We start from the raw sequence: 54,729 nt of genomic DNA on the forward strand, positions 1-54,729 counted from the left end.
CGGGTGACGATTCCACCGACAAGCCCGCCGATCGAGCCTGTCTTCTCAACCTCACCCACCGGGGCGGCATCAAGTAGCGATCGTGCCGTCTGGAGATCCGCCCGGAGCCGGTTGGCGAATGGCTGATGGGTCATCCGCTTCAGGACATCGGACAGTTCGGCATGCCCAAGTGGCCGGATAAGATTGGCGATGTGGAGGCGGAGCAGCCCAATGAAGAGTGCGTCTTTTTCCTCTGGCTTGATGGGCTCGCCCTCGTCCTCGGGGTCCTTGACCGAGAGATGAGCATCCGCGGGGCCTGAAACGGCCATGCCCCAACGTGTCGCGATGGCGATACGCTTCACGGTGACCTTGCGGCTTCGGGCCGTCACATCAATTCGCGCGGCCTGCTTCCAGGCACGGGCCAATGCCGTTGCCGGTCCTCCTGCATCATGGCAGCCCTTGGCCTCCGCGACAGTCAGGGAGGACAGGTCGGAGGCGCAAGCGATCCAGTCAGGCAGATCGCCTCGGGACAAGCGCTTGATCTTCACCTTTCGGCGCCCGTCGAGATCGATGACGCGATTACCGAGATGCGCGAAGATCGAAAGGTTGAAATACCGTTCGAGATAGGCGCGCGCGATAAAACGCCCGAACAGACCAGATAAGGCCACCTTCACCTCGCGAGCCTGACCTAGCGGCTCCTTGAAGATGAAGGGCGTCCCAGGACCGGTAGGGGTGAGCAGCGCATCCAGAATGGACCATGCGCCATAAGCTGCACCCGGCGTTTGCAGCACTTCCCGAATACCTGCGTCATCGATGGCCACTACATCTAGGTCGATGGTGGGGCCGCTGACGGGATTGGCGGTTGGGGGGTCAAAGCTGTGCAGGAAGGTTCTTGTCATAAAGCCAGCGCTCGGTCAGTTCACGTGCTCAATTGCGCTGGCTATGCGATCGATATTGGCCCCGCGCCCTCCGACCGCCTTCGCGGCGGCGTGGGAGGTCGCGGTGAAGGAAAGCACCTTCCTTGCTGTACACGGGGCGAATGCTTCTCGGGTGGCCGAGCGTGGAGATCTCCGACGGCGAGAAGGAGATCAAGGTGACCGCCGAAGTCCCCGGCTTGGAAGAGAAGGACATCGAAGTCCTGCTCGACGATGGCGTGCTGACGTTGAAGGGCGAGAAGCGCTCCGAAACGGAGGACAAAGACAGGCAGTTCACCGAGCGCTTCTATGGCCGCTTCGAGCGCCGCATCCCGCTCGGCTACGAGGTCAAGGACGACAAGGTCGACGCGCGGTTCAGGAACGGCGTGCTAACCGTGACCTTGCCCAAGAGCGAGAAGGCGCAGTCGCAGGTCAAGCGCATCGCCATCAAGAGCTGACGCATGGCAGGCGCCGACGGCGAGCCATCTGACCGCCGTCGGCTGCATCCTTCGCCAGAGAGGAAGGGATGAAAGATGGAGACGACGAGATCAACGGATCAACCAGAATATCAATTGCTGCAGGGACGGCCGTCGAACGACAACCGGCACACGCTCCTTTCGATGGGGCGCCCGGTCTTCCCGCACGACGCGGTTGCGCGCATTTACAAGCCGTCACGCGCGGTAACGACCTCCGGAATGGCCCGCACGAAGGGTTGGCGACTTGTGTTCGAGCGGCGCACCGCGCCCTTCATCGAACCGCTTATGGGCTATACCGGCGGCGACGATACGCTGACCCAGGTCGAGCTAGCCTTCCCGACACCGGAATCGGCCATCCGCTACGCCGAGCGGCAGGGGCTTACTTATATTGTCCAAAGGCCGACCGGGCAAATCGGCAACGCCAGCAGTCGCCGCGTCAATGAAAAGCCTCCGCGAGTGGAAAGGTCGATGCACTCGTTCTCAGACGCGACGCTGGATCGACTAGGGCTGGCTGCCCTTCAGGAAAGATACGGGCACGCCCTCGACGACGCAGCGAATCGAAACGACCGGTCCGGTCCGGAGAGTTGGACATCGCCCATGGGCGTGGTCTGCGATCCTACGCTAACGGTGGAAGCCAAGCGGTCGATCCTGATGAACTGGGCTTGGACCGAATACCTAATCGACCAGGCAACCAATGAAGGGATGCCTGAGAACAACCGGCCGTCGCGCCTCGACGAGGTCGAGCAGGCGCTGCTGGCGCTCGAACGCGAGCTTGCGGCCGACCGGGGTAATTCAGGCACGCGAAAGGCGGCATGAGGTGCAGCGATTGACCCACGTGTGGTTTTCGATTGCCAGAAGGTTCTGCCGGGACGGTTCGCGCTGACGCTTGCCGTCCCCGCAGAAATGGCACCACCTGGCCACTCTCTTGATTTGTCCAACGACGCGAGAGCCGTTCCGCTCTCGGCCAGCCGATCACGGCGTCCGCCGCGTCCTGGCCATCAAAGGAGCGGCGAGCCCAACGTACACTCTCCTCCCAAGCCATATCGCCGGAGACGGGACAGAAAGACGGATATGAATCGGGGCGTCCAACGCTCAACAGGTTATCGTCTCTTACATGCAAGTCTTTAGGTCGCAGCTTGTGGACCAATGGCAGCTAAAGCGGTTGCTGCCCGTCATCGGCGCCGGTCTGGGTTTATCGTTGAGAGCGTCCGCGTATAAAATTTGACTATATAGCCTGAAGGTTATCCCTCTCGAATTCCTATGCAGTGGCATCCTAGAAATGGCTGCGCACTGGAGCGCCGAGGGAGCGCTCATCGGAAATGGCTGGGAATGATCGGGGCAGGAAGAATCAGAACGAGGCACCGCGCCCTCAGAACGAGCCAGGTGGGGGTGGGCTTGGCTTGTTGCTTGTCCTTGCAATTACGGCGATCGGCGTCGGGTATGTTGGCTACCGGCTGACTCTCGTCTTCGGCCTGATCTAAAGAACGATCCTAGCGTGTCATGCGGTTAGACGAGCAGTCGCGAGAGCACATTGGACGCTATGGCATCAAGCTGGTCGTCGCTGCGGCAATCGCTTACATTCTGAAGAGCGAGAATTTCCTTGCAACCTTTGCGTTGTGGACCGGCATATACGGCGTAATGGCCGTCGCTTACGCAGTTCATCGCGGCGAACGATTCGGCAAGACCAGCTTCACCTATTGGGATGAAGCTCTATGGTTGGCGGCGACGGCGTTGGGTCTCTACATTTTCAGTGGTCATCAACTGGCCGTTTGATCGGCTAAATCTGTTGGTTCAAAGAAAGCGTGCGGCTGCGTCGCCTACGCCTGACAACTCGACCTTCAGTTCCTGACCAGGAAGGATTTGCAGCAGCATCGGGATGATCGATCCGGTTGCTACGATATCGCCGGCACTGAGATAATTGCTTCTGGCGATCAGGTCATTCACGAGCCAGAGAGCAGAGTTGATCGGATCAACCAGCCCCTCTCCCGATGCCGACTGAAACACCGGAACGTTGTTGATCGACGCTCGCATGTCGATCCTGTCCATGGCCTCCAGGCCTGTTGGCTCATGATATTTGTCGACGATCGTCGAAACATGGAACGCATAGTCAGCGATGGCGGCCAGGTGTGGTTGCCCAGTCAGGTGACCACGTCGCCCGACAAGACCGATAGCCGGTTGGTAGCTCAGGATCGCCTTGCAAAATTGATCGCGAGTGATGGGCCAATGGTCTGCCCCCAAGGGACCTCCTATCGTAAAGACGATTTCGCATTGTGCCCCGATGAAACCTTGGGGAAGCCGGAACGGCCCGTGGGAGTCTTGAAGCACTGTTCCCACAGGAATCGGGCAGTAGATCGGACTGGCAAGGCCAAGCGAGCCGCGAATGGCCGGGCAAGTCCCTATGAGGGCGTAGCCTACCGCGTCATTGGCGAAGGCTGAGATTGCTGCTGACTGCACCGCCCAAGCGTCGTCTTCGCTTCGAAGCAGATCGAAAGGGATGTCTGAGGTCAGTCCCTGCCGACGGTTTCGGCAAAGCAAGTTAGCGAGATAATCGAGATTCTGGTCAATCATAGAAGCACACTCCCGCGCGAGAGAGGGCGCAAAGTCGTGCTCAGTCAAATAAAAATCCGGCTATATGAGTACGTATATTTTTGTCGGAGCTTTTCTTATGAAAATACTATCGCAGCGCGGCTGAGCTCCCGTCGAAATAATATGCGGCTCTATTTAGCTTGAGGGTCCCACCAAACCGGAAGGATCTGAAGGTATGAAGCCGCTTAAACCGTCCCTCGCACCCGCAGCTGCGGCCACAGCCGAGGCCGGTCGTCCAACAAGACCGGGGTCTGGGCGTCGGCGGACGCTTTGTCGGGGCGCGGTCGGCGCGGTCGCGATCATGGCCGGTTCGATGATGGGTCTTGGCCAGGCAGCGGCGGAACCCCTGAGCGCGCCGAGCTTTGGTGGCCCTCTGCGCCCGATCCCCGATCCTATGAGTACGGATGCGGGCGTGTTTGGTCGGCTTCATATCACCGGCCAGCTCACAGGCATCGGCAATACGCAGACGAACGGCATTCCCGGCGTCGATCCCCGAACGACAGATCCTCTCGTTGATATCGGCAATGCCCAAATTCAGGTGCAGACAACCGGGGCGCCCTTGACGTTCTTCGTCCAGGGCGGTGTCTACTCGCTGCCTTCTTTGGGTTCGGCCTATACCCGCGCAACCGACGTCACCGATCAGTTGTACGGGCCCGTGCCCGTTGCCTATGGCAAGCTCGAACTGTCGCCTAATTTCTCGGTGCAGGCGGGGTTGCTGCCGACGTTAATCGGCGCGGAATCGACCTTCACGTTCCAGAATATGAATATCGCGCGCGGCCTGCTCTGGAACCAGGAGCCGGCCATCAGCCGCGGTGTGCAGGTGAACTATAGTAATGGACCGCTCAACGCCTCGGTGTCGGTCAATGATGGTTTCTACTCTGGGGATTACAACTGGGTATCCGGTCTGTTGTCTTATGCGGCGACGCCGTCGAGCACGATCACGCTGGTCGCCGCAGGCAATTTTGCAGAGTCCGGCAAGACCGGCGCGGCGACGCCTCTGGCGCAGAACAACAGCAGCATCTTCAATGTGATCTACACCTATGTCGACGGCCCGCTGACGCTCCAGCCCTACCTGCAATACACAACGGTCCGCTCGAACAGGGACATCGGGATTGATCGCTCGGCCGAAACATTCGGCGGAGCGCTGTTGGCTCGATATGCCATCAATGAGAATTTCTCGATCGCTGGACGCGCCGAGTACATCGCTTCAAGCGGAGGAGATTGCGGCGTCGCCGCAGACTGCGCCCCCACTAATCTGCTCTACGGGCCGAAAAGCAGGGCGTGGTCGCTGACGGTGACGCCGACCTACCAGCGCGGGATCTTCTTCGCGCGCACCGAGCTCTCGTACACCCGCATTGACCGGGTCACCGAAGGCTACGGCTTTGGGTCCAATTTCGACAAGCGCGACCAGGTTCGCGGGATGTTTGAAGCTGGGGTGCTTTTCTAGGACGGGCGCGGGCGGAAATGCGGAGCCGCCGGCTCCGCAGATGCTCTGCGGACTTAGGTGAAACATGAGTTTGGAACAGATCATATCGAAATTGGAGGCTCCTCAAGCCACAGTGACTGTGTATCCGGTCGTGCCCGTTCTCTGGGTCTATCGGAACTATGATGATCGCTGGACTGTGCATCTTGAAGGTGAAGACTCCGAGTGGTGCCACCCCACGCGCAATGATGCGGTCGGTGCCGCGAGGCTGATAGGCGAGAGTTACGGCTGCTATCGTCTCTTTCTGCAACTGTCAGACGGCCGTTTCTGCCTGGAGATGATGAACCTCAGTCGACGGCGCGAACCGCGCCAGGTTGACCCAAGTGAGGGCGAAAATTGAGCCAGGCTGTACCAAGCAAGCGCCAAGTCTCCCGACACCTCATCCGCTGCGGCGTGGAGATCATCGTTCTGGTGGTGATCGCCGGTTGCGCTGTTCTTGCTGCCGCAGGCCCCAGCATCTATCTGGTGCTCAGCAATGGCGGTTGAATGCAGAGTTGCAGGCCGTCCTGCTCACCCCAGGTTGCTGCGGTCGAAACCGAAGTTCTGCAAACGCGAGCGACGCCATAGATCGGAATACCTGCTCCTGATGTTTGCGGCGAGCTGTGCCGCTGTGCAAGTCGTCGCCATAGTTTTTCTGAGAGCGGCATGACACGCCCTGCTGCTCCCGCCCTCCAACTCGACGACCGAAGGCGCGCTATCGGTGAAAGCCGTCTGGCTGAGTTGCCAAGCCTGAGGACGCAGTTGGAAATGGCCAGAGTCCTCAAGGAGCACCACATCTGGCTGATCGCCGGCTCGGGGACCAATGATACACGGCGTACCGTGGAGTTGACCAGCGAGGCGGCTCGCCTTGGCGCGGATGGTGCTCTGGTCGTCACGCCTTACTACAGTCGGCCCAGCCAGGAAGGCCTGTTCCGGCATTTCGAAAGCGTCGCGCAATCTGCGGAACTGCCGATCATCATCTACAATGTCCCTTCGCGGACCGCCGTCGATATCAGGATCGAAACGCTCGATCGTCTTGCACACCTGTCAGGTCTTGTCGGCATCAAGGACGCAAGCGGAGATCCGACGCGGGTAAGCACGATGGCCCTCTACTTTGGCGATCGTTTCACCCAGCTTTCCGGACATGACCGATCCATGCTGGCTTTCATGACGACTGGCGGCGATGGCGCGATTTCGGTCGTTTCGAACGTCGCTCCGATGCTGACCGCGGCGATGATCGGCGCGGTGCGGAAGAGTGCCTATCTGGAAGCTCGGCGCATCAACGCCCATCTTTTCCCGCTGATCGAGGCGCTGGAACTTGAAAGCAATCCATGCCCGATCAAGTTCGCGTTGCATTGCGCGCGCGGATACTCGCCGGCCGTCCGCCTTCCGCTGGTCGAGGTCACTGAAGGCACCGCAGCAAGAGTACGCGCTGCCGTGGCGGAGATCGACACATTGGCGATCGATACGTCTTTGGTCGCCGAGCGGTCTCTCGTCCCCCTCTCGGCCTGACCGGGTAGCCTTTATAAAAACAGCATGATGCTGCTGTGTTCTCCAATGAAAATACGGATGAAATCCGGCTGTCCGTGAAATGGAGAACAAATCCAGACATCCTTAAATTCAATGTATCGGCAAAAGACATCATTTGACTCGACGAGTGGAATGGCCTGCCGATACTGAGAAAGGATCTCTGCAATGCACCCTCGCGGATACAATTTCTATGCGATGCAACAACAGAACAAGGCCAACCATGGGCGGACGGATGGCGAAGCCAAGGTTGCCGTGCGCTCGGATGAGCCGATGGCCGACGTTGGAATGTTCCTGCGGCTCGGAGTCGTGATGGCCCTCGTGATTGCGGCTGTCGCCACAGTCACCGCGTTGGCCGGCTAGCGCGCCAACGACGTCCACAGCTCACTCTTCAACGAACAATCAGGATCATCTCCCATGGCAAGCGCCACAGCGAAAGAGCCTCCCCAACCTCTGAACCATTTTTTCGTCGGCCAGGACAACCGAGGATGCTGGACCGTCCGCGATGAGCGTAACCTCGTCGGCGGCTGCTTTGTCAGCAAGGATGCGGCGATTCACTTCGCCCGTCAGGAAACCAACAACGCGCCGGGGGCTGTGATCTGCATGGCCGAAAGCCAGCGCCTGAGTCTGGACCCGCTGTTTGGACATCGGGCAGCCGCCTAGTCGGCTGCCGTCGATCCGGCCCGCCCCCGCCTTTACACTCGCTGACCTTCTCGCGACGTTGGAGATGGAGAGGTAAATCTTCGCCTTGAGATAAGCAAAGCCCGCCGACTCTACCGAGTCGGCGGGCATTTTACTTATCAACGGGCTTCCACCGAGAAATTCCTATGAGATTTTAATGAGTGAGGCCAAAAACACTATTAGATTCTTATTTTTTGAGGCCCCGTCCTCTCTCGAACCTATATGCGGTTCGCGTCCATATTTCCGCCAAATTCCTCCTCCGGCACCCGTGCTTACGCTCGGGCGCGCTGGAAGAATTATAGCTGTGGCTTGCCAGTTTTTCCGTATTGGCTGGTCATTCTTATCAACTGCCGCGCCGGAGGCGAAAGTAATGGACGTTATTGTGCTGGCAATATGTGTTGGATTTTTCGCACTGATGTTTGGATACATCAGAATTTGCGAAAAGCTCTGACTGGGAGAAATCAATCATGATCTTGGAATACTTCCTCGGAGCAGCCGTCGCGGTCTTTGTGACTGGCTATCTGCTCTATGCCCTCGCTCGTCCCGAGCGGTTCTGATCAAGACAGTAGCTCGGAAAGAACCCACCGATGACAATAAATGGATGGATACAGATCCTGGTCTTTGCCGGGATCATCATCGCGCTGGTAAAGCCGCTCGGCGGCTATCTCACCCGCGTCTTGAAAGGCGAGCGTACAATCCTTTCGGCGATTTTTGGACCGCTCGAACGGGGACTGTACCGCGTCGCCGGAACGAATGAGAATGAGGAGCAGCATTGGACGACCTATGCGCTGGCCATGCTGCTCTTCAACCTTGCTGGCTTCACGGTTCTCTACCTCGTTCAACGTCTGCAGGGAGGGTTGCCGTTCAACCCTCAGGGACTGGGAGCGGTTGAGCCGACCAGCGCTTTCAATACCGCTGTCAGCTTCGTGACCAATACCAACTGGCAGGGCTATGGCGGCGAGACCACCATGAGCTATTTGACCCAGATGGCGGGTCTTACCGTGCAGAACTTTGTGTCGGCAGCGACGGGCATCGCGATTGCGGTCGCATTGATCCGCGGGTTCTCTCGGGCATCTGGCAAAACGGTCGGTAATTTCTGGGTCGATCTCACCCGCATCACGCTCTACGTCTTGCTGCCCATCTGCTTCGTCGGCAGCCTGGTTCTGGTCTGGCAGGGCGTTCCGCAGAACCTCAATCCGTACACCATCGCAACAACCGTTGAAGGCGCGCAGCAAACCATCGCTCAGGGTCCGGTCGCATCTCAGATGATGATCAAGCATCTGGGAACCAACGGCGGCGGCTTCTTCAACGTCAACGCTTCGCACCCGTTCGAAAACCCGAATGCCTTCACCAACCTCATTCACATGGTCTCGATCTTTGCCATCGGCGCTGCTCTGACCAACGTGTTTGGTCGCATGGTCGGCAGCGAGAAAAAGGGCTGGGCCATCTTCACAGCCATGGGCGTTCTGTTCCTCGCCGGTGTCGCAATCACCTATTGGGCCGAGGCCGCGGGCAATCCGCTTCTCCATTCGCTTGGCCTTGAGGGCGGCAACATGGAAGGAAAGGAAACCCGTTTCGGTATCGTCACGTCGGCGCTCTTTGCAGTCGTTACGACCGCTGCGTCGTGCGGTGCGGTCATAGCCATGCACGACAGCTTCATGCCGCTGGGCGGAATGATCCCGATCATCAACATGATGCTCGGCGAGATCATCATCGGCGGTGTCGGCGCGGGTTTCTACGGCATCATCCTGTTCGTCGTCGTCGCGATCTTCGTTGCGGGGCTCATGGTCGGGCGTACACCCGAATATCTCGGCAAGAAGATTGAGGCGAAGGAAGTGAAGATGGCCATGCTGGCTGTCTTGTGTCTGCCTCTTTCGATACTTGGCTTCACCGCGATTGCCGTAGTGCTCGGCACGGGTGTGGCTTCGATGGCGAACGCGGGTCCACACGGATTCTCCGAGGTCCTTTACGCCTACACTTCCGGCACCGCGAACAATGGTTCGGCCTTTGCAGGTCTTTCCGCCAACACGCCCTGGTACAACATCACGATTGGCCTGGCGATGTTGATGGGACGCTTCATGGTGATCGTTCCAGCGCTGGCTATCGCTGGCTCCCTGGTCGCCAAGAAAACGGTTCCCGAGTCCAGCGGCACGCTGCCTACGACCGGGCCTCTGTTTGTCGGACTTCTGGTGGGTGTGATCCTGATCGTCGGCGGCCTGACGTTCTTCCCGGCGTTGGCGCTGGGTCCGATCGTCGAGCACTTCGCCATGTTGGCGGGCCAGAATTTCTGAGAACCGCGATGACGGCCAAATGGCTGAGATCGATCCGATTTGTCGTGAACCCTCGCTCCTGGTTTCAGGAGCGAGGGTCGGCCAGACCGCCCAGTGCATCGACGATCATTCTCGGCATGACGCTGGCGTTGGGGGGCGTGGTGCTCCTCGCCAAACTTATCACTGAATTGCTCGCGGCGGCGTGACCGAGTGGTTGGCCCCCAAGAACAAACTCGCTGGAGTTTCTTATGAACCAGTCCAAATCCGCGAGCATGCTGGACGCTCGCATACTCGTTCCGGCTATAGGGGATGCGTTTCGGAAACTGAATCCGAAGAGCCTCGCTAAAAACCCGGTCATGTTCGTCGTCGCCGTGGTGTCAGTCCTGACGACGGTACTTCTGCTCAAAGATATTGCCACAGGAGCTGAAAGCGTCGGCTTCTCGCTGCAGATCGTTCTGTGGCTCTGGTTCACGGTGCTATTCGCCAATTTCGCGGAGGCCGTGGCCGAAGGGCGCGGCAAGGCGCAGGCTGAATCGCTTCGCCGTACCCGCACCGAAACCCAGGCCAAGCTGCTCTCGAACGGCGGTTCCGACTACAAAATGGTGCCTGGCGCCACGCTGAAGGTCGGTGACGTTGTTCTCGTCGAGCCGGGCGACATCATCCCGTCCGATGGCGAAGTCATCGAGGGTGTGGCCTCGGTGAACGAAGCGGCGATTACGGGCGAGTCAGCACCGGTCATCCGCGAATCTGGCGGGGATCGTTCTGCCGTCACTGGTGGCACCCAAGTGCTTTCCGACTGGATCAAGGTCCGGATCACGGCTGCGGCCGGCTCGACCTTCATCGACAAGATGATCGCTCTCGTCGAAGGCGCTGAACGCCAGAAAACACCGAACGAAATCGCGCTCAACATCCTGCTTGCAGGGATGACGCTGATCTTCGTACTGGCCGTAGTGACCATTCCGAGCTTCGCGACCTATGCAGGTGGGTATGTTCCCATCATCGTTCTGGTCGCTCTGTTCGTCACGCTGATTCCGACCACAATCGGCGCGCTGCTGTCGGCCATCGGCATTGCCGGCATGGACCGGCTGGTCCGCTTCAATGTTCTGGCCATGTCCGGCCGTGCCGTAGAGGCCGCCGGCGACGTCGACACGCTTCTGCTTGACAAGACCGGGACGATCACGCTGGGCAATCGCCAGGCGAGCGAGTTCCGGCCGATCCGCGGCGTCACCGAAAAGGAACTCGCCGATGCAGCGCAGCTTGCTTCGCTTGCCGATGAGACTCCCGAGGGCCGCTCGGTCGTCGTGCTCGCCAAGGAAAAATACGGTATCCGCGCACGCGACATGGCCAGCCTGAACGCGACTTTCGTCCCGTTCACGGCGCAGACCCGTATGAGCGGTGTCGACCTGGAGGGCTCGTCGGTGCGTAAAGGCGCGGTCGATGCGGTCTTGAAGCATGTCGAGCTTGCCACGGTCGCAACAGGCAGCTCGCGTGCTTCCGCTGAAAGCGTCCGTGAGCTCCAGGGTATCGCCGACGAGATCGGCAAGGCAGGCGGCACGCCGCTCGCCGTGGTGAAGGATGGCCGCCTCCTCGGCGTCATCTATCTCAAGGACATCGTCAAGGGCGGCATCCGCGAACGCTTCGCCGAGCTGCGCCGCATGGGTATCCGCACGGTGATGATCACCGGCGACAACCCGATGACCGCGGCTGCTATCGCCGCCGAGGCCGGCGTCGATGACTTCCTGGCGCAGGCGACGCCGGAGAACAAGCTGGCGCTGATCCGCGAGGAACAGGCCAAAGGCAAGCTGGTGGCCATGTGCGGTGATGGTACCAACGACGCTCCGGCGCTTGCCCAGGCTGATGTGGGCGTGGCCATGAACACCGGCACGGTCGCCGCACGCGAGGCCGGCAATATGGTGGATCTCGACAGCGACCCGACCAAGCTCATTGAGATCGTGGAGATCGGCAAGCAATTGCTGATGACCCGCGGCGCGCTGACGACGTTCTCGATCGCCAACGACATCGCGAAGTATTTCGCGATCATCCCGGCGATGTTCCTGGCGTTCTATCCGCAGCTTGGTGCGCTCAACATCATGGGCCTTGCTTCACCGCAGAGCGCCATCCTGTCGGCGATCATCTTCAATGCCCTCATCATCGTGGCGCTGATCCCGCTGTCGCTGAAAGGCGTAAAGTATCGTGCGATCGGAGCCGGTTCGCTGCTGTCCCGGAATCTCCTGATTTACGGGCTGGGCGGCATTCTCGTGCCCTTTGCCGGCATCAAGCTCATCGACATGGCCATCACAGCCGCTGGCCTCGTTTAGTCGAAAGCGTTCATCACAGACACAATCCGCGAAGCGATATCCATCAGCAGCGGACCATTCAGGACAGTAACGATGCTCAAGCAAATCAGACCCGCGATTTTTTTCATTGTCGCACTAACCGTCATCACCGGTCTCATCTATCCCCTTGGTGTAACCGGTATCGCGCAAGCTCTTTTCCCCCAACAGGCCAATGGAAGCCTGATCGAGCGTGAAGGCACGGTCATAGGCTCCGAACTCATCGGTCAGAACTTTGCCGGCGAGCGATACTTCCACCCGCGTCCTTCGGCTGCCGGTTCAGATGGCTACGATGCCGGCGCGTCCAGCGGATCCAATCTTGGTCCGACCAGCCAGGCGCTTCGCGATCGTGTCGCTGCGGATACCGAGGCATCACGCACGGAGAACAGTGGCGCAGCCGTCCCCATGGACCTTGTTACGGCCTCTGGTAGCGGCCTCGATCCCCATATTACGCCTGAAGCCGCCTACTTCCAGGTGGGCCGTGTCGCCAGAGCCCGCGGCATCGATGAGGCCGCAGTGCGCGTGCTGGTCGATCAGCATGTCGAGCCGCGCATACTCGGCTTCCTGGGAGAACCCGTGGTCAACGTTCTCAAGCTGAACCTGGCGCTCGACGACGCCAATAGAGGCTGAATGAAGGTGCCAGGACGGCTATAGTAGCCGTCCTGGCGGTTGATCCGGAGCCAATTAAGTGTCTGACGACCCAATACGAGAGCAGAGCCGACCATCGCCTGATGCATTGCTGGAAAATGCGCAGCGGGAGACGCGGGGCCACCTCAAGATCTTTCTTGGGGCGGCTCCGGGTGTAGGCAAGACGTATGAGATGCTCATGTCGGGCCGGGCTCAGCGGGCCGATGGCGTCGACGTGGTCATCGGGGTGGTCGAGACCCACGGGCGGGCCGAGACCGAGGCTCTGGTCGACGGGTTCGAGATCGTTCCGCGTCGCACAGTGCCCTATCGAGGGCATGTGCTCGATGAAATGGACATCGACGCGATCCTGGCGCGCAAGCCGGCGCTCGTTCTGGTGGATGAACTCGCCCATACCAACGCCCCTGGCAGTCGCCACCCCAAGCGCTATCTCGATGTCGAGGAACTGCTCGCCAACGGCATAGACGTCTACAGCACGCTCAACATCCAGCACGTCGAGAGCCTCAACGACGTCGTGGCCCAGATCACGCGCATCCGGGTGCGAGAGACCGTTCCGGATTCGATCATCGACCGTGCCGACGACATCGAGATCATCGACATCACGCCGGGCGACCTGATCAAGCGCTTGAACGAGGGCAAGGTTTACCTGCCCAAGACCGCAAAGCGCGCAACGCAGAACTATTTCTCGCCAAGCAATCTGACGGCCCTTCGTGAGTTGGCTCTGCGGCGCACGGCGCAGCGGGTCGATGACCAGTTGGTCACCCATATGCAGGCGCACGCCATCACCGGCCCGTGGTCGGCCGGCGAGCGTGTCCTGGTGTGCATCAACGAACGGCCCGGGGCGACGGCGCTCGTGCGCTATGGCCGCCGTCAGGCCGACCGGCTTCGTGCGCCTTGGGCCGCGGTTCATGTCGAAACGAGCAAGGATGCCCGGCTTTCCGAGCAGCAAAAGGACAAGATCGCCAGTGCATTGCGACTTGCCGAGCAACTCGGCGCTGAGGCCGTTACCCTGCCCGGCGAGAACGTTGCGCAAGAAATTCTGACCTACGCATCGACCAACAACTATACGCATGTCATCGTCGGCATGCCGACCTCGCCCAGGTGGCGGGAGCTTTTCGCGGGCTCCGTTTCGCATGATCTGATCCGCGCCAAGACGGATGTGAGCGTGCACGTCATCTCGCCGGGCAATGGCGAGGATACGCGACGTCCGGCGACCGTGAGCGCACGATCTAAGAAGCGCCCAGACGTCGGTCACTATCTGTGGAGCACGCTTTACGTTGCCGTGGCATTGGGCCTCGGGACGGCGCTCTCCCGCTTTCTGGATGTGCGCAATATCGCACTTGTCTTCCTGATGGCGGTTCTCGCCTCGGCGATGGGCGGCGGTTTGTGGCCGGCATTGTTTGCGTCTGTGCTAAGCGCGCTTGCCTTCAATTTTTTCTTTCTCGACCCTCTTTACACTCTTGTCATCGGCGATCCTGAAAGCGTGGTGGCCTTTGCCTTTTTCTTGGTGGTTGCGGTTATCGCAAGCAACCTTGCCAGCCGCGTTCAGCGGCAGGCCGTGACTGCGCGTGAGCGCGCGAAGACAACTGAAGGTCTCTATCAGTTCAGCAAGAAGCTCGCCGGCGCTGGGACGTTGGGAGACGTTCTGTGGGCGACGGTCTATCAGATCGCTTCCATGCTGCACGTTAGGGTGGTTGCGCTTCTGCCAGAGAATGGCCGCATCGCGGTCCAAGCAGGATATCCGCCGGACGATACGCTTGACGATGCGGATATCGCCGCTGCGCATTGGGCCTGGGAGCATGACAAGCCCGCGGGCCGTGGGGCGGATACACTACCGGGAGCGAAGCGCCTCTACTTGCCTTTGAAGACGGGGCGAACACAGGTCGGTGTGATCGGGCTGGACAATGACAAGCAGGGGCCAGTCCTGACACCTGCCGAGCAACGGCTTTTCGACTCCCTGGCGGATCAGGCCGCTCTGGCGATCGAGCGCATCCAACTGGTCGCCGATGTCGACAATGCGCGTCTCGCCGCCGAGGCGGACAAGCTGCGCTCTGCGCTTTTGACGTCGCTGTCGCATGACCTCAAGACGCCTCTGGCATCGATCCTGGGGTCGGCGGGAGCGTTGAGAGACTATTCGACCTCGCTAACGGACTCCGGCCGGGTCGAACTGCTGACGACGATTGTCGAAGAGGCCGAGAGGCTGAACCGGTTCATCGCAAACCTTCTCGACATGACCCGGTTGGAATCGGGCGCGGCGGCGGTATCGCTGACGCCGCTGTTCATCGGCGACAGCGTCGGCAGCGCCCTGCGTCGCGCTGAGAAGATACTGGCTTGCCATAGGGTCGATCTCGCGGTGCCGCCCGATCTGCCGATGGTTCGGCTCGATCCGGTCCTGTTCGAGCAGGTGTTGTTCAATCTGCTCGACAACGCGCGGAAATACGCGCCGGCAGGCTCGCTGATCGCGATAAGGGCCTGGGCGGAAGACGCCCAAATTGTCTTGCAGATCGTCGATGAAGGCCCCGGCATTCCCTCTGATGACCTGACGAGAATTTTCGACAGTTTCTACCGCGTCCGGAAGAAGGACCACGTCCAGGCTGGGACGGGGCTTGGTCTGTCTATCTGCAAGGGATTTGTCGAGGCGATGGGCGGGACGATTTTCGCAACCAATCGGGCTGACAGACCCGGCGCCATTTTCACGTTGCGGTTTCCGATCGGACCGGAGCCATCGACTTTGGAAGGAAGGATATGAATACGTCAGTAGTCAAGATTCTCGTCGTAGATGACGAGCCGCCGATCAGGAAACTCCTGCGCGTTGGGCTGACGGCCGAGGGCTACGCTATGGTCGAGGCTGTAAATGGCGAGGAAGCCGCCGCGCTCATCACAGAGGAGAAGCCCGATCTGATCCTGCTCGATCTTGGGCTGCCAGATATCTCAGGACATGACCTTCTTGAGAGGTGGCGTGCCGAACTTATCGAGCTGCCGATAGTCGTCCTCTCCAGCCGGACCGATGAAACGGGCATTGTAAAGGCGCTGGAACTGGGCGCCGACGATTATCTCACCAAACCATTCGGGATGCGCGAGTTGGCGGCGCGCATTCGGGTGGCGCTGAGGCACAAGCTTCAGCAACAGGGCGAACGCCCGATATTCCAGGTCGGCGATCTCTCGGTCGACCTAGTGAAGCGGATCGTCAAGGTCGCAGACAAGGAGGTGAAGCTCTCACCCAAGGAATACGAAATCCTGCGCGTCCTCGTGCAGCACGCGGGCAAGGTCATCACGCACCAGCACATCCTCAAGCATGTGTGGGGCGGCTCGACCGATGTCCAATATCTGCGGGTCTATGTCCGCCAGTTGCGGCAGAAGATAGAGGCCACGCCCGATCAGCCGCAATACATCCTGACTGAAACAGGTGTCGGTTACCGCCTCCGTGAACAGGAGCAGTGACCGCGCATGCTCGCCTGGAAGCGGGCGACTTTAACGTGAGTACTCTTATGAACCTGTCATCTGCCATCGCACCAGAGGACGTGATCCTTGATCTATCCATCTCCACGAAAGCCGTCCTGATCAAAAAGCTGGCGGCGCATGCCGCCGCTCGCACAGGGTTGACCGAGGAAGCGATCCATACAGCCTTGCTGGGACGCGAGCGTCTCGGCTCGACCGGCATCGGCCATGGCGTCGCCATGCCGCATGCGCCTGTACCCGGACTCCGGACATCATTCGCCGCGCTGATGGTGCTGAAGAAACCGATCGATTTCGAGGCGGTGGACGACCTTCCGGTCGACGTTGTCTTTCTGCTTCTGTCGGCCCCCGAAGGCAGCAACGAGTATCTGAAGATTCTCGCGGCAGTCGCCCGTAGGATGCGCGATGAGCGGGTCATGAAAATGCTGCGCGGCGCCAAGTCGGAGCATGCCGCTTATTCTATTCTAGTTGAGCAGCCAGTATGAGGGCCTCCTATGAGAACTATTTTTGGCTTTTCGCCCCTGTTCCGGTCGAGCATCGGCTACGACCGAATGTTGAATGCGCTCAAAGCTGCGAGCGCGCCGGGAGTATCGACAACTGGCCTCCTTATGTTATCGCCGGGCTTGGCGAGGACGACTACCGCATCACCATCGCGGTGGCCGGCGTCTCACAGGACAAGCTGACGATCACGCAGGAGCAGAACATGCTCATGGTGTCGGGTCAGAAGCCGGGCGAGGACAACAGCCTATATCTGCATCGCGGCGTTGCCGGGCGCCGCTTCGAGTTGGCCGCCCAAGTCAAGGTCGCACGCGCCCGCCTCGTCGGTGAAAAACCTCCGCGAGCGGAAAGGTCGGGCTCCCATCAAGCGTAAACGGCGGCACCTCAAATGCAGCGCAATCAACCAGCGAATGGTCTTATGCCGAATTAGGAACTTGCTTAGGCGCTGAGACGCAAAAGAGCAGTCACCGGGGGTAAGTAGATATGCAGCGGCGCTCCCAATCAGGCCTTTGGCAATCGCTGCCGAGCCGAGTCGTGCGAGTTTGCTTAGTAACTCACTTTATGGGGCAGCAGGTGCCAACGGCCCAAAACAGGGAACGGGCGGGTGTGTAACGATGGCTGTGGAAAGAACGCGTGCCATCGAGCTTCGGCATCTTCGTTATTTCGTGTCGGCCGCGGAGCATGGCAGCTTCCGCAAAGCCAGCGCCGATACTGGGATTCAACACTCCGCGATTAGTCGCCGCATCCGTGATCTCGAACATCGGCTGGGTACGCCATTGTTTCTTCGCCATAGCGGAGGCGTGTGTTTGACCTTCGCGGGGCAGCGTTTTCTTCGCCGTGCACGTCAGATTTTGCGGAACTTTGAAGATGGCGCCGAGGAAATCGCCTCGATCAAGCGCTCGGACTTTGGTCGGGTCAAAATCGGCATCTACTCGTCAATCGCGTCGGGTTTCCTCGCGGAGCTGCTCGGTCTCTATGCCGATTGCCATCCGAAGGTTCAGATCGACCTGATTGAAGACAACCCTGCGGATCAAGCCTCAGCAATTCGTCGAATGCAGCTGGACGCCGCGTTCCTGACAGGAGAGCGGAATTGGCGCGACTGCGAAACACTTCCGCTATGGTCGGAGCGCGTATTCGCTGTGCTTCCTGTCGATCACCTCTTGGCGGGTCGCGACGAGTTGGAGTGGCAGCACCTGGCAGATGAGAACTTCATCATCAATGAGGCAGGTCCGGGCCAGGAGATCCATGACTATCTGGTACAGCGCCTCGCCGCGTTCGGCTATCATCCTCAGATTAGCGTGCACCAGATCGGCAGGGAAAACCTCCTGCCGCTCGTGGCCTTGAAGCGTGGTTTGACGGTCGTCAGTGAGGCAATGACGGCCGCACACTTTCCGGGTCTCGCCTATCGGCCGATTGTCGGCGAGGTTCTACCCTTTAGTGCCGTTTGGTCTCCGAAGAACGACAATCCGGCCCTAGGACAGCTTCTTGATCTCGCCCGCTCAATGTCCGGCCTGCGTGAAGCAGACGCTGTCACGCCTCCGGCGATGCCGATTGATGTGAACGCCGTGCCTTCGCAAAGCCCCGATCGGTTGCAATGAAGCGTTCGAGCATCGGTACGATCAGCTTCGTCGGTTCGGTGATTGGCTGGCCCGTTTCACGGGCCAGCGCATCGGCATAGGCGACCAGATCGCGGTGCAGCGTCGCCGGCAGCTCCACGGTTGTCTTTACCGGCTTCTCGTCGACGATCGGACCTAGCTTCAACTTACTCACATCAGCCTCCATAAGGTTCGAGAACGAGATCGCGGGTGACGATGACACGCACCGGGAATCCCGGCCTGATCGTCAAGGTCGGCGTCACTTGGAGTTGTCGACGGACGATCTGCTGGCCGGCTTCGTGGATGGTGTCCTGGCCGCCATCGCGAATTGCGCGCATGAGGCGGTTTTCGTCGCTGACCGCAAGTTCCGCGCCAACGGCCAGCAAGGTCGAGAGGCCGGCGGCCTTGGCGAGATCCCACCAGTGATAGTCCACGCCGTCCTGCAGACCGGTATAGCCCTGCGGATCAGCTCCGGGCTGGCGTTCGAGCACGATGGATCGTCCATTGGGGAAGATCAGGCGGCTCCAGACGAGCAGGACGCGCTTCTGGCCGAATTGAACGCTGTTGTCATACTGGCCGACGAGTCGTGTGCCCTGCGGCACGATAAGGATGCGACCCGTCGGGCTATCGTAGATATTCTCGGTCACTTGGGCCGTGATCTGCCCAGGGAGGTCGGACCGGATGCCTGTGATGAGCGCGGCCGAGATAACCGAGCCAGCTTGAAGGACATAGGGTGATGCCGGCGCCATGACCCGGTCGCCTGCCACCGTGCGCCGGTCAACGGGCGCGTTGAGGAAGGCCAGTTGACGATCCTGGGCCGTGGCGACGCCCGGCTGCACTCCGGCGCCGAGGCCCGGCAGACCCGGTGTGCCGAGGTCTGCGGGGGCGGTAGCCGCGGTAGGACCATTCTGGAAGAAGACCCGGCTGGTGCGAGCCGCCTCGATCTCCGCGAGACGACGCTGCTCTTCCGGATCGACCTGCGGTGCGGACATCGTGGGAGGAACGACCGACTGGCCGCGATTCTGCGCGTCGAGGATTGGGCGTCCGAGGTCGCCAGGCAGCGCCGGCCCGAGAACAGGGCCGGTATAGTCGCGGGGCAGCCCGGCCAGACCATCGGCCGTCGAACGGTTCTCAGTCGAATAGAGTTCCTCGTTGTTGCCGCCGCCATCCCTGGTTTGAAGGGCGTAGATGAGCGCGCCGCCAATGCCGATGCTGACGACGACGCTCGCGGTCGCCAGAACCTTGCGGGACAGGCGTGTGACGCGGGGCGGCTCGGCACGCAAGCGCATAGGCGCGCCGGACTCGGCCGGCGTCGCCGAGAGATTCTCCGGCTGTTGGTTGTTGGTGTCGTTGTCGATCATGATGCGGGCCTCCCGTCAGTACGGACGATCCTGACGGTCTGCTGACGATCGCCGCTTCCGAGACGCAGTTCGGCTGCACCAAAGATGCGATCGACGATCAGGATGTTCTGGTAGATGCGGCTGTTGACGATTTGCGGCTCGCCGTCGGAGCCGATGACGAAGATCGGCGGCATCTCGCCCTGGACGATGCCGCGCGGGAATTCGACGTAGACGCGCCGCCCATCGTCATAGACCGAGACCGGACGCCATGGGGGCGTATCGCCCGTCAGGCCATAGCGATAGTTGCGCGCAGTCGCGGCAGGAACGACGGGCCTCGCCGGGACGTTGGCGCGTTGGCTGGCTGGGGGCTCGGGATAGGCCCATGCCACGGCGGGCATATAGGGGTTCGTGCCCGCGCGCAGTTCGATCATGTAGACGCGCCGATCGGTCGTGATGACGAGATTGGTCGTGATGTCGGTCCTGGTCGGCTTCACGAGCACATGGACGCGGCGGGTCACGCCCGAGCCGCTTTCGGTGTCGCCGATAATCCACCTGGCCGTGTCACCGGCGGCGATCGGACCTGCTCCGGTCAGGTTTTCGCCCGGCTCAAGCGCGATGTTCGTGATCTGCCCGGGCGCGGCATAGACCTGATAGAGGGCCCCTTCACTCCAGGGATAGATCTGGATGGAGTTGTAATAGCCGTCTCGCCGCGGCTCGACACGCGCGGCGGCGTTGGCGTTCTCGACGCGCGCGGTCGGCGTGCTCGCGGAATTGCCGCCCCTGGCCGGGGTCCAGGCCGGAGGCGTATGCAGCGGACGTGGCCGCTGATCCGTGATGACTGCCGGGACCGACGGAAGTGGTGGAACAGTGCTGTCGTAGCTGATCTGCGGCGGTTTCGGCGCGGTGGCGCAACCGGCGAGGACGGTTGCGGACAGCAGGGCAGCCGCAAAGGCGGATTTACGGAAAACAGGAAACGCGGACCTGCGGAAAGACGGGTTCATGGCGTCATCTCCCGCGACCAGGAAATTGCATTGACGTAAATCCCCAGAGGATTGGCGCGCAGACGGTCCGCGTCGCGCGGCGTCTGGATCACAATGGTCAGGATCGCGGTCCAGCGTTCGGTCACGGCAAGCTGGCCATTCTCGTAGTGTCTTTCCGTCCAAGCGACGCGGAACGAGTCCGGAGAGGCGCGGATGACGCTGGAGACCTCGACGGCGACCTGGCGGCGGCCGACTTTGGTGAAGGGGTCGTTGGCGCGGGCGTAATCGTTGAGAGCCGCCGCGCCGCGATCGGTCGTCCATTCATAGGCTCGCAGCCAATTCTGCCGGACGATGATCGCGTCGGCCGGAATGGAGCGGACCTGTTCGATGAAGCGACCAAGATGCCAGGCGATCTGGGGATCGGTAGGGCGATAGTCGGCAGTCGCGGGAGCGACGGATTGGGCCTGGCCCAGGCGGTCGACCTGAACAACCCAAGGCACGACCGTTCCGCGTGCGGACTGCCAAACCAATGCGGCGGCAAAGCCGGCCGAGAGGATCAATGACCCGAAGGCCATATGGCGCCAGTTCTTGGCCTGGACACGGGCCGAGCCGATGCGCTCGTCCCAGACTTGCGCGGCCTTCTGATAGGGCGTGACGGGTTCGGGTGTCTTGCCATAGTGGGCGGCGGGTCGCTTGAAAACGCTCATGAGCGGTCACTTTCAGAAAGATTGATCGAGGAGCCCCCGCCGTGGCTGTCGCCTGAGCGAACGGCATGTGCTGCGAGGGTGGCGCCGTGTCCGAGAGAGCGATGGCGCTGCATGCGCTTGGCCCAATCAGGCGGGCCGTCTCGAGACGCCGAGGCGGGAGAGGAACCGGACGCATCGGCGGAGCCGCCGATGGTGCCCATCGTCGATGTGCCGCCGGTGGCGCCGAAGCCTGCCTTCGCGCCGTCCGAGAAGCTGGACTTCATGCTTTCGGCCGCACGCGAGGTCGCACGCTTCAACGGCGAGACCGTTGCAGCGCCAGCGGCGCGGGCGACACCGCCGAGGCCCGAGGCGACTCCTGCGGCGCCAGACTGACCGAGCGAGCCGAGGCTGTAGGCGGCGGCGGCGCCACCGGCGGCCGATGCGCCGCCACGCATCGCGGCGGCCCCGCCCGACATGGCGGCCGCGCCTCCCTTCACGGCAAGACCAGCGGCGCCTCCGGCGGCGAGCGCCGCGCCTCCGACGGCAAGGCCTGTTCCAACGGCAGCGCCGGCGCCGAGCTGAGGTCCTCCGCTGACGAGGCCAGCCGCGATCCCTGGGCCGAAGATGCCAAGGCCGAGAAGGGACAGGGCCGCGAGGACGACGGCCATGGCGTCGTCGATGGTCGGCGTTGCGCCGCCGAAACCTGCGGTAAAGCGGCTGAACAGAGTCGATCCAATGCCGACGATGACGGCGAGAACGAGAACCTTGATGCCGCTCGATACGACGTTGCCGAGAACGCGTTCAGCCATGAATGCGGTCTTGCCAAAGAGACCAAAGGGAATGAGGACGAAACCAGCGAGCGTCGTCAGCTTGAATTCGATCAAGGTGACGAAGAGCTGGATGGCGAGGATGAAGAAGGCGAGGATGACCAGCGCCCAGGCGAAGAGCAGGCAAGCGATCTGGATGAAGTTCTCGAAAAAGCTGATCCAACCCATCAGGTCGGAGATGGATTCCAGGAGCGGCCGCGCCGCATCGAGACCGGTCTGAGCGACCTTGCCGGGCCGCATGAGATCCTGCGCGGTGAAGCCGGTGCCGGAGGCTTTGAGGCCGAGCCCGGCGAAGGAGTCGAAGATGATCTTGGCGAGATTGTTCCAGTTGCCGATGAGGTAAGCGAAGATCCCGACGAACAGCGTCTTCTTGACCAGTCGCGCGATGATGTCGTCGTCGGCGCTCCAGCTCCAGAACAGCGCCGCGAGCGTGACATCAATGACGATCAGGGTGGTGGCGATAAACGCCACTTCGCCGCCGAGCAGTCCGAAGCCGCTGTTGATGTAGGAGGTGAAGACCTCGAGGAAATTGTCGATGACGCCTGCGCCGCCCATGGTTCAGCGTCCTTCTGCTGGCGGAGAGGCAGGAGTTGCCGGTCGGCCGAGGAAACGATCGCGGGTTTCGGCCCAGACGCGCATGCAGTCGGGATCGCTGGCCGCGGCCTGACCGAGCTGCTGGCATCGACGTTGGCCGTCGCGAAGGGGATCACGCACAGGTTCGAGGAGGCGCACCGGATCGGGCTCCGGCGTGCGCTCCTTCCTGGTCATCTCGATCGCCGTCGTCGTGATGGCGACGGCGACGAAGACGACGGCGCCCAACCGGGCCAGCATCTTGCCGTCCATGGGGAGTCCTCAGTTGCTGTTGCCGAACATCCGGGCGTTGCCCGGCTGGTAGCCGGAGCCGGGCGTCAGGAACCGCCGACGCTGTTCACGTCCCTGCTCCGCCGCCGCCGCGCGTTCGGCCTCGGTGAGGGCTTGGGCGCGGCCGTTGGCGGCGGCGACCGCGGTGAGATCGGCGAGCTGCTGGGCGAGGAGCGCGAGAAGCTGGTTGCCTGCTTGCGTCGCCTGCAGCGCGCCGGTCGCGCCTTGGCTCTGATCGACCAACGCCGACATCTGCGCGCGGTTGGTGTCGATATTGGCAACCACGCCTGCCTGCACGCGCATGGCGTCCTGAAGTCCACCCACCGTATTCTGCCAACGTGAGCGCGCGCCATTGACGAGTTCGGTGTCGGACGCGGTGAGCGAGGCCTTCCCGTATTGCTGCTGAAACATCTGGTCGATGTTCTGGACGTCGTAGGCGATGTTCTGTGCCTGCCGCAGGAGCTGCTGCGTGCGCTGGACGTTTTGCTGGAGTTGCTGGAGCGACGAATACGGCAGGCTGGCGAGATTGCGCGCCTGGTTGATGAGGCCCTGCGCTTCGTTCTGGAGCGAACGAATCTGATTGTTGATCTGCTCGAGCGAACGCGCTGCCGTCAGGACATTCTGGGCGTAGTTGGTGGGGTCATAGACCACCCACTGCGCGGCAGCCGGAGTCGAGAGTATTGGCGAGACCGCGAGCGGCGTCGCCAGCATGGTCGCCGCGAGCATGAGCGCGCGCCGGGGGGAACGATAGGTCTTCATAGTCAAGCCTCCTTCTCGGGCTGCTGGGGGATGAGGTTGGTGAGATCGGGGATGAGGTCTGCAGCCCATTCGGCGCCGCGCAGGCGCAGCCAGGCGGCAAGGAAGCCGTCGCGGCCGTGCTCGGCGACGGTGCGGGCGATCAGCGCCTGATCGGTCTTGGAAGAAGCGGCCGCGAGCGCGAGGCCGACTTCGGAAAGGCCCAACTCGAAGAGGCGGTTTCCCCTGCGGCTCTGGCAGTAGTAGTCGCGCTTGGGCGTCGCCCTGGCCAAGATCTCAATCTGTCTGTCATTCAAGCCAAAGCGGCGGTAGATCGCCGTGATCTGCGGTTCGATCGCGCGCTCGTTCGGTAACAGCAGCCGTGTCGGACAGCTCTCGATGATCGCTGGCGCGATACCGCTGTTGTCGATGTCCGACAGCGACTGCGTGGCGAAGATGACGCTGGCGTTCTTCTTGCGCAGCGTCTTCAGCCATTCGCGGAGCTGGCCAGCGAAGGCGTCGTCATCAAGCGCCAGCCAGCCCTCGTCGATGATGAGCATGGTCGGCGAGCCGTCGAGGCGGTCTCCGATACGATGGAAGAGATAGGACAGGACGGCCGGTGCCGCCCCAGTCCCGACCAAGCCCTCGATCTCGAAGGCCTGCACCGAGGCCGAGCCGAGCTGCTCGAATTCGGCGTCCAGCAATCGGCCGTAGGGACCGCCGACGCAGTAAGGTCGCAGCGCCTGCTTCAGGTCGTTGGACTGCAAAAGGACCGTGAGGCCGGTGATCGTCCGTTCCTCAACAGGAGCCGACGCGAGCGAGGTCAGCGCCGACCAGATGTGCTCCTTGACGTCGGGTGTGATCGGCACACCCTCGCGGGTCAGGATGGAGACAAGCCAGTCGGCAGCCCAGGCGCGTTCGGGCGTGTCGTGAACGCGGGAAAGCGGCTGCAGCGAGACCGAGGAGTCGAGGCCTTCGGACAGGTTGCCGCCCAGATCGTGCCAGTCACCGCCCATCGCGAGGGCGGCGCTCCGGATGGAGCCGCCGAAGTCGAAGGCGAAGACCTGGGAGCCGGCGTAGCGGCGGAACTGCAAGGCCATGATGGCGAGCAGGACGGACTTGCCCGCGCCGGTGGGGCCGACGACAAGGGTGTGGCCGACATCGCCGACATGAAGGGCAAGCCGGAACGGGGTCGAGCCTTCGGTCTTGCCGAAGAGCAGTGGGGGCCCTGCAAAATGCTCGTCCCGTTCCGGTCCCGCCCACACCGCCGAGAGCGGAATGATGTGAGCGAGATTGAGCGTCGATATCGGAGGCTGACGCACATTGGCGTAGACATGGCCTGGCAGTGTACCGAGCCAGGCATCGACGGCGTTGATGGTTTCGGTCATGCAGGTGAAGTCGCGGCCCTGGATGACCTTCTCCACGAGCCGCAGCTTTTCGCTGGCGAGGCGCGGATCGTCGTCCCAGACGGTGATGGTCGCGGTCACATAGGTCTGACCGGCGAAGTCGGCGCCCAGCTCCTGCAGGGCCAGATCGGCGTCCGCCGCCTTGTTGGCGGCATCGGTATCAACGAGCGCGGAGGCTTCGTTGGTCATGACCTCCTTGAGGATCGCCGCGATCGACTTGCGCTTGGCGAACCACTGCCGGCGGATCTTGGTCAGCAGCTTGGTGGCGTCGGTCTTGTCGAGCAGGATCGCGCGGGTCGACCAGCGATAAGGAAAGGCGAGCCGATTGAGATCATCGAGAATGCCGGGCGTGGTCGCGGTCGGAAATCCCACGATGGTCAGGACGCGAAGGTGAGACACGCCGAGGCGTGGTTCGAGCCCGCCGGTCAGGGATTGATCGGCGAGCAGCGCGTCGAGGTAGATCGGGGTTTCGGGGACACGGACGCGATGTCGCTTCGTCGAGACCGTTGAATGCAGGTAGGTCAGCGTCTCCGCACTATCGAGCCACGCGCATTCGGGCATGAAGCCGTCAAGCAGCCCCACGACGCGATCGGTGCGGTCCATGAAAGTCTTGAGAACTTCATGCGGATCGACGCCGCTGTGCTCGCGCCCCTCGTAAAGCCAGGCTTCGGTGCGTGCTGCGTCCTCGGCCGGTGGCAGATAGGCAATCGTGAGGAAGTAGCTCGATACGAAATGGCTACCCGCTTCTTCGAAATCGGCCTTGCGTTCGGCGTCGAGCAGCGCGGACGCCGCGTCCGGAAAGAAATCCGATGGATAGTGGGAGGCCTCGTAGCGTTGCGCCTCCACGAAGATCGCCCAGCCGGAACCAAGGCGACGAAAGGCGTTGTTGAGGCGGCCGGCGACGGCCACCAGCTCGGCGGCGACGGCAGAATCGAGATCAGGTCCGCGGAAGCGTGCGGTGCGTTGGAACGAACCGTCCTTGTTGAGGACGACGCCCTCTTCGACGAGGGCCACCCAGGGCAGATAGTCGGCAAGGCGTGTGCCGGTGCGGCGGTATTCGGCGAGGTTCATCATGGCGATGACTCCGTCAGACGGACAGATGACCGGGGATGCGCAGGTGCCTGCGTCCCACCTCGACGAAGAGCGGGTCGCGCTTGGCCGCCCAGACCGCCGCGAAGTGGCCGATCGCCCAGATAGCGAGGCCGACGAGCCAGAGGCGCAAGCCGAGGCCTACAGCCCCGGCCAGCGTGCCGTTCATGATCGCGATCGAACGCGGAGCGCCGCCGAGCATGATGTGCTCAGTCAGCGCCCTGTGGACCGGAACCGTGAAGCCCGGCACCTCAGCGAGCTGTTCGAGGCCAGCGGTCATCAGATCACCGCCCCGCCGCCGAACGAGAAGAAGGACAGGAAGAAGCTCGACGCCGCGAACGCGATCGACAGGCCGAAGACGATCTGGATCAGTCGGCGGAATCCGCCTGAGGTGTCGCCGAATGCCAGCGTCAGACCGGTGACGATGATGATGATCACGGCGATGATCTTCGCCACCGGCCCCTCGATCGATTGGAGGATGGATTGCAGCGGCGCTTCCCACGGCATCGAGGAGCCGGAGGCGTGAGCGGCCTGGGTGAAAAGCACGCTGATGGAAACAGCGGCAGCGGCGGTCGCCATGGTGTGGCAGCCGCGCGCGAAGGTGCGGATCATGTGTTGTCTCCTGTGGTTGAGGTGGCAGGGGTGATGCGGTAGTCGCCGTCGGGGCCGAGGCCTTCGACGCGGGCGAGTTCGGCGAGCCGGCGCGCGGAACCGCGGCCGGAGAGGACGGCGACAAGGTCGATCGTCTCGGCGATCAGGGCGCGTGGGACGGTGACGACGGCTTCCTGGATGAGCTGCTCGAGGCGGCGCAGCGCGCCGATGCCCGTGCCGGCATGTATGGTGCCGATGCCCCCGGGGTGGCCGGTGCCCCAGGCCTTGAGGAGATCGAGGGCCTCGGACCCGCGCACCTCGCCGATCGGGATGCGGTCGGGGCGCAGGCGCAGGCTGGATCGGACCAGATCGGAAAGCGTGGCGACGCCATCCTTCGTCCGCATCGCGACAAGGTTGGGCGCGGCGCATTGCAGCTCGCGCGTGTCCTCGATGATGACGACGCGATCCGCGCCCTTGGCCACCTCGGCGAGCAGCGCGTTGGTCAGCGTGGTCTTGCCAGTGCTGGTGCCGCCCGCGACGAGGATGTTGGCGCGGGATATGACGGCCTCGCGCAGCGTCACAGCCTGGGTGGCGGTCATGATGCCGGCGGCCACGTAGTCTTCGAGGGCGAACACCGCGACGGCCGGCTTGCGGATGGCGAAGGCCGGCGCAGCCACGACGGGGGGCAACAGGCCCTCGAACCGCTCCCCTGTTTCCGGCAGCTCGGCCGAGACGCGCGGAGCGCGGGGATGGACTTCGACGCCGACATGGTGCGCGACGAGGCGGACGATACGTTCGCCATCGGCGGGAGAGAGCGTTTCGCCGGTGTCGGCAAGACCTTCGGAGAGGCGATCAACCCAGACGCGGCCGTCCGGATTTAGCATCACTTCGATGATGGATGGGTCATCCAGGAACCGCGTGATGGCGGCGCCGAGGGCTGTACGCAGCATGCGCGAACTGCGTGTGCGCCCTTCTGTATTGTCATGTATCGCCGCCATCTTGTCCCCGCTCTGGCTGGGAACAATTCAGACGGTCCCCGGACGGGGATGATTAAAAGGGCCCGAAATCGGGCTCCTTCAACAATATTCGGGCGTAGTAGTAGCGCAGCGTGCAAATACAGGAGAACGGCGGTGCGCCTGCAAGAATGCTCGCTAGAATGCTTGCGACGAAAGCGGAGACTACGAAGAACGACTCGGCCGAATTCGCGTCGACGGTCTCCTTGCGCCTTGCGCCGCTCGATGATGGTAACGCGTCGCGCCGATGATATCGGATATGAGGCGCTTCCAACATTACTTACTCAGACGCTGGTACGTCGTCCGAGACTTCCTGCCTGAGCTTTGGTCCGCTCGCCAGCCGTCGACCCAGTGCGATGATGAACGCCTCGTAGCGCTCTCCAGCCTTGGCGCGCGCCGCTTGGGCGGCGGGCTCGGGAAGCGCCGGTGTTGTCGCCAACCAGAACTTGATGAACACAGCCAAAGTTTCCACCGAGATTCCGACGTCGCGCTCCATGCGCGTCAGTCGGCGGTCGAGCTGATCGAGGCGCTTCGCAACGACGGCCTCACGCCGCTCGGCATCATCCGGTGACAGAAAGGACGCGATCGCGGCCTCGGCGATCATCGACTGCGACTGGTCCCGGCGCGCGGCATAATTGCCGAGCATCGTCATGACATCGGGGTCGAGGTAGACCGAGATCTTCACCTTCTTCGTTCGTCCGGCCATGGGCCTACAGCTCCATGCCGTCATTGGGGTCGAGGGAGACCTGACGGGCGACACCTTGCATCAGGCGGGTCATGCGGCGGTTCTGCATCGCTTCTTCATCAGGCTCCTCCGGAAGATCGAACTCGAATTCGTTCTCGATCGGAGCCTTCTTCTCCTGGGGAGCCGTGCGATTGAGCTCGGGCTGATGGCGGCGCTCGGATTCGGTCGGGTCTTCATCGGACGATGTGGAAGCCGCCGTCGCGTCGATCCCCTCGGGGCGCGTCGGAACCGGCAGGCTGCTCCAGTCGTCCGCGCGCCCCTGTGCCGGTTTGGCCAGCACCGGCGGCGCAAGAATGCGCTCCTTGAAGCGGCTGTCCTCATAGTAACGGGCCTTCTTCGCGCGGATCGGCGGCGTCCCTGCGACCATGACGATTTCGTCGGTGGGCGGGAGTTGCATGATTTCTCCAGGGGTCATCAACTGGCGGGCGGTTTCCGAACGCGACACCATCAGATGGCCAAGCCATGGCGAGAGCCGGTGCCCTGCATAGTTCTTCATGGCCTTCATTTCGGTGGCGGTCCCCAGAGCGTCGGAGACGCGCTTGGCGGTGCGCTCGTCGTTCGTGGCGAAGCTGACGCGCACATGGCAGTTATCGAGGATTGAATTGTTCGGGCCGTAGGCCTTCTCGATCTGGTTGAGCGATTGGGCGATGAGGAAGCTTTTGAGACCGTACCCCGCCATGAAGGCCAGCGCCGACTCGAAGAAGTCGAGGCGGCCCAGAGCCGGAAACTCATCGAGCATCAGCAACAGCCGGTGCCGCCCGGCCTTGGCCTGCAGATCCTCGGTCAGGCGCCGGCCGACCTGATTGAGGATCAGCCGGATCAGGGGCTTGGTCCGGTTTATGTCGGAGGGCGGCACGACGAGGTAAAGGGTGGTCGGCCGCTTGCCCTCCACCATGTCGGTGATGCGCCAGTCACAGCGCCGCGTCACCTCGGCCACGACCGGATCACGATAGAGGCCGAGAAAGGACATGGCGGTGGACAGCACGCCGGAGCGCTCGTTGTCCGACTTGTTCAGCAGCTCGCGCGCCGCGCTGGCGATCACGGGATGGGGTCCCGCCTCGCCGAGATGAGCGGTCTTCATCATGGCGGCGAGAGTCGATTCGATCGGCCGACGCGGATCGGAGAGGAAGGCGGCGACGCCGGCGAGCGTTTTGTCATCCTCGGCGTAGAGGACATGCAGGATGGCGCCGACCAGCAGCGCGTGGCTGGTCTTCTCCCAGTGGTTCCGCTTCTCCAGCGAGCCTTCCGGATCGACCAGGATGTCGGCGATATTTTGCACGTCGCGGACCTCCCACTCGCCGCGGCGCACCTCGAGCAAGGGATTGTAGGCCGACGACTTCGGATTGGTCGGATCGAACAGCAATACGCGGCCGTGCCTAGCACGGAAGCCACCGGTGAGCTGCCAATTTTCTCCCTTGATGTCATGGACGATCGCTGATCCCGGCCAGGTCAGAAGCGAGGGCACGACAAGGCCGACGCCCTTGCCGGATCGCGTCGGCGCAAAGCACAGCACATGCTCGGGTCCATCGTGCCGCAGATACTCGTGATCGTAGCGGCCGAGCACGACGCCGTCCGGTGCAAGCAATCCGGCGGCCTTTACCTCGGCTTTCTCGGCCCAACGGGCGGAACCGTAGGTCGCGACATTCTTCGCCTCGCGGGACCGGCGGACGGACATGGCGATGGCGACAGCGATGGCGATGAAACCGCCCGATGCGGCGATGATCCCGCCTGTGGCGAACACCTCCGGCGCATAGGCGTCGTAGAAGTACCACCACCAAAAGAGCGAGGGCGGGTAGTAGATCGGCCAGCCCGCCAGCTCGAACCAGGGTTCGCCGAGTTGCCCCTGAAAGCCGAGGCGCCAGGCCGTCCATTGCGTCGCCGTCCAGGTCGTCACCACGATGATGGTGAAGACGACAGCAATCTGACCCCAAAGGACCTGGCCTCCACGCACGCTGGCTCCAATCGACGAATGAGATGGAGCCATTCAGAGAGTAGCCGGACGCGGGACAAGCAACAGGAAAGATGTAGGCGAAGTACAGCCGAAAACTGTGGCGCGCACATAGGACGGTTTCGCCCGACGGTCTTTCTCCTCGATCCGGCTAGAGGCCGAGCCCCCGCTTGCGGCCGAAGCTCCAATCGACGCCGCCATCATTGCGGGCGACCCCCGAGACATGACGGCCAAGCTGCTTCTCGAGCGAAGGGCTCCAGGGCACGAGGTGGAAGCCGAGGCCGTCGTCAATCATGGCGAAGCGGCCGGAGGCGAGCGTGAGGCGCTGGCGATAAGCGCCGGCGATGAACTCGCCATTCGAGGCCGGCTTGTGCGGCAATCCCGTCTCGGCCGCGAGCTTGGTAGCGACCGTGTCGAGTTCGCGGCGGCGCAGGGTTTCGATCAGGTTCCGGGCGAAGACGATCCGCCTGCCCTGGCGTTCAGCCAGCCCTTGCCCGACCAGATGATCGGCGCGCCGGTCGAGCGCGTCGCGGACCTCAGCGCCGAAGCCGCCATCGGAAAGCGAGGCCGGCTCGCGAGCGATGGCCTGCCGGTCCAGCCAGGTGCTGCCGGACGCCGTGACCTGGGAGGTGAGGTCGAGATCGGAACGCACGGCGATCGCGACGCGGCGTTCGCCCTGCGCGTCCTCGAATTTGCGCAACTCGACGATCGAACCCGGAGCGCTGTCGCCGGCGGCGTCGAGATGGGGCAGCTTGATGTGGTGAGTTCGCCCGTCGACCCCGTCGACCACGGCATAGGCCGTACCCTTCAGCTCATCATCCAGCCCGCGCTCAACCAGGCGACCGATGATAGGCACGTCGAGGCTTTCAGCGGCGATGATATAGTCGGCCGAGCCGCGCTCGATGCCGCGCTCGGTCAGGGCGCGGTGCATGCGCTTGATGATGTCGCCACGCTCGCCGAGTTCGCGCAGGACCGACTCGGCCTCGGGCTTGATGAACCATTGCGAATGGCCGACCTGTCCCGCGACGCCGAGGACTTCGAGAGTGCGCAGCCGACCGACCTTCAGCGCGTGGAATTCGTCTGGCGTCTGATCAGCACGTGGCGCGAGATCGGTGATGCCGGTCTTGCCCGCGTCGCGGACAAGCTGCCGGTCGAGCTGCGTCCAGCGCTCGGTCTCGATCTGCCGTTCGAGCGTGCGGCGGATATCCAGATCGGTGCGCGGCCCCAGCTCCTGGGTGATGAGTTCGCGCGCCCGGTCGCGCATGCCCTCCTTGATGTAGTCGCGGGAGATGACGAGGTCCTGGCCGTCGTCACGGACGCCGCGCACGATCAGGTGGACGTGAGGATGCTCGGTATTCCAGTGGTCGACGGCGACCCAGTCGAGCCGCGTGCCGAGATCCTTTTCCATCTGGCCGACTAGGTCGCTGGTGAAGGATCGAAGATCCGACATCTCCAGCGCGTCGTCCGGCGAGACGATGAAACGGAAATGATGCCGGTCGTCCTCGCAACGCTCGGCGAAGGCGCGGCCGTCCGCCTCGCCATCACCCGGCCCGAAAAGCCGCGCCTTCTCTCCGTCACGGGTCACGCCGTCGCGGCGCAGATAGTCGAGGTGGGTGCCAAGCGGCGCCGATCGCGCTGAGTGCCGCACGACGCGGGCCTTGATGACGGCGCCGCGCGTGCGGGCGGTGATGAGCCTGTTGGCCTGGATAGAGGCGCGCTGGCCGCGTCCGAACCGCGAGCGGTTGCCGGAGACGACGCGGCCTGAACGCGACACGCCGCCGCCGGCCTTCTTCGCGGCCGCGAGCGCCTGGGCGATGAAGGGGCGAACCGACTGCGCGCGGGTCGAGCGAATGCGGCCAGGCCGGACACGGAATTCGTTTTCATCGGCCATGGCGCAGCCCCGCACGGTGCGAAAATTCGCGCAAGCCCAATGGATTGCGGGTTCGGCGCACGGTGCGCGTAACCCCGGCACGGCGCGCAACGCGTCTAAAAATGCAGCAAAAACAACCAACCGACCGAAGCGCACGGTGCGCCGTTTTATCCTGCCATCGTGCGGTTGTTGTGCCTGTCTCCCTCCTTCGCGCCCTCCATGACACGCTGGAGCCCGATCCGGTGCGAATGCGAAGCCGCGCCATCATTGCGGGTCTCCGGTATCATCGCGGGCAAGAACGATGGGCGTTGCCTGCGGTCCTCCGTCGCCATCCGGTGCAGCCGGAAGGGACGAGCGGCTGTCGAGTGAGCGGCCGCCGAATGGTGTCCCGACGGCAGAACGAGCGTCGGCGGATCGCGTGACGAACAGTGGGGCCTCGCGCCAATCGGGCGGCGGAGGTGCGGCAGCGGGCGCGCCTCTCGACAGCGCTGCGGAGCCGAGCTGAGGGGCGAGAAGAGCGACATAGGCGCGGGTTTCGGCGGGTAGCGCACGCCCTGTCGCGAGGTGCTCGTCGTAGCGGCCGGGTCCTGCATTGTAGGCCGCGAGCATGGCGGGGATCGTGCCATAGCGATCGTACATCTCGCGCAGATAGGCCGTCCCCGCGAGGATGTTGTCGCGTGGGTCGTAAGGATTGCGACCGAGCCGATAGCGCACGCGAAGCCCTGCCCATGTGTCGGGCATCACCTGCATCAGGCCCATGGCACCGGCCGAAGAGATCGCGCGCACGTCGCCGGCGCTTTCGGCGCGCTTGACGGCGATGATCCACGCTTCGGGAATGCCGAAGCGCTGCGAGGCTTCGGCGACGTAACCGGCGTGCGGATCGACGGATGCCGTGCGCGCCGGTGTCGAGGTCTGCGCGCGAACGGGCAACGCCGCGTTCGCTGTCAGGACCAGGCCGGAAAGGAGAAGAAGGACGGCGCGCTGCATGGCGTCAGTCCTTTGCGTCGCGCTTGGACGGACGGCTCCAATGCAGGGACCAAGCCGAACCGGCGTCGTCGTCACGGAAGAGATTGGCGCGGATCGGATGCGGAAAAGCGGGATCGTCTATGACTAGCGCGACGTACTCGCCGGCGCGTTCGCCGGTGCGCATCCAGCCCGCGCCGACTTCTGGACCTTCGTCACTGCCCTGGTGAACGCGGTAGTCCGGCGCGTTCTCCGTCTCGGAGGGTTCGGCCGGGATGATGGCGAGATCGCAGGCGAGCGTCAGCGTGTGAATCTGCCCGGTGAAGCCGTTTGCTTCGCGAGTGAACATACCGATTTGCATGGGAAGTCTCCTTGGTTGCGGGTGGAAAAATGGAAGCAATCAGCGCGTCGGTGCGCGCCAGACGAAGCGGCCGTCGCCGTCTTCGTCGGTCCAGACGGGCGTCGCGCGGCCGATCACAGCGGTGTCGGCAAGCGGACCGAAGTAGCGCCCGTCGAGGCTGTCAGCCGCGTCCGGATTCATGAGGAAGACTTCACCGGCGACGAGCCGTCGGCAGCCTTGCCAGATCGGCAGTTCGCGACCGATGCGGTCGCGATCGCGGGCATCGCCGAGCGGCACGTTATCGACGGTGATCGCCATGCCGGTGCGACAGACGCGCTGTCCCGGCAGCGCCATCACGCGCTTCAGCAGCGGCAAATCGGGACCGATATAGCCGCGCCGGACCATGAAACCGGCCAGCGGTTCGGGTGGCAGGACGGCGACCAGATCGGTGACTTCGAGCCGATGGGAAGGCGCGATGCTGTAGAGTCCGATCGGGACGCTGGGCGTGACGTTCCAGACCAGCTTGGTGGATGTCGGCACGGCGATGGCGAGCGCCACGCCGAGCGTGGCGATAGCCGTGGCTTTGACATAGCCGGAACGGGTCATCCTTGGATTTCCCGCCGCTTGAGCCACGCCAGATGGCGCTCGGCCGTGTATGGACGCGGTGCGTGACCGGCCTGTGCCCGATGAGCGACGTGACGCCAATGGTCCGGCGCGACGTCGCAGGCATCGACGCCGAGCGCTTCGATGGCGTCGATGTGCCGAAGCACGTCCTCGACTTTCGGCCAGCCCTCAACCTTCAGCAGGATTTCGCCGCCGGGGCGCACGAAGGGAACCGTCTGATAGGACTGACCCGGCACGATCGCGCGCAGAATGTCGATGCGCGAAATGATGGTGCCGTAGTCGTTGGCGGCCCAGCGGACGAAGGCGAAGACGGCGTTCGGCTGGAAGCCGACGACACGCCGACGGCGGTCGAGAATCTGTTCGTGGGCTTGGCGACCGAACCTGATCCAGTATTCGATCTTCTTCTCCACCCACGTCAGTTCGACATGGGTCATGTCTTCGTGGGGCTGTGCAGGCGGCATCGGACCGCCGCGCACGCGGGGGGCCGCAGTGCCGGTCATGAGGGGGCTCCATCGGTTGGAGGAAATTCGCGCTCGAGCAGCGCGCGCAGCATGTCGGCGACGGTGACACCGCGCTGGAAGGCGATGATCTTGATGCGGCCGCGCAGATCCGGCGTGATGTCGATGGTCAGCCGCGCGGTGAAGCTGGAAGCGGCGGCATCGCGTGGCGGCGTGTCAGCCGCCTTGATCCATTGCTCAGCGTCGGCGGGGCGCTTGGCGAAGCCGCGTCGCGATGGGCGCTCGCTCATGTGCCCGCCCTCCCTGCGCGAAGGCGGCTGATTTCGTTCACGAGCGCCGCGACCTCGCGGGCCGCCGTCGCCGCCTCGTCCAGCTCGCAGACGAGGCGGCCGGTCTGCGCGGCCGAAGCGAAGGCGATGCGCTGTCCGATGGTTGTGGCGAGCACGGGCGGGTCGTGATCGGCCAGCATCTCGGCGGTCTCACGCGCCAGGACTGTGCGGGCGCCGCAGCGGTTGAGAACGAAGCGCGCCAGAAGATCAGGCCGGTAGATGCGAGCTTCCGCGAGGAGCGCGAGCATTTCGGCCGACGCCCATCCGTCGAGCGGCGACGGCTGCACCGGGATCAGGACGAGATCGGCGGCGAGCAAAGCCGAGCGCATCAGCGCGGCGACGCGGGGCGGACCGTCGATCACCACATGATCGACATCGCGCGCCAGCTCGGGCGCCTCCCGGTGCAGCGTGTCGCGCGCCAGGCCGACGACGCCGAAGAGGCGCGGAAGGCCTTCGCGACTACGTTGCTGCGACCAGTCGAGCGCTGACCCCTGCGGGTCAGCGTCGATAACCGTGACGCGCTTTCCGCGGCTGGCCAGTTCACCAGCGAGGTTGAGGGCGAGCGTCGTCTTCCCGACGCCGCCCTTCTGATTGAGGAACGCGACGATCATCGCACCCCTCCCGAGCGGTCTCGGAAAGGACGCTGACCGGCTTGGGATCGATCGTCGAACAGCTTCGTCTGCGCGCTTTTCGGGTCAGCGGCTCTGCGACCGGAAGAAGCCGCGCTGAGGTTGCGCGCCGTCGCACGGATGAGGTTTTCCACATCGCACGTGCGCTCTTCAGAGTTAGATTCTTGGTTAGACTCTAAGTTAAGGGGCCGATTTCGGCTTTGCTTTCTGTGTGTTAGACCCTGTTTGGGTTCCTGATAGCACGAGCCAAGGGTTCCCGATGGCACGATAGTGCGGGTTCCCGATAGCACGAGCCCGTCCACAGGTTTTCCACAAGGTGGGTGCGGCTCGAAGGCGAGCAGAACGCGGCCGCCAATCTCCACCTCCAGAAAGAGGGCGTAGCCGGGGAGCGGCTGGCGGCGGACGATATCGCGCAGTTCGAAGGCGAAGCGCTTGAACGGCGAGAGGCTGCCCGACTTCTGGTGAAGATGACGCAGATCGAAACGCCACCCCGCCCGCTGGCGGCCGCCGTGCTTGCGCACCAGGCGATAGAGCCAACGGTCGAGGCCGCCGGTCAGATCGAAATAGGTGCGGTCGATGGTCAGGACGAGCGCGTCATCGAGCACGGCCTTGTAGAACCAGTCGGGGACGATCAGTTCGATCCCGTCGGGGCGGCCGTTACCGTCGGTGCGCTCCTGCCACTCATTGATCCATGAGAAGCGATGGCGGCGTCCTTCGGCCGGTTGTCGGATCGAGGTGGAAACGGTGGTCGACTGCAGGCGGTCGAGCGCGGCCTTGAGCCGTTGGTAGTCGCGCAAGCTGGTGCCGCGACCGACATAGGTGAGAATCTCGTAGGGAGTGGCGGCCATCAGGCGCGATGTGCGCAGCCCGGCGTCACGCGCCTCGACGATCTGGCTCGCCGCCCAGATCAGGATGTCGGCGTCCCAAATGGTCGCCATGCCATGATCGGGCACCGCTTCCACGCGGATCGCGACGTCGCCGGCGGCGAAGTCGATCGGCGCGGTGCGATGGGATTTGGAAAGAGAGAAGAAGGGATAGGTCATGAGATCCTGCGCGTCTCTTGGCGCGAAGTCGCCAGGGAGCGCCCGAAACAGGTCGAGCTGTCCGCGCTCCGATGGGTGACGACGCCGCACCGCCATGAACGGACCGGGCGCGATCAGCGTGCGAAGCGACCGACGGGCTGGCCCGTCGATGGCGTCTGGCGTTTGGCAGGAAGGACCGAACCGCGCGGGTCGGAGGTCGAGGTGACGGCGCCACGGTCGGCCCAGGTTTCAAGGTCGTCGACGGAATAGACGACGCGGCCGCCGAGCTTTCGATAGGCCGGGCCCGTCCCGTAGGTGCGGTGCTTCTCCAGCGTGCGGGCTGAAAGGCTGAGGAATTCTGCGGCTTCCTTGGTCCGCAGGAAGCGTGGCGGTAGAACGGCGGTATCGGGTCGCATGGATCGGGCCTCCGTGGTGTTGCGGGAAGCCGCTGCGGTTCAGCGGCGAACAACGACCACGGTGGCGAAGGAAGGGCGACGGGAGGGATGAGGAACTTGCGGAGCTAAATTCCTCACCCCTCAGGGCGATCACGAGCGACGGCGGTGACGAAGCATATTGAGATACCCGCCGTTGATGGCGTCGAGGCCGCCTTTGACCAGGCCGATCACCGAGGCGCGTAGAGGCGAGGTCTTCCACGACTCGGCCGAAATGCGCGGCTCGCCGTAAATCGCTATGGCGATTTCGCGATAGCTCGCGCCGTTCATGTGACCGTCGGCCGCCTGAATCATTCGGCGAAGACGACGGCGCTGCTGCTGGGTCATCCGCGTATCGGGCGGCGGTCTTTGGCCGCGAAGGCTGCGCCAGAGTCGCGTTAGCGTCTCGATCCGGCCGAGCATATCGGCATCGAACGGGATCATTGCGACGACGGGTTTTGTCGGGTCGCTGCCGGGCATCATGAGAGTCTGAAGGGGAGAATCGCCGCCATAGAAAGCGAGTTCTCCTTCAGGGCTGTCGCGGGTGATATCGAGCGGGCTAAGCGGAGGCGCTTCACCGAGCGACAGATGTTCTGGAGCCGGCGCCAGCGTGAGAACGGAGGGGACGACGGCAGGCGACCAGAGGACGGATTGTGTCAGAGCGGACAAACCCGGCCGTGCGGGGAAATCGCAAACCCCACTGTTGCTGTGCTTCCAATGGCAGCGGCTCGGCCACGTCCGTCTCTTCCAGGATCTGGCGATAGGTTCGTTGGTAGGGTTCGTGTCGCCGCAGGCACTCCCACGCCAGCCCCTCGATCGCAAGCTGATCGAAGTAGTCGTAAGTGGGTGTCTCTCTCCAACGAGAAGTATCGGGCCTCATATTCAACCCCGCCTTGGATTGCGCAAGTCGAGCGAGAATTGATTCCCTCGCATGGAGGTTGTGGGAAGCCAGAGAGCCGGCACCGCGCGGTGCCGCGGCGGCACCGCGATGACGAAGCGCCCGTTTATGCCAGTCAGTTGCAGCCTTCGCGCAGAAGCAGCCGATATCCGATCTGCGTCATCCAGCGTGCGCGCTCCAGATGGCCGTCGTGGACGCGACGCGCGCGCTCGGGGTCGCGGTGCGGGTCGATGCCGAACAAGATTTCGACGGCTTCCCGCCAATCCGCGCCGTCGGCAGTGGCATCAAGCAGGCGCATATAGAGCTTGATGTGCGACCTGTCGTAGTCGGTCAGCTCCTGGCCGGAGGGCGGATCATCGTCAAAGGGAACAACCATGGCGTAGCTCGCTCAACTTGAGCCCATTTTCTCGCTGGATTTCATGCGGGATGGAGGTCTCTCGAGAAACGACGGATACTGACTCGGCGAAAGCTCTTTGCTGCAACCAGTCACGTCTTTCGATTTCCGCGATCGTCAACGAGCAGCACTCCATGTCCTCGGTCAGTTGACAGGAGAACGATGCCTGCTGCTTCAAGCGCCCTGCGAACTTGATCGCGCGTGGTCTCGTACACCTCGAGTCCGCTTTCGGATTCGAGGCGCTTGAGCGCGGTCAGCGATACCTGGGCCTTGTCAGCGAGCGTCTCCTGTGTCCAACCCAGCAACGCGCGCGCGGCCCGTGATTGTCGGGCGGTGATCATGCATGATCACCGCCCATCAGGGCCAATACGCACTCCAGAACTACGACTACAATAGTCGCTCTTGATCGCGACGTCACCAGAAATGAGCATCGGCGACGCCGGTGCGCGACTCGGACTATCGTTTGATGACGCGGGTGATTCGGTCGAGATGCGGTGGCGGCCCCGGCCTTTCGGCCGGGGCTTTGTCCGCCTCAGTCGGTGCGGCGGCCGTTGGGCCGGGACCAGATGAGGGAGAAGGTGTCGCCGTCCTCGTCGTCGAAGAGGTTGGCGTAGATCGGGGCGTTGAAGCTCGGATCGTCAAGCTTGAGGCCCAGATACTCGCGGCCCTCGTTGGAGCGCTTGGACCAGGCGGCGCCGATTTCGGCGCGGCCGACCAGGACCCGGTGGCTGGGGGCGTTCTCGCCGCTGGCGCGCAGGTCGGGGACGATGCGGACGTTCTTGGCCTGGACGCTGAGGGTGACGATGTCGCCGGTGTATTCGTTCGAGGCGGTCTTCTTGAAGGTGCCGATGGTGGCCATTGTAGGTCTCCGTATCCATTTTCGAGCCCGCACCATTGCGGCCTCGATGGCGATCGGCAGGCCGGAGGCGGGCGACGACACATCGCTTGCGACCGGAGCACCGCGGAGGATGGCGCAGGCGCGACTTTGTTGTTTCGCGAGGAATGACGGCGCAGCCGGCAGGGGAAGAAAGTCGCGACGCGCCATTGTGGCATAGGCGCTCGAGGCGCAGCCGTCCTTCGGCCAGATCAGGCCATTGAAGAGGCCGTATGGAGCGGTCGCTGAATGGACAGAACGCGGAGACCCAGGCCACACGCTGCCGCCAAAGACTCGCCGGACGTCACCGACTCCATCGCCTCATTCCGGGCCATCGCACGCAACCTCTGTCCCAGACGCCAACAGCAAGATCGCACCGCTCGCCGGAGATGGTCGGCTTGCCGTTACAAACGCTGCTCCCCCATCCGCTCAATACGCGGCCGCCTGCCCGGGACTCGCCTTGGCATTCCGTGCGCTCGCCTGCTCTGTGCCATCCGAAAGGACACGAACGTGATATCTCTCTTAGCCGGGGCCGTTCACGGCTTTCCGCATCAGACGCGAGACAGTTGGCCCGCCGAAGGGTCGGAGGCCGCCATGCCGATGATCCGCGCGAAGGCGGTCACGCCGACAGCGACAGCTCCGATGATCGAGAACACGATCTGCCAGGTCTCGGACGGCATGGTGTGTTTCACGACGCCATGGGTGGCGTGGAAACCCGCGATCACCGCAGGCGCGACAAAGGCGATGGCGATCAGGAGGCGCGCCCAGATCGGGCGGACGGTGGCGAGCAGGAACTGGCCGACGCCGAAGGTGAGACCAGCCCCGACGAAGCCGACGATGATCGCGCCGAGCCATCCGGCGCCCGTGCCATACGCCCACATGCCGAGGCTCACGCCTACGAAGAACGGGAGCGCATAGACGGCAAGCGTTAAGAGCAGCCAGCAGAGGAAGCCAATGGCGGCGAAACTGAGAAGAATGCCAAGGAAGATCATGGTGGTTTCTCCGTGAGAATGGTCTGACGGTCGCGCCTCCACCACCACCACGGCGCTGCTCTATTCTAGCAGGGAATAGCGCCGTCGGGAACGGAAACCTATCGGTATCCGCTTTGGCCGGACGGCCGTCGCCCCGTCATGGGGCGAACGGATCGATCTCACTGACGATCTCGGTTTCATCGCCGTCGAACTCGTTGGCGGTTGTGACCGAGAGAGTGCCGTCGCCGGCTCGGAAGATGACGATGACGGCCATCAAGGTGGTGGCGAGGCTGAAGGCGTAGGCGTGGGCGTCGGGGAAGGACATTGCTCCGGCTCCTGTTTGAGCGGAGGACCATCCCCCGCTGACAGGCGCCCGAAGTGTCCGGCCGTGGGCCGCAATCACCGCGCAGGCGCAGCCGGAGCGGCGGCACGCGTCTCGCGTAGTCCGACCCTTTACGGGTTGATGGCGTCAGGCCCGCGGCCGGACCAAGGATCAGCGCAATGGGGTGTGGTCGTTTTCGCTTCAGGAGCCGTGGGCGTCCTGACGTGCATGATCAAAGACCGTTTGAGCGAGTTCACGCACAATGTCGCAGGCATCATCCGCAAATCCCGCCGGCCAGGCTCGCGGACCGCCGCGCTGAAATCCGCCGCGCTGAAAATACGGATGAAGCTGATCGACAACGAGCGCGAGTCGGGATGGCAGGTTCAGACCGGCGCGTTCGGCGTATCGGGCTGCCCGATCGAGATTGTGACCGATCTGCGCACGGTTCCAGGCGTCGGTGCTTGCGGTGCGGAGCAGATGAGATTTGAGCAACAACTCGGTGGCGATGGCGATCGAGTGAAGGGCTAGGCTATCGATGGATTTCTTGGCCGCCCAGACGGCGCAGTCGAGTTGAGACATGGCGTTTCGCCGGAACGTCTCGGAGAGATGAAGGTCCGGCGCGAAGTCATCTGGGAATGGTAGAAGGTCCGGCATCGCGCCAAGATGCCAAGATATCAGAAATATCCAACCCGGTTGCTGCGCCTGATTTGCATTGATTTACACGAGGCATGGCGGAGTTCCGACCTTCGGGCACGTCGACGTCGGTTGGAGGCAACAGCCGAGGGCGGCGCTTACGCGCCGCCCGATCCGAACCGATAGACCGGAATACCCAGCTTGCGGGCCTTGTCGGCGAGATTGTCCTGAATGCCCGTTCCGGGGAAGATCACGACGCCGATCGGCATGACGGTCAGCATCTGATCGTTGCGCTTGAAGGGCGCGGCCTTGCCGTGCTTCGTCCAGTCGGGCTTGAAGGCGATCTGCGGCACTTTGCGGCTGTCGGCCCAGCGGGCGGCGATCTTCTCGGCGCCTTTGGGCGTACCGCCGTGCATCAGCACCATGTCGGGGTGCTTGGCGTGGATCTGGTCGAGCTTGGTCCAGATGGCCTGGTGGTCGGTGGTGTCGCCGCCGGAGAAGGCGATCTTCGGCCCGGCCGGAACCAGCAGCTCGGTTTCCGCGCGTCGCTTGGCGGCGAGGAAGTCGCGGCTGTCGATCATCGCGGCGGTGAGATGGCGATGGTTGACCCGTGATCCGGTCCGGGGCGACCACGGCGAGCCGGTGACGCGAAGGTAATGCTCGGCGGCGCTTTCGCGGAAGACTTCCAGGCTGTCGCGGCGTTCGATCAGGCTCTTGCCCATGTCGATCAGGTTCTCGAGCTGCAGCGACTTGACCTCGGATCCGTCCTGTTCGCGCTGGAGGCGCTTCTGGCCCTGTTCGTTGTCGTCGAGCGTATCTTCGACGCGGCTGACGGCGCGGTGGAACATATTGACGGTCGACCAGAGCAGTTCGTTGAGGTCGTGATCGAGGCTGGTGTCGGCCAGGGTGGCGATGAGGGCGTCGAAGATGTCTGCGACGGCTCCTTCGATGACGCGGTCTTCCGGAACCGGGCGGGGATCGGGTTCGTCCTCGGAGGGGCGGTAGCCGTAGAGCTGGAGTTCCTGCAGCATGTCGTTGGTGGGAGACGAGTCGTGGTGCGGTTCGAAGTCGTCGTGCTCGTTCATGGGATGCTCCGTCGGTTGGACCGCGACCGTCGCGGCCTTCATGGCGACGAAGCCGTCGGGCGGGTCGGACCTGCACCCGGAGCAAGGCGCAGGGCCGAAGCGTCAGCGGAGGATCGCGTAGGCCGCCGATTTTGTTTCGCGATGGAAAGGCGCGGGTTCGGGGTCCCCGCGCGGCCTGCCGCGTGGGGTGGACATGCGCCGCCGGAAAATCGTCGGCCGCAGCCATTGCCGATCCGGCCCGGCTGACGGCCGATCGCCCTCTCGAAGGCCGAGGCGTGATCCCTCTGACGGGTCCAGCAGCCAGGGAGCAAGGCGGCGCCGGACCGCCTCGCTTTCAGATACCGGCTATGCTGCGATCGCCATGAAGCGAGCGACGTCCTGGGGGGCGAGCTGCACGCGGATTCCCGACCGGAGCGCATCGAGTCCAAGCAGGCGCAGATCTTCGTTGCAGTCCCCGAGCACCGGCGAAAGCACGATCGCTTCGATCCCGGCCGCATTGGCGCGTTCGATCAGATTGTCCCGCGCGCCGTCTCCTGCCGGATCGTTGTCGCGGACGATGTAGAGCCTGCGAAGCGTCAACGGGAACAGGATGGCGGCAAGGTGCGCCGCCGAGAGCGCGGGCGCGATCGCCATGTCGGGCATGACCTGACGCAACGACAGCATGGTTTCGATGCCTTCGCCGGCCGCCATCACATCGCCGGGCACGCCGATGCGGACGGCATGACCGAGCAGATCGCCCATTGCCTTGCGCTGCGTGTCGATCGGCGCCTTGTCGGAGCCGTCGGGCGAGAGCCAGGTACGATGGGCTCCGGTGATCGTGCCGCCCAGATCGGTGACCGCGGCGATCATCGCCGGCCAGGTTTCGGTCGGGCCGTCATCCTCGGGCCGGTAATAGCATCTCGGATGAAAGCGCAGGCTGCCGGTTCCGTGCAAAGCCGTAATCCCGCGTTTACGGAGATACGTTTCCACGATGGTGCCCGCGATCGGCTGCGACATGGCGAAGAGGCGGCGCGCCGCCTCAGACGATCCCGATGGGGCTGGCGCTCTGCCCTGTCGTGATGGCGCCGGTCGTGGTTCGGGTTGCGGCATGCTGAGGAAGCTGCGCGCTTCTTCGACGACATCGGTGAAGTCGATGAGGCCGAGCGATTCCCGGATCACGTCGAGCAGGTCGCCATGCTCGTCCGTGGCCGCATCGTTCCATTTGCCCGCTGGGCCCTTCGGCGTATCGCGGAGCCGCACGAACATCGAGCGGCCCTTGGCGTTGCGAACGTCGCCAACCTGCCAATAGCCGCCCTGACGGCGACCGTTGGAAAGGTAGTGGCGGCAGACCGCCTCGGCCTGCCGGCCGAGACGGTGCGCCAGATCGGAGGCGTCGATCCGTGCCATCATGCCGCCTCCCGCTCGGAGATGCGCGACAGCGGATAGGTGTCGAGCAGCTTTCCGAGGATGGTCGGGCCGGTAGCGTCGACGGGCACGAAGAAGCGCAGCTTCCACGAGATGATCTCGCTATACAGCCCGTAGCTCCGCAGCCGGTCGCGCATCGCGTCCGTGAATCCGGAGAGTTCGATGCGGTTCGCGCCCATGACACGGGCACGGCGAAGCTGAAGGCCTTCGGCAAGGTCGAGAATGGTGCGGCCGTCGATCAGGGCCGCATGGGCGTCCTCCACGCCGAGGTTGGTCGCGCCGGTCGAGGCAGCGTTGGCGGCCCAGGCCGGTGAGACGCGTCGGCCGATGATGCGCTCGCCGTCATCGGTCTGAAGGCGATAGACGCGCGTCGACTCGTTGGGCAGGCGCTTCCAGACGGGCAGCAACAGGCCGCTGACCATATGGATCGTGCTCTCGGCGAAAGTCGGGACCTCCGACACCTCGCGCTGCCAGATGGCGGCGAAGGCCTCGCGATCGACCTCCCGCCAGTGGCTGTCGGCCATCATTTTCAGCGAGGCGTGATGCTGCTCCATCGGCCGGATCAGCCGCACGCGGCTTTCAATCTCGCCATCATCGAGCATGAGCGACGGCGCCGGAATCTGTACGGCGGCTCGGCCAGAGCGCTCATTCACGAGCAGCCGGGCATGCGGATCGTCCAGCCAAGCCAGCGCGCTCTCCGTCGACGTCGGCCGATTGCGGCGGCGCTCGACAAGGCTGAGAAGACGCGCTTCCGCCCCCGTCGCGGGATGGGTGTAGATGGTGGTCCGCTTGGTGACGACGAAGCTCTCCGCCGTCAGCGTCTCCAGTCCGATGTCATAGACACCACTGGCGATCGCGCCCGCCACCTTCGCCTCGAGCAGAAGTTCGAAGGCGGTGAACAGGATGCCTTGCAGCTCGATGGTGAGGGCGAGCAGCCGGTTGAGGAAGGTCGTAATCGGCGGCAACTCATCCTTGATGCCGTTGGCATCCATCAGTTTCAGGCCGGTGGCGTCCTCGAAACGCTGGAGCGAGCAGCCCTCGACCTTGCCCCGCACGATCTGGAGATAGAGCTGGCGAAGGGCATCGCGCGCGTAGGTCGATTCCAGATTGTCCTCGGGCCGGAACAGGCCCTGTCCGCCGGTCTGGCGCTGGCCGCGCGTGATCGCGCCCAGCGTGTCGAGGCGGCGGGCGATAGTGGAGAGGAAGCGCTTCTCCGCTTGCACATCCGTGGCGATCGGTCGGAACAGCGGTGGCTGCGCCTGGTTGGTGCGGTTGGTGCGACCGAGGCCCTGAATGGCGGCGTCCGCCTTCCAGCCCGGTTCCAATAGATAGTGAACGCGCAGGCGCTGATTCCGCGCGGAGAGTGCGGCGTGATAGCTACGCCCGGTGCCGCCCGCGTCCGAGAAGACGAGGATGCGCTTCTGATCGTCCATGAAGGCGCTGGTCTCGGCGAGGTTCGCCGATGGCGCGCGGTTCTCGACGACGAGGCGATGGCCCTTGCGCACGATGCGCCGCGATCGGCCCGTCACCTCCGCGACCGTCTCCGTTCCGAAACGCTGCACGATCTGGTCGAGCGCGCCAGGGACTGGCGGGAGCGATGCGAGCCGTTCGATCAGATCGTTGCGACGGGCGACGGCTTCCCTGCTCTCGACAGGCTGGCCATCCCGATAGACGGGACGCGACGACAGATTGCCCTCCGAGTCGGTGAAGGGCTCGTAGAGCTGCACCGGGAAGGAATGGGCGAGATAGTCCAGGACGTATTCCCGCGGCGTGATGTCCACGCGCACGTCGTTCCATTCATCGGTCGGAATCTCCGCCAGCCGACGTTCCATCAAGGCTTCGCCGGTCGAGACGATCTGAATGACGGCAGCATGGCCCGCATCGAGATCGCCTTCGATCGAACGGATTAGCGTCGGCGTCTTCATCGACGTGAGCAGATGGCCGAAGAAGCGCTGCTTGGCGGACTCGAATGCCGAGCGAGCGGCGGACTTGGCCTGCTTGTTCAGCGTGCCGTCGCTGCCGGTGATGTTGGCGGCCTGCATCGCCGCATCGAGATTGTTATGGATGACCGCGAAGGCTCCGGCGTAGGCGTCGTAGATGCCGCGCTGTTCGCCGGTGAGCTGGTGTTCGATCAGCTCGTATTCGACGCCGTCATAGGAGAGCGACCGGGCGGTGTAGAGCCCGAGTGAACGCAGATCGCGCGCGAGCACCTCCATGGCCGCCACGCCGCCGTCCTCGATGGCTTCGACGAATTCGGCGCGGGTGGCGAAGGGGAAGTCCTCGCCGCCCCAGAGGCCGAGGCGCTGCGCATAGGCGAGGTTGTGGACCGTGGTGGCGCCGGTGGCGGAGACATAGGTCACGCGCGCGTTCGGCAAGGCGTGCTGGAGGCGCAAGCCTGCGCGGCCCTGCTGCGAGGCGGCGACATCGCCGCGTTCTCCCTTGCCGTCAGCGGCGTTCTGCATGGCGTGCGCCTCGTCGAAGATGATGGCTCCATCGAAATCGGAGCCCAACCAATCGACGATCTGCCGGACGCGCGAAACCTTCTCGCCGCGGTCGTCGGAGCGTAGCGTGGCGTAGGTCGTAAATAGGATGCCTTCCGACAGGGTGATGGGCTTGCCCTGCGGGAAGCGCGAGAGGGGCGTGACCAGCAGCCGTTCCATGCCGAGCGCTGACCAGTCGCGCTGCGCGTCCTCGATCAGCTTGTCCGATTTCGAGACCCAGACCGCCTTGCGGCGGCCGCGCAGCCAGTTGTCGAGGATGATGCCCGCTGATTGGCGGCCCTTACCGGCGCCGGTCCCGTCGCCGAGCATGTAGCCGCGCCGGAAGCGCAAGGCGTTTTCGGCGTCGGGGGGAGCAGCCTTCACCAGATCGAAGGTCTCATCGACCGTCCATGATCCGGCGAGGAAGTCGGAATGGGCTTCGCCGGCGAAGATGACGGTTTCGAGCTGGGCGTCGGACAGGAGATCGCAGATGTTCGCCGGCAGCATCGGCCGGTAGCTCGGCTTGGGCGGCGCGATGCTGGCCATGGCCGCCGACTGCACGAGCTTGGTCGGATGCGCCTGTGCGCCGGGGATGCGGATCGACTGCAACCCGTATTCTTCGTAGATCGCCTCGGTGAGACGCGCGCCCTCGGGCGGCGTCCAGTCGACGGTCTCATAGGCGAGTTCGGCCCCCTCCGGCTCAATGGCGAGCGACGCGGCTGGGCGAGCCGCCGAGGCGCGCGCGAGATAGCCGCGCACAATGCGCGGTGGAGCGGCCGGACCGGCAGGCGGGGCTGACGGCGTAGCGGCAGCGAGGCGTGAGGGGACCTGAGCCTCGACCCAGCCGAGCAGAGTCGCGACATCGGGCGCAACGCCCGCAGAGGCCGGGAAGACGGCCGGATCGTCAGCCGGGAGCTTGTCGATGACGGTCAGCCGGGTCTCGATCGTCGTGCCGTGCCGAGCGTAGACCGAGCCGTCGATCGCTGCGGTGAAGACGACGCGGCCACACTTCTGGAGCCGCCTGAAAGCGTCGGTCCAGGCCGGGATTTCGGGCCCGAAGTTCGCGCCGGTGATGGCGACCAGCCGGCCGCCGTCGGCGAGACGCGCCAGGGCCGAGGCGACATGCCGATAGGCGGCATCACTCATGCGGCCGGAGACATGGGCCATGGCCGAGAACGGCGGGTTCATGATGACGACGGCGGGCGCGTGGGTCGGCGGGAGATGATCGTCGATCTGGGCCGCGTCGAAACGCGAGACGGCGATGGCTGGGAAGAGAGCGGCGAGCAGATTGGCGCGGGCGTCGGACAGCTCGTTGAGGAGAAGTTCGCCGCCGCTGATCTGGGCGAGGATTGCGAGCAGCCCGGTGCCGGCCGACGGCTCAAGCACGAGGTCGCCCGGCGCAATGGCGGCCGCGGTCACGGCGGCGAGCCCAAGCGGCGTCGGCGTCGAAAATTGCTGCAATGCCTGACTTTCCTCGGAGCGGCGCGTGTGCGTCGGCAGGAGGCCGGTGATTTTCGTGATGGCGGAAAGCCGTGCAGCCGGAGAAGCGGCTTTGCGGAAAAGCGCCTTGCCGTATTTCTGAAGGAAGAGGACGGTCGCAGCCTCGCAGGCGTCATAAGCCGTCTTCCAGATCCAGGCGCCGGTCGTGTCCGACGCGCCGAACGCTGCTTCCATCGCGCTGCGTAGCGCAGCGGCGTCGATGCGCTCGCCTCGCTCGAGGTGGGTCAGAAGACGCAGGGCCGCGCCGAACGCGGCGACCTCTGCTGCAGGAACGGGAACGACAGGAGGGGATGCGGCGGCGTCGGCCGCCGCTGATGTCAAAGCCAGGGTCATGGGAAATGCCTCGGGAGAGCGGATACGGGAAGCCCGCGCGGCGCTCTCTCTCAACCGCCCGGACTCGCCCCGTTCCGGCCGCCCTCTTCCTCTCAAGGGACTCGCAATGGCTGACATGAAAAAAGCGCCCAACCGCGAAGGCTGGGCGCTTTGGGTATCAACCGAACCGGCGACCGGCCTCGGTGAAGGTGTAGTCGTTGGCGGCGATGGATTCGTCGATCGCCTCGTCGGAGGTCAGATGCTCATACTCGCGTTCGAGCTGGCGATAGAGCCACCGGGCGAGATCGCGCAGCGCCTCGGTGACGGCGTCTTCCGCGCCGTCGGTCAGGGGCTGCCAGGTCGGACTGTCGCGCTCCACGGAAACCGACATGCAGTATTCATGGTAGTAGCGCCCGTGATGCGTGGTTTCGGCGCGGAGCTGGAAGAAATTGCGCTGTTGCACGGCTTGCAGCGCGTCGGCGATGCGATGCAGGGTCTCGTCCTGAGGGGCGTAATCGCACAGCGCCTTCGGCGCGCCCTTGCGATAGCGATAATAGGCCTCGAAACAGGCGCCGTCGCCCTGGCTCCAGAAACCGGAAAACCAGATGCGAGGCTCCTGACGGTTGCCGCCACCATAGAGCCGGACCGGCCGGGTCTTGAAGGACAGGCCGAGCAGCTCCCCGATGCGGACGAAATCGTCATAGACGCACTCGAACCAATCGTGCTCGACGCCGTTCTCGCGATACCATGATCGCGCTGTCTCCTTGGCCGGTTCGGAGAGTTCGCCGAGCCGATAGACGGTGGTTTCGATGACCTCAGGCATCGGGATCGCCTCCGTCGAGCACGTCGGCGAGCCAGCCGCTGGTGTAGGTCCAGGCCACCGTCTCGCCGGTGGCGAGGTCGAGCACATGCGCGCCACCGCCGAAGGCGTCGACGCGCGGTCTTGAGCAGGTGTTGGCGTATTGGAAGCCCCAGCGCCCGGTCAGTGTGAACTCGGCGGCGCAGCGCTTCACGAACTGGATCAGGCGTTCGGGATCGCCGGTGACGTCGTCGCGCATCCAGAGCTTGCTCCCGCCATGCTCGGGCTGGATCGAGAGCAGGAAGCCATCGGACGGGGGCTCCTCCGACGCGCCCTCTTCGGAGAGCGTGTTGTAGAGGTCGAGTGCCCGCGCGGCATTGTCGGGGGTGCCGACGTCGAGCAGGCAGGAAAAATGTGTGAAAAAGTCGGCCATGGCAGGCTCCTGAAACGACAAAGCCCGGCGCGAGGCCGGGCTGATTGAAGGAATGGGACGGGGTCAGGCCGCCTGCGGCAGCCGGAGAAGATCGGTGGCGATTTCGCGCCACAGCGGATCGACCAGACGCGCTTCAAGGCGGGAGGCTTGGTAGCGAAGGTCGCGCGCCGATCCGTGATCGCCGCGTCCGGAGGCGGCGAAGGCCAGGCCCCGAATCCGGCTCGCTTCGGCGACGATGCGGCAGGCTTCGCGGTCGCTGGCGACGGGGTGCTGCCAGAGGATGACGCCGGCGCGGATGTCACCGGCGAGGACCAGGCCCAGCGCGTTATCCTGCACGACGATCAACCGTGGCCGGAAATGAAGCGTGTCATCCGGGCCGATAAGGATGTCGTTGCGCGCGACGCGCATGGCGGCAAAGGTCATGGCGTCTTCAGGGGACGCCGCGTCGCCGAGCGGAATGGTCCGGTCACGGCAGTCGGCGTCGGTGGCCCCGGCATAGCTGATCGTGCCGAGGCAGGAGACGCGTAGCGGGAGTTTCTGCGCGCGGTGAAGTGGCGGCAGCACCTTCTCCGCGAGGATCTGACCGATCGAGACAAAGGGGGCAGTACTGGCATGGGTCATCGGGAATACTCCGCGACGGGCGACGGAGGCCTCTCCTCCACCTGCTATCCCGTCACGGCAGACCGGCCCAAACTCTCCCTCTCATCGCCGGTGCTGAAGCCGATCCCGTCAGTAGCCGAAGGACCAGGAGGGCCACGCCTGACCGTCGTCGGAGGCAATGACCGCCGCGGCCAGATAGGTCGCGTCCCCTTCGACGACGGCGGGATCGCGCACCGGGGTTTCGTCGATCACGGTGACGCGGGTGACAAGGCCGTCCTCCACCTCGACATGGACGGGGACGAGATACTGGAACACGACGCGGCGCGTCGTCAGCGCGTTGATAACGGGCATGATGATCTCCTTGAAGAAATACGGGGAGCGGCCGAGACCGCTCCCCGTTGTCGTGTTCACTCGGCTGCGACCAGGCCGGCTTCCTCGTCCTCGGCATCGGCGCCATCGTCCTCCTCGCCATCCTCGGCGAGGAAGTCCGGCAGCGCCGTGTCATCGCCGCCGTCCGTCTGCTCCCCGGCATCGTTGGCCTGTTCGCCGTCGAGCGAGGCGAGCCGCAACGGCTCGGGCAACCAGCCGGTGTCGGCCAGCAGGCGCTCGGCTTCCTTGGCCATGTCGCCCTTCTTCAGGTGGTCGATGAGCTGCGCGGCCCTCTCGCCGGCGCCTTCGCGAACGGCTTCGAGGATACGCGGCTTGGTGACACGGCCGAGATAGTTGCCCACGGTCGGCCGCCAGCCCGCCGCGACCATGTCGAGGCCGGTTTCGCGAGCGAGCCGGTCCGCCTGCGCCATTCGCACGTCGAGGCCATGGCGGCTCACGCCCGAACCTGAATGCGGATTCGGCCGCTCGAAGAGCGCGTTGACGCCGTAGCTGACACACAGGGCCAGCAGGTCCATACGTGATCCATCGTCGAGATGGGTCAGCCAGGCCCACAGCGCCTCGTCGTCGGCCGGGACGTGATCGCCCCAGCGTTCATGCCGCTCGTTGACCGCGCGGGCGGAGTCGCTCTCCTTCAACTCGTCGGATTGAGCCGGAAAGAAGATGTGCCGGACACTGGCCTCGAGGCAGCCCGTTGGCGCGGTGTGGCGGAAGGTGTCGCTGACCAGCTTGTGCAGCAACATGGTCATGGCGACCTGCGGATTTTCCGCCACCGCATTGCGCAGCGCCACCGTGCGATGGGCCGTCAGCTCGATCACGAGGCGTTCGGGCAAGGGTTTGAGGCTGTCGTCGTCGTCCTCCTCGGGCTCGGCGGGCTGGCCTCCGATGGTGATGACCGCGCGCTGGACAGCGGGCGCATTGCTGCCATCGGCGTCGGTCTGATCGTCATCGCCGTCGGACTCGACCGGCGCCTCGTCCTCAGGCCGCACATAGCCGCGCTCGACCAGCAGCGAGCCGTCGCTGTCGAGACTGACGAAAACGCCGGCGATGCGGATATCGGCCGGATCGTAGGTGACGGGCCGCCGTTCGAAGGCTTCCAGTGCCTGCTCGATCTCGCCAAGGCGCTGATCGATGTCGTCGGGCAGCTCGTCGGCCTCGGAATATTCCTCCTCGATCCGATCATACTCGGCTCGCAAGGCTTCGCGGGTTGCGCGCTCCTCTTCGGTCAGATCGACGATCGTGCCAGAAAGTTCGCGAAGGCCATGATCGTGGCCGTAGGGAAAGCTCATGGCCACATCGACCCATTTCCAGCCCTCAGCGGCGATCTCGTCGGCGCAGGTCTTGAGCTTCTCGGCGACGAGTCGATCGAGCAGAACGGGGTCCTGCAGCCAGCCGCCGTCGTCGTCCTGGAACAGGTCGCGCAGGATGCAGCCGCCTGCGGCCTGGTAGGCGTCGATACTGACGAAGACCGCGCGCTTGTCGGAGGCGCGGACCGTGGTCTCGGTCAGCATGCGGCGGATCTGATAGGGTTCCTTCGACCAGCTATGGCTGATCGCTTCCCACACCTGCTCCTGACGCGCGTGGTCTTCCGAGATCGAGAAGGCCATGAGCTGTTCGAGGGTCATGCCGTCTTCGGCATAGACGTCGAGGAGCGCGGGCGAGACGGTGACGAGCCGCAGGCGCTGCTTCACCACCTGGAGCGGGACGAAGAAGGCGGCCGCGATGGCCTCGTCGGTCATGCCCTTGTCGCGCATGGCTTGGAAGGCGCGGAACTGATCGAGCGGATGCAACGGCGCACGCTCGATATTCTCGGCCAACGACACCTCGTCGATCAACACATCGGCCTTGGAGTCAGAGACGACGCAGGGGACCGGTGCGGTTTTGGCGAGGCGCTTCTGCTTCACGAGCAATTCGAGGGCGCGGTAGCGGCGGCCGCCGGCGGGGACTTCGAACATGCCGGTCTCCGCACCTTCGGCGTTCACCACGGGACGGACATGGATGCTCTGGATGAGGCCGCGGCGGACGATGGACTCCGCCAGTTCGTCGATGGAGACGCCGGCTTTCACGCGCCGGACGTTGGACTGACTCAGCACCAGCTTGTTGAAGGGGATGTCGCGTGAGGACGACAAGGTGATCTTCTGAACGGCAGTAGCCATCGGGATGTACTCCGCGACGGGCGGCCGAAAGCCTCTCTCTCGGCCTCCAACCCGTCACGAAAATCCCGTTCCCCCTCTTACTCTCTCACCCCGAACCGCGAACGCTTCAGGAAAGCCTATCGCCGCGTGGAAGCGCAAAGCCTCAAAGCCGACTTCACGCCTTCACGTATTTGCGCGTCAATGGCCGCCGTGCCGTGACCGAGCGGCCTGATAGAGAATGCGCTCTGCCGCCCGGATGCTGCCGGCCTGCCGCGCGGCTTCCACCCAAACGGAGAGCGGGAAATCCCCCGTGAAGAGGATGTCCCGTTCGATCCCCATGCCGAACGGCAGGCGGAGCGACGACATCTCCTGCAGCGAGAAGGAGCCAAGCTCAGGGTTACCGAGATCGGCCAGCCCGAAGAACGTGTCGCCATCCTCGTCCAGTTCGGTGGCGAGCCAGACGCCTTCACCCAGCGGGTTGAAGAATTTTACGAGCGGCACATGGTCGGTATCGCGCCGGCGGCCATTGGCGAGTAGCGGCTTACGCAGTTCGTCGGTCAGGAGGATCATGCCGCCCTCCTGTCGCAATCGGGAATGCTCGCCTCGAGGCGATCTCCGGCGTCCGCTTCGGGAAGGTGTGCGAGCAGCCAGTCGGCGGCCTTGCTCGCCTGACTTGCGGCGCGCACGATGGCGCGATTGTCCTCGCGCAGAACCTCGAGCCAGGAGCCTATATAATCGGCGTGGCGGACGGTCGGGACGATGCCGAGTGAGGCGCAGCAAAAGGCGGCGTTCATCTCGGCGATATATCCTGACAGTCCAGCCCCAATGTGAATTCCAGCAGCATTTTCCCGACCCGGTTTCATGCTGCGATCTCCTCGGACTGAGGCTGCTGAGCGTGCATCCAGTCAGCGGCGGCCTGAGCCTTGCTGGCGGCAGTGAAGATTGCGCGCGGATCATCCTTGAGCGCCCGGAGCCAGGAGGCGACGTAAGCGGCATGGTCGGGGCGCGGATGGTGCGCGATGCCGAGGTCAGCGAGGACAAACGAGGCGGTCAGCTCGGCGCAAATCTCCTCGATCGCAAGACTGTCACGCTTGAACCGCTCCGCGAAGTTGCGGTCGAGCCGGTGCTTGGCCCCTGTGGCGTGGGCCGCCTCGTGCAGCAGGGTGCCCATGTGCGCCGATGCATCGCGAAAACTGGCGAAGCCTGGCATAAAGATGCGATCAAGGTCGATCCGGTAGTGGGCATCATAGGCGCCTTCCGTAATCGGAATCTTCAGTGCCTCGACGAATGCATCAGCGTGTCCGAAGCGCTCGCTCTCGGGCAGTTGTGCCACCGGCTCGGGCTCGTATCCTTCGACCTGGGCAAGGTTGAACACCGTGAACGCGCGGGCGAACATGCGGCCAGGACCTGCCTCTGCGTCATCACGATCATCCTCGGCGCGCGATGCAGCCTGCTTCCAGAACACGACGGTGGTGCCGTGCTCACCCTTGCAGACCTGGGCCCCGAGCGAGGCCCACTGACGGTAGGTGCCCCACAGCCCGCTGGAATATGCGCTGGCCTCAGCAGCGATCCACAATGCCAGCACATTTACTCCCCGGTAGCGCTTGCGCGAGGTCACGTTCTGGGGCCGCGTGGTGGCCGCACCGTCGTGATGCCAGGGCATACGCCAGTCGCCGGCACCGGCTTCTATGGCGGCAACGATCTGGGTGGTGATGCGGGAATAGACGTCGGCGCGCTCGGCTGTCGGATGGGTCCGGGTCATGGGATATCTCCGCGACGGCCGGAGGGAATCTCTTTCCCGCTCCTTCAATCCGTCACCCTAAAATCGGCCCCTCTCCTCTCCCGCCACACCGCAAGCCGGTGTGGCGGCACCTGGCGCGATCTGGGCGAGGACAGCTTCGATCCGTGCCACCTCTGCTTGCAGCGTGACGCGCTGCGGCTCAGGAAGACGCTTCTCGCAAAGCAGTGCGCGCGCCTCGTCGGCCCCGCGCTGCCAAGCCGGACGATGCCGCTCAGCGATGCAGGCGTTGGGACAGCGGACCGGCTCACACATGGCGATCATCGGCGCGGGCGGGCCCGGTTCGGTGATCCGGTTGAGGCAGAGCGCGGTAGCGGGGTCGAAGAAGCAGTCAGCCAGCGGCCCGACGTGCAAGGTCCGCGCGAGACTTGCGAGCATCGTGCGCAGACGCGCCC

General features: G+C 63.7%; 61 protein-coding genes and 2 pseudogenes (2 of these 63 cut by a window edge). 20 read left to right on the plus strand and 43 right to left on the minus strand.

The annotated features are described in order from the left end of the window. Positions 1 to 878 carry the 5' portion of a hypothetical protein gene (locus SGRAN_RS00785; RefSeq protein ID WP_067179852.1) on the minus strand. 247 nt of this gene lie to the left of the window's left edge, so 878 of the gene's 1,125 nt are visible here — the first part of the coding sequence; it begins with the start codon at positions 876 to 878; its stop codon lies beyond the left edge, outside the window. A 122-nt stretch (positions 879 to 1,000) separates the two neighbouring features. Here SGRAN_RS00785 and SGRAN_RS00790 point away from each other — a divergent pair, with 122 nt between their 5' ends. The 3 genes from SGRAN_RS00790 (at position 1,001) to SGRAN_RS00800 (ending at position 3,142) form a co-directional block, all read left to right on the plus strand. Further along, complete coding sequence (locus SGRAN_RS00790; protein ID WP_237233660.1) at positions 1,001 to 1,351, plus strand: Hsp20/alpha crystallin family protein; 351 nt, start codon at positions 1,001 to 1,003, stop codon at positions 1,349 to 1,351. Positions 1,352 to 1,426: 75 nt separating this feature from the next. Further along, the gene (locus SGRAN_RS00795; RefSeq protein WP_067179855.1) at positions 1,427 to 2,185 is read left to right on the plus strand and encodes an ETC complex I subunit; all 759 of its coding nucleotides are present in this window, start codon (positions 1,427 to 1,429) and stop codon (positions 2,183 to 2,185) included. A gap of 684 nt (positions 2,186 to 2,869) precedes the next feature. Beyond that, a complete protein-coding gene (locus tag SGRAN_RS00800) occupies positions 2,870 to 3,142 on the plus strand; it encodes a hypothetical protein (protein ID WP_067179857.1) in 273 nt (90 codons plus the stop codon). 18 nt (positions 3,143 to 3,160) lie between these two features. On the opposite strand, the gene SGRAN_RS00805 is transcribed toward SGRAN_RS00800, so the two are convergent. Beyond that, positions 3,161 to 3,937, minus strand: coding sequence for a 2-keto-4-pentenoate hydratase (locus SGRAN_RS00805; RefSeq protein WP_067179860.1), 777 nt, complete (start codon positions 3,935 to 3,937; stop codon positions 3,161 to 3,163). 319 nt (positions 3,938 to 4,256) lie between these two features. On the opposite strand from SGRAN_RS00805, the gene SGRAN_RS00810 reads away from it, so the two are divergent. From SGRAN_RS00810 to SGRAN_RS00870, 16 genes are all read left to right on the plus strand, one after another. After that, a complete protein-coding gene (locus tag SGRAN_RS00810) occupies positions 4,257 to 5,402 on the plus strand; it encodes a porin (protein WP_067179863.1) in 1,146 nt (381 codons plus the stop codon). Between the two features lie 64 nt (positions 5,403 to 5,466). Beyond that, a complete protein-coding gene (locus SGRAN_RS22050) occupies positions 5,467 to 5,778 on the plus strand; it encodes a hypothetical protein (protein WP_139789148.1) in 312 nt (103 codons plus the stop codon). Then, positions 5,775 to 5,924, plus strand: coding sequence for a hypothetical protein (locus tag SGRAN_RS22465; RefSeq protein ID WP_012561350.1), 150 nt, complete (start codon positions 5,775 to 5,777; stop codon positions 5,922 to 5,924). The genes SGRAN_RS22050 and SGRAN_RS22465 overlap by 4 nt, the downstream gene beginning before the upstream one ends. 261 nt (positions 5,925 to 6,185) lie before the next feature. After that, positions 6,186 to 6,929 carry a 4-hydroxy-tetrahydrodipicolinate synthase gene (gene dapA, locus SGRAN_RS00815; RefSeq protein WP_237233668.1) on the plus strand — a complete coding sequence of 248 codons (744 nt, stop codon included), beginning with the start codon at positions 6,186 to 6,188 and terminating at the stop codon, positions 6,927 to 6,929. Between the two features lie 183 nt (positions 6,930 to 7,112). Further along, positions 7,113 to 7,307, plus strand: a complete 195-nt coding sequence (locus tag SGRAN_RS00820; RefSeq protein ID WP_067179866.1) for a hypothetical protein — start codon at positions 7,113 to 7,115, stop codon at positions 7,305 to 7,307. A 54-nt stretch (positions 7,308 to 7,361) separates the two neighbouring features. After that, positions 7,362 to 7,607: a hypothetical protein gene (locus SGRAN_RS21410; protein ID WP_080919767.1), complete on the plus strand. Its 246-nt coding sequence runs from the start codon at positions 7,362 to 7,364 to the stop codon at positions 7,605 to 7,607. A 485-nt stretch (positions 7,608 to 8,092) separates the two neighbouring features. After that, positions 8,093 to 8,182 carry a K(+)-transporting ATPase subunit F gene (gene kdpF, locus SGRAN_RS00830; RefSeq protein WP_067179871.1) on the plus strand — a complete coding sequence of 30 codons (90 nt, stop codon included), beginning with the start codon at positions 8,093 to 8,095 and terminating at the stop codon, positions 8,180 to 8,182. Positions 8,183 to 8,212: 30 nt separating this feature from the next. Further along, entirely contained in the window at positions 8,213 to 9,916 is a 1,704-nt protein-coding gene (gene kdpA, locus SGRAN_RS00835; protein ID WP_067179874.1) for a potassium-transporting ATPase subunit KdpA, read from the plus strand. 8 nt (positions 9,917 to 9,924) lie between these two features. Beyond that, positions 9,925 to 10,101, plus strand: a complete 177-nt coding sequence (locus SGRAN_RS22470; protein ID WP_172709596.1) for a hypothetical protein — start codon at positions 9,925 to 9,927, stop codon at positions 10,099 to 10,101. Between the two features lie 42 nt (positions 10,102 to 10,143). Next, positions 10,144 to 12,213 carry a potassium-transporting ATPase subunit KdpB gene (gene kdpB, locus SGRAN_RS00840; RefSeq protein WP_067179877.1) on the plus strand — a complete coding sequence of 690 codons (2,070 nt, stop codon included), beginning with the start codon at positions 10,144 to 10,146 and terminating at the stop codon, positions 12,211 to 12,213. A gap of 72 nt (positions 12,214 to 12,285) precedes the next feature. Next, complete coding sequence (gene kdpC / locus SGRAN_RS00845; RefSeq protein WP_067179880.1) at positions 12,286 to 12,858, plus strand: potassium-transporting ATPase subunit KdpC; 573 nt, start codon at positions 12,286 to 12,288, stop codon at positions 12,856 to 12,858. 58 nt (positions 12,859 to 12,916) lie between these two features. Beyond that, entirely contained in the window at positions 12,917 to 15,622 is a 2,706-nt protein-coding gene (locus SGRAN_RS00850; protein ID WP_192856818.1) for a sensor histidine kinase, read from the plus strand. Next, entirely contained in the window at positions 15,619 to 16,314 is a 696-nt protein-coding gene (locus tag SGRAN_RS00855) for a response regulator transcription factor (protein ID WP_067179885.1), read from the plus strand. Before SGRAN_RS00850 ends, SGRAN_RS00855 begins: the two co-directional genes overlap by 4 nt. 47 nt (positions 16,315 to 16,361) lie before the next feature. Beyond that, the gene (locus SGRAN_RS00860; RefSeq protein ID WP_067186773.1) at positions 16,362 to 16,814 is read left to right on the plus strand and encodes a PTS sugar transporter subunit IIA; all 453 of its coding nucleotides are present in this window, start codon (positions 16,362 to 16,364) and stop codon (positions 16,812 to 16,814) included. Continuing rightward, the gene (locus SGRAN_RS00865; RefSeq protein ID WP_067179888.1) at positions 16,811 to 17,200 is read left to right on the plus strand and encodes an Hsp20 family protein; all 390 of its coding nucleotides are present in this window, start codon (positions 16,811 to 16,813) and stop codon (positions 17,198 to 17,200) included. The genes SGRAN_RS00860 and SGRAN_RS00865 overlap by 4 nt, the downstream gene beginning before the upstream one ends. Positions 17,201 to 17,441: 241 nt before the next feature. Next, positions 17,442 to 18,425 carry a LysR family transcriptional regulator gene (locus SGRAN_RS00870; RefSeq protein ID WP_067179891.1) on the plus strand — a complete coding sequence of 328 codons (984 nt, stop codon included), beginning with the start codon at positions 17,442 to 17,444 and terminating at the stop codon, positions 18,423 to 18,425. On the opposite strand, the gene SGRAN_RS00875 is transcribed toward SGRAN_RS00870, so the two are convergent. From SGRAN_RS00875 to SGRAN_RS22480, 29 genes and pseudogenes are all read right to left on the minus strand, one after another. Next, entirely contained in the window at positions 18,358 to 18,597 is a 240-nt protein-coding gene (locus SGRAN_RS00875) for a DUF2274 domain-containing protein (protein WP_013912755.1), read from the minus strand. The genes SGRAN_RS00870 and SGRAN_RS00875 overlap by 68 nt on opposite strands. 1 nt (position 18,598) lies before the next feature. After that, entirely contained in the window at positions 18,599 to 19,711 is a 1,113-nt protein-coding gene (locus SGRAN_RS00880) for a TrbI/VirB10 family protein (protein ID WP_210434227.1), read from the minus strand. A gap of 68 nt (positions 19,712 to 19,779) precedes the next feature. Then, entirely contained in the window at positions 19,780 to 20,763 is a 984-nt protein-coding gene (gene trbG, locus SGRAN_RS00885) for a P-type conjugative transfer protein TrbG (protein WP_067179898.1), read from the minus strand. Then, positions 20,760 to 21,449 (minus strand): conjugal transfer protein TrbF, encoded by a 690-nt coding sequence (gene trbF / locus SGRAN_RS00890; protein WP_067179902.1) that lies wholly within the window; start codon positions 21,447 to 21,449, stop codon positions 20,760 to 20,762. The genes trbG and trbF overlap by 4 nt, the downstream gene beginning before the upstream one ends. Beyond that, the gene (trbL, locus tag SGRAN_RS00895; RefSeq protein WP_067179906.1) at positions 21,446 to 22,810 is read right to left on the minus strand and encodes a P-type conjugative transfer protein TrbL; all 1,365 of its coding nucleotides are present in this window, start codon (positions 22,808 to 22,810) and stop codon (positions 21,446 to 21,448) included. Before trbL ends, trbF begins: the two co-directional genes overlap by 4 nt. Before the next feature lie 3 nt (positions 22,811 to 22,813). Then, complete coding sequence (gene trbK-alt / locus SGRAN_RS00900) at positions 22,814 to 23,098, minus strand: putative entry exclusion protein TrbK-alt (RefSeq protein WP_067179908.1); 285 nt, start codon at positions 23,096 to 23,098, stop codon at positions 22,814 to 22,816. Between the two features lie 9 nt (positions 23,099 to 23,107). Beyond that, on the minus strand, positions 23,108 to 23,875 hold the full coding sequence (gene trbJ, locus SGRAN_RS00905) for a P-type conjugative transfer protein TrbJ (protein WP_067179912.1): 768 nt from the start codon (positions 23,873 to 23,875) through the stop codon (positions 23,108 to 23,110). A 2-nt stretch (positions 23,876 to 23,877) separates the two neighbouring features. Beyond that, positions 23,878 to 26,331, minus strand: a complete 2,454-nt coding sequence (gene trbE / locus SGRAN_RS00910; RefSeq protein WP_067179915.1) for a conjugal transfer protein TrbE — start codon at positions 26,329 to 26,331, stop codon at positions 23,878 to 23,880. 13 nt (positions 26,332 to 26,344) lie between these two features. Then, positions 26,345 to 26,626, minus strand: coding sequence for a VirB3 family type IV secretion system protein (locus tag SGRAN_RS00915; RefSeq protein WP_012561370.1), 282 nt, complete (start codon positions 26,624 to 26,626; stop codon positions 26,345 to 26,347). Next, positions 26,626 to 26,925, minus strand: coding sequence for a TrbC/VirB2 family protein (locus SGRAN_RS00920; RefSeq protein ID WP_455363804.1), 300 nt, complete (start codon positions 26,923 to 26,925; stop codon positions 26,626 to 26,628). The genes SGRAN_RS00915 and SGRAN_RS00920 overlap by 1 nt, the downstream gene beginning before the upstream one ends. 29 nt (positions 26,926 to 26,954) lie before the next feature. Then, positions 26,955 to 27,887, minus strand: coding sequence for a P-type conjugative transfer ATPase TrbB (gene trbB, locus SGRAN_RS00925; protein ID WP_455363798.1), 933 nt, complete (start codon positions 27,885 to 27,887; stop codon positions 26,955 to 26,957). A gap of 343 nt (positions 27,888 to 28,230) precedes the next feature. Then, entirely contained in the window at positions 28,231 to 28,656 is a 426-nt protein-coding gene (locus SGRAN_RS00930; RefSeq protein WP_067179918.1) for a CopG family transcriptional regulator, read from the minus strand. A 4-nt stretch (positions 28,657 to 28,660) separates the two neighbouring features. Continuing rightward, positions 28,661 to 30,646: a conjugal transfer protein TraG gene (locus SGRAN_RS00935; protein ID WP_067179921.1), complete on the minus strand. Its 1,986-nt coding sequence runs from the start codon at positions 30,644 to 30,646 to the stop codon at positions 28,661 to 28,663. A gap of 148 nt (positions 30,647 to 30,794) precedes the next feature. After that, positions 30,795 to 32,534: a relaxase/mobilization nuclease domain-containing protein gene (locus SGRAN_RS00940; RefSeq protein WP_012561376.1), complete on the minus strand. Its 1,740-nt coding sequence runs from the start codon at positions 32,532 to 32,534 to the stop codon at positions 30,795 to 30,797. A gap of 243 nt (positions 32,535 to 32,777) precedes the next feature. Next, a complete protein-coding gene (locus tag SGRAN_RS00945; RefSeq protein ID WP_012561377.1) occupies positions 32,778 to 33,500 on the minus strand; it encodes a lytic transglycosylase domain-containing protein in 723 nt (240 codons plus the stop codon). Between the two features lie 4 nt (positions 33,501 to 33,504). Next, the gene (locus SGRAN_RS00950; protein WP_067179924.1) at positions 33,505 to 33,837 is read right to left on the minus strand and encodes a DUF736 domain-containing protein; all 333 of its coding nucleotides are present in this window, start codon (positions 33,835 to 33,837) and stop codon (positions 33,505 to 33,507) included. Positions 33,838 to 33,876: 39 nt separating this feature from the next. After that, positions 33,877 to 34,422, minus strand: a complete 546-nt coding sequence (locus SGRAN_RS00955; RefSeq protein ID WP_067179927.1) for a S26 family signal peptidase — start codon at positions 34,420 to 34,422, stop codon at positions 33,877 to 33,879. Next, positions 34,419 to 34,940, minus strand: coding sequence for a DUF2840 domain-containing protein (locus SGRAN_RS00960; RefSeq protein WP_012561380.1), 522 nt, complete (start codon positions 34,938 to 34,940; stop codon positions 34,419 to 34,421). The genes SGRAN_RS00955 and SGRAN_RS00960 overlap by 4 nt, the downstream gene beginning before the upstream one ends. Then, positions 34,937 to 35,188, minus strand: coding sequence for a ribbon-helix-helix protein (locus SGRAN_RS00965; protein WP_012561381.1), 252 nt, complete (start codon positions 35,186 to 35,188; stop codon positions 34,937 to 34,939). The genes SGRAN_RS00960 and SGRAN_RS00965 overlap by 4 nt, the downstream gene beginning before the upstream one ends. Continuing rightward, entirely contained in the window at positions 35,185 to 35,838 is a 654-nt protein-coding gene (gene parA / locus SGRAN_RS00970; RefSeq protein ID WP_012561382.1) for a ParA family partition ATPase, read from the minus strand. The genes SGRAN_RS00965 and parA overlap by 4 nt, the downstream gene beginning before the upstream one ends. A 335-nt stretch (positions 35,839 to 36,173) precedes the next feature. Next, a pseudogene (locus SGRAN_RS00975) lies at positions 36,174 to 36,995 on the minus strand (replication initiator protein A); the annotation flags it as partial. 17 nt (positions 36,996 to 37,012) lie between these two features. Beyond that, a complete protein-coding gene (locus SGRAN_RS00980; RefSeq protein ID WP_012561384.1) occupies positions 37,013 to 37,294 on the minus strand; it encodes a helix-turn-helix transcriptional regulator in 282 nt (93 codons plus the stop codon). A 129-nt stretch (positions 37,295 to 37,423) separates the two neighbouring features. Next, entirely contained in the window at positions 37,424 to 37,978 is a 555-nt protein-coding gene (locus SGRAN_RS00985) for a DUF2285 domain-containing protein (RefSeq protein WP_012561385.1), read from the minus strand. Further along, positions 37,884 to 38,189, minus strand: coding sequence for a transcriptional regulator domain-containing protein (locus tag SGRAN_RS23215; RefSeq protein WP_244396124.1), 306 nt, complete (start codon positions 38,187 to 38,189; stop codon positions 37,884 to 37,886). Before SGRAN_RS23215 ends, SGRAN_RS00985 begins: the two co-directional genes overlap by 95 nt. 133 nt (positions 38,190 to 38,322) lie before the next feature. Then, on the minus strand, positions 38,323 to 38,583 hold the full coding sequence (locus SGRAN_RS00990) for a DNA -binding domain-containing protein (RefSeq protein ID WP_012561386.1): 261 nt from the start codon (positions 38,581 to 38,583) through the stop codon (positions 38,323 to 38,325). Positions 38,584 to 38,693: 110 nt separating this feature from the next. Next, positions 38,694 to 38,942 (minus strand): helix-turn-helix domain-containing protein, encoded by a 249-nt coding sequence (locus SGRAN_RS00995; RefSeq protein ID WP_012561387.1) that lies wholly within the window; start codon positions 38,940 to 38,942, stop codon positions 38,694 to 38,696. 191 nt (positions 38,943 to 39,133) lie between these two features. After that, positions 39,134 to 39,460, minus strand: coding sequence for a DUF736 domain-containing protein (locus SGRAN_RS01000; RefSeq protein WP_026782237.1), 327 nt, complete (start codon positions 39,458 to 39,460; stop codon positions 39,134 to 39,136). Positions 39,461 to 40,026: 566 nt separating this feature from the next. Further along, the gene (locus SGRAN_RS01005; protein ID WP_012561389.1) at positions 40,027 to 40,467 is read right to left on the minus strand and encodes a hypothetical protein; all 441 of its coding nucleotides are present in this window, start codon (positions 40,465 to 40,467) and stop codon (positions 40,027 to 40,029) included. A gap of 136 nt (positions 40,468 to 40,603) precedes the next feature. Next, complete coding sequence (locus SGRAN_RS22480; RefSeq protein WP_012561390.1) at positions 40,604 to 40,771, minus strand: hypothetical protein; 168 nt, start codon at positions 40,769 to 40,771, stop codon at positions 40,604 to 40,606. Between the two features lie 225 nt (positions 40,772 to 40,996). On the opposite strand from SGRAN_RS22480, the gene SGRAN_RS01010 reads away from it, so the two are divergent. Beyond that, complete coding sequence (locus SGRAN_RS01010) at positions 40,997 to 41,296, plus strand: hypothetical protein (RefSeq protein WP_012561391.1); 300 nt, start codon at positions 40,997 to 40,999, stop codon at positions 41,294 to 41,296. Between the two features lie 263 nt (positions 41,297 to 41,559). Here SGRAN_RS01010 and SGRAN_RS01015 read toward each other — a convergent pair whose 3' ends face one another. From SGRAN_RS01015 to SGRAN_RS01070, 12 genes and pseudogenes are all read right to left on the minus strand, one after another. Continuing rightward, positions 41,560 to 42,486: a DUF2493 domain-containing protein gene (locus SGRAN_RS01015; protein WP_012561392.1), complete on the minus strand. Its 927-nt coding sequence runs from the start codon at positions 42,484 to 42,486 to the stop codon at positions 41,560 to 41,562. A 345-nt stretch (positions 42,487 to 42,831) separates the two neighbouring features. Next, positions 42,832 to 43,872: a DUF7146 domain-containing protein gene (locus SGRAN_RS01020; RefSeq protein ID WP_012561394.1), complete on the minus strand. Its 1,041-nt coding sequence runs from the start codon at positions 43,870 to 43,872 to the stop codon at positions 42,832 to 42,834. Beyond that, a complete protein-coding gene (locus SGRAN_RS01025) occupies positions 43,872 to 48,203 on the minus strand; it encodes a bifunctional class I SAM-dependent methyltransferase/DEAD/DEAH box helicase (RefSeq protein WP_067179936.1) in 4,332 nt (1,443 codons plus the stop codon). The genes SGRAN_RS01020 and SGRAN_RS01025 overlap by 1 nt, the downstream gene beginning before the upstream one ends. 157 nt (positions 48,204 to 48,360) lie before the next feature. Then, entirely contained in the window at positions 48,361 to 49,005 is a 645-nt protein-coding gene (locus tag SGRAN_RS01030) for a hypothetical protein (protein ID WP_012561396.1), read from the minus strand. After that, complete coding sequence (locus tag SGRAN_RS01035; RefSeq protein ID WP_067179938.1) at positions 48,998 to 49,414, minus strand: hypothetical protein; 417 nt, start codon at positions 49,412 to 49,414, stop codon at positions 48,998 to 49,000. Before SGRAN_RS01035 ends, SGRAN_RS01030 begins: the two co-directional genes overlap by 8 nt. Before the next feature lie 63 nt (positions 49,415 to 49,477). Beyond that, positions 49,478 to 50,035, minus strand: coding sequence for a hypothetical protein (locus SGRAN_RS01040; RefSeq protein WP_012561398.1), 558 nt, complete (start codon positions 50,033 to 50,035; stop codon positions 49,478 to 49,480). 108 nt (positions 50,036 to 50,143) lie between these two features. Then, positions 50,144 to 50,365, minus strand: a complete 222-nt coding sequence (locus SGRAN_RS01045) for a hypothetical protein (RefSeq protein WP_012561399.1) — start codon at positions 50,363 to 50,365, stop codon at positions 50,144 to 50,146. Between the two features lie 56 nt (positions 50,366 to 50,421). After that, the gene (locus tag SGRAN_RS01050) at positions 50,422 to 52,557 is read right to left on the minus strand and encodes a ParB/RepB/Spo0J family partition protein (RefSeq protein WP_012561400.1); all 2,136 of its coding nucleotides are present in this window, start codon (positions 52,555 to 52,557) and stop codon (positions 50,422 to 50,424) included. 177 nt (positions 52,558 to 52,734) lie between these two features. Further along, entirely contained in the window at positions 52,735 to 53,106 is a 372-nt protein-coding gene (locus SGRAN_RS01055; protein WP_012561401.1) for a DUF2958 domain-containing protein, read from the minus strand. Then, a pseudogene (locus tag SGRAN_RS01060) lies at positions 53,103 to 53,339 on the minus strand (zincin-like metallopeptidase domain-containing protein); the annotation flags it as partial. The pseudogene SGRAN_RS01060 and the gene SGRAN_RS01055, both read right to left, overlap by 4 nt. 56 nt (positions 53,340 to 53,395) lie before the next feature. Further along, positions 53,396 to 54,298, minus strand: coding sequence for an ArdC family protein (locus SGRAN_RS01065; RefSeq protein ID WP_037485796.1), 903 nt, complete (start codon positions 54,296 to 54,298; stop codon positions 53,396 to 53,398). A gap of 57 nt (positions 54,299 to 54,355) precedes the next feature. Continuing rightward, positions 54,356 to 54,729: the final stretch of a hypothetical protein gene (locus SGRAN_RS01070; protein WP_037485793.1), read on the minus strand. It continues 1,834 nt past the right edge of the window; the window shows 374 of its 2,208 coding nt (coding positions 1,835-2,208); its start codon lies beyond the right edge, outside the window — the gene reads right to left on this strand; the stop codon is at positions 54,356 to 54,358.

This window comes from Sphingopyxis granuli (assembly GCF_001559015.1).
In the GTDB taxonomy this organism is placed as follows: Bacteria; Pseudomonadota; Alphaproteobacteria; order Sphingomonadales; family Sphingomonadaceae; genus Sphingopyxis; species Sphingopyxis granuli.

Excerpts from the sequence above, each read along its gene's own strand:
- SGRAN_RS00795 (WP_067179855.1), top strand. The coding sequence starts at position 1,427 with ATGGAGACGACGAGATCAACGGATCAACCAGAATATCAATTGCTGCAG.
- SGRAN_RS00800 (WP_067179857.1), top strand. The coding sequence starts at position 2,870 with ATGCGGTTAGACGAGCAGTCGCGAGAGCACATTGGACGCTATGGCATC.
- SGRAN_RS00805 (WP_067179860.1), bottom strand. The coding sequence starts at position 3,937 with ATGATTGACCAGAATCTCGATTATCTCGCTAACTTGCTTTGCCGAAAC.
- SGRAN_RS00810 (WP_067179863.1), top strand. The coding sequence starts at position 4,257 with ATGGCCGGTTCGATGATGGGTCTTGGCCAGGCAGCGGCGGAACCCCTG.
- SGRAN_RS22050 (WP_139789148.1), top strand. The coding sequence starts at position 5,467 with ATGAGTTTGGAACAGATCATATCGAAATTGGAGGCTCCTCAAGCCACA.
- dapA (WP_237233668.1), top strand. The coding sequence starts at position 6,186 with ATGGCCAGAGTCCTCAAGGAGCACCACATCTGGCTGATCGCCGGCTCG.
- SGRAN_RS00820 (WP_067179866.1), top strand. The coding sequence starts at position 7,113 with ATGCACCCTCGCGGATACAATTTCTATGCGATGCAACAACAGAACAAG.
- SGRAN_RS21410 (WP_080919767.1), top strand. The coding sequence starts at position 7,362 with ATGGCAAGCGCCACAGCGAAAGAGCCTCCCCAACCTCTGAACCATTTT.
- kdpF (WP_067179871.1), top strand. The coding sequence starts at position 8,093 with ATGATCTTGGAATACTTCCTCGGAGCAGCCGTCGCGGTCTTTGTGACT.
- kdpA (WP_067179874.1), top strand. The coding sequence starts at position 8,213 with ATGACAATAAATGGATGGATACAGATCCTGGTCTTTGCCGGGATCATC.
- SGRAN_RS22470 (WP_172709596.1), top strand. The coding sequence starts at position 9,925 with ATGACGGCCAAATGGCTGAGATCGATCCGATTTGTCGTGAACCCTCGC.
- kdpB (WP_067179877.1), top strand. The coding sequence starts at position 10,144 with ATGAACCAGTCCAAATCCGCGAGCATGCTGGACGCTCGCATACTCGTT.
- kdpC (WP_067179880.1), top strand. The coding sequence starts at position 12,286 with ATGCTCAAGCAAATCAGACCCGCGATTTTTTTCATTGTCGCACTAACC.
- SGRAN_RS00855 (WP_067179885.1), top strand. The coding sequence starts at position 15,619 with ATGAATACGTCAGTAGTCAAGATTCTCGTCGTAGATGACGAGCCGCCG.
- SGRAN_RS00860 (WP_067186773.1), top strand. The coding sequence starts at position 16,362 with ATGAACCTGTCATCTGCCATCGCACCAGAGGACGTGATCCTTGATCTA.
- SGRAN_RS00865 (WP_067179888.1), top strand. The coding sequence starts at position 16,811 with ATGAGGGCCTCCTATGAGAACTATTTTTGGCTTTTCGCCCCTGTTCCG.
- SGRAN_RS00870 (WP_067179891.1), top strand. The coding sequence starts at position 17,442 with ATGGCTGTGGAAAGAACGCGTGCCATCGAGCTTCGGCATCTTCGTTAT.
- SGRAN_RS00880 (WP_210434227.1), bottom strand. The coding sequence starts at position 19,711 with ATGCGCTTGCGTGCCGAGCCGCCCCGCGTCACACGCCTGTCCCGCAAG.
- trbG (WP_067179898.1), bottom strand. The coding sequence starts at position 20,763 with ATGAACCCGTCTTTCCGCAGGTCCGCGTTTCCTGTTTTCCGTAAATCC.
- trbF (WP_067179902.1), bottom strand. The coding sequence starts at position 21,449 with ATGAGCGTTTTCAAGCGACCCGCCGCCCACTATGGCAAGACACCCGAA.
- trbL (WP_067179906.1), bottom strand. The coding sequence starts at position 22,810 with ATGGGCGGCGCAGGCGTCATCGACAATTTCCTCGAGGTCTTCACCTCC.
- trbK-alt (WP_067179908.1), bottom strand. The coding sequence starts at position 23,098 with ATGGACGGCAAGATGCTGGCCCGGTTGGGCGCCGTCGTCTTCGTCGCC.
- trbJ (WP_067179912.1), bottom strand. The coding sequence starts at position 23,875 with ATGAAGACCTATCGTTCCCCCCGGCGCGCGCTCATGCTCGCGGCGACC.
- trbE (WP_067179915.1), bottom strand. The coding sequence starts at position 26,331 with ATGATGAACCTCGCCGAATACCGCCGCACCGGCACACGCCTTGCCGAC.
- SGRAN_RS00915 (WP_012561370.1), bottom strand. The coding sequence starts at position 26,626 with ATGACCGCTGGCCTCGAACAGCTCGCTGAGGTGCCGGGCTTCACGGTT.
- SGRAN_RS00920 (WP_455363804.1), bottom strand. The coding sequence starts at position 26,925 with ATGGCGACCGCCGCTGCCGCTGTTTCCATCAGCGTGCTTTTCACCCAG.
- trbB (WP_455363798.1), bottom strand. The coding sequence starts at position 27,887 with ATGCTGCGTACAGCCCTCGGCGCCGCCATCACGCGGTTCCTGGATGAC.
- SGRAN_RS00930 (WP_067179918.1), bottom strand. The coding sequence starts at position 28,656 with ATGGCCGGACGAACGAAGAAGGTGAAGATCTCGGTCTACCTCGACCCC.
- SGRAN_RS00940 (WP_012561376.1), bottom strand. The coding sequence starts at position 32,534 with ATGGCCGATGAAAACGAATTCCGTGTCCGGCCTGGCCGCATTCGCTCG.
- SGRAN_RS00945 (WP_012561377.1), bottom strand. The coding sequence starts at position 33,500 with ATGCAGCGCGCCGTCCTTCTTCTCCTTTCCGGCCTGGTCCTGACAGCG.
- SGRAN_RS00950 (WP_067179924.1), bottom strand. The coding sequence starts at position 33,837 with ATGCAAATCGGTATGTTCACTCGCGAAGCAAACGGCTTCACCGGGCAG.
- SGRAN_RS00955 (WP_067179927.1), bottom strand. The coding sequence starts at position 34,422 with ATGACCCGTTCCGGCTATGTCAAAGCCACGGCTATCGCCACGCTCGGC.
- SGRAN_RS00960 (WP_012561380.1), bottom strand. The coding sequence starts at position 34,940 with ATGACCGGCACTGCGGCCCCCCGCGTGCGCGGCGGTCCGATGCCGCCT.
- SGRAN_RS00965 (WP_012561381.1), bottom strand. The coding sequence starts at position 35,188 with ATGAGCGAGCGCCCATCGCGACGCGGCTTCGCCAAGCGCCCCGCCGAC.
- parA (WP_012561382.1), bottom strand. The coding sequence starts at position 35,838 with ATGATCGTCGCGTTCCTCAATCAGAAGGGCGGCGTCGGGAAGACGACG.
- SGRAN_RS00980 (WP_012561384.1), bottom strand. The coding sequence starts at position 37,294 with ATGCGACCCGATACCGCCGTTCTACCGCCACGCTTCCTGCGGACCAAG.
- SGRAN_RS23215 (WP_244396124.1), bottom strand. The coding sequence starts at position 38,189 with ATGAGGCCCGATACTTCTCGTTGGAGAGAGACACCCACTTACGACTAC.
- SGRAN_RS00990 (WP_012561386.1), bottom strand. The coding sequence starts at position 38,583 with ATGGTTGTTCCCTTTGACGATGATCCGCCCTCCGGCCAGGAGCTGACC.
- SGRAN_RS00995 (WP_012561387.1), bottom strand. The coding sequence starts at position 38,942 with ATGATCACCGCCCGACAATCACGGGCCGCGCGCGCGTTGCTGGGTTGG.
- SGRAN_RS01000 (WP_026782237.1), bottom strand. The coding sequence starts at position 39,460 with ATGGCCACCATCGGCACCTTCAAGAAGACCGCCTCGAACGAATACACC.
- SGRAN_RS01005 (WP_012561389.1), bottom strand. The coding sequence starts at position 40,467 with ATGATCTTCCTTGGCATTCTTCTCAGTTTCGCCGCCATTGGCTTCCTC.
- SGRAN_RS22480 (WP_012561390.1), bottom strand. The coding sequence starts at position 40,771 with ATGTCCTTCCCCGACGCCCACGCCTACGCCTTCAGCCTCGCCACCACC.
- SGRAN_RS01010 (WP_012561391.1), top strand. The coding sequence starts at position 40,997 with ATGATCAAAGACCGTTTGAGCGAGTTCACGCACAATGTCGCAGGCATC.
- SGRAN_RS01015 (WP_012561392.1), bottom strand. The coding sequence starts at position 42,486 with ATGAACGAGCACGACGACTTCGAACCGCACCACGACTCGTCTCCCACC.
- SGRAN_RS01020 (WP_012561394.1), bottom strand. The coding sequence starts at position 43,872 with ATGGCACGGATCGACGCCTCCGATCTGGCGCACCGTCTCGGCCGGCAG.
- SGRAN_RS01025 (WP_067179936.1), bottom strand. The coding sequence starts at position 48,203 with ATGACCCTGGCTTTGACATCAGCGGCGGCCGACGCCGCCGCATCCCCT.
- SGRAN_RS01030 (WP_012561396.1), bottom strand. The coding sequence starts at position 49,005 with ATGCCTGAGGTCATCGAAACCACCGTCTATCGGCTCGGCGAACTCTCC.
- SGRAN_RS01035 (WP_067179938.1), bottom strand. The coding sequence starts at position 49,414 with ATGGCCGACTTTTTCACACATTTTTCCTGCCTGCTCGACGTCGGCACC.
- SGRAN_RS01040 (WP_012561398.1), bottom strand. The coding sequence starts at position 50,035 with ATGACCCATGCCAGTACTGCCCCCTTTGTCTCGATCGGTCAGATCCTC.
- SGRAN_RS01045 (WP_012561399.1), bottom strand. The coding sequence starts at position 50,365 with ATGCCCGTTATCAACGCGCTGACGACGCGCCGCGTCGTGTTCCAGTAT.
- SGRAN_RS01050 (WP_012561400.1), bottom strand. The coding sequence starts at position 52,557 with ATGGCTACTGCCGTTCAGAAGATCACCTTGTCGTCCTCACGCGACATC.
- SGRAN_RS01055 (WP_012561401.1), bottom strand. The coding sequence starts at position 53,106 with ATGATCCTCCTGACCGACGAACTGCGTAAGCCGCTACTCGCCAATGGC.
- SGRAN_RS01065 (WP_037485796.1), bottom strand. The coding sequence starts at position 54,298 with ATGACCCGGACCCATCCGACAGCCGAGCGCGCCGACGTCTATTCCCGC.